49 protein-coding genes, 1 tRNA gene, 1 rRNA gene and 1 pseudogene (1 of these 52 cut by a window edge) are annotated in these 56,398 nt (G+C 73.2%); 32 read left to right on the top strand and 20 right to left on the bottom strand.

Annotated features, from left to right (window positions below; translation table 11 throughout):
- From ACFWPT_RS10620 to ACFWPT_RS10605, 4 genes and pseudogenes are all read left to right on the top strand, one after another.
- A protein-coding gene (locus ACFWPT_RS10620) for an ATP-binding protein (RefSeq protein ID WP_380380141.1) crosses the window boundary here: on the top strand, window positions 1-213 show its end. Its footprint begins 243 nt before the window's first position; the window shows 213 of its 456 coding nt (coding positions 244-456); the start codon falls outside the window, past its left edge; it ends in the stop codon at window positions 211-213.
- A gap of 14 nt (window positions 214-227) precedes the next feature.
- Window positions 228-782: a hypothetical protein gene (locus ACFWPT_RS10615; RefSeq protein WP_380481028.1), complete on the top strand. Its 555-nt coding sequence runs from the start codon at window positions 228-230 to the stop codon at window positions 780-782.
- Window positions 783-1,056: 274 nt separating this feature from the next.
- Window positions 1,057-1,431: pseudogene (locus ACFWPT_RS10610) on the top strand (IS982 family transposase); the annotation flags it as partial.
- A gap of 21 nt (window positions 1,432-1,452) precedes the next feature.
- Window positions 1,453-1,680: a hypothetical protein gene (locus tag ACFWPT_RS10605; protein WP_380379971.1), complete on the top strand. Its 228-nt coding sequence runs from the start codon at window positions 1,453-1,455 to the stop codon at window positions 1,678-1,680.
- A gap of 19 nt (window positions 1,681-1,699) precedes the next feature.
- On the opposite strand, the gene ACFWPT_RS10600 is transcribed toward ACFWPT_RS10605, so the two are convergent.
- Both ACFWPT_RS10600 and ACFWPT_RS10595 read right to left on the bottom strand, forming a co-directional pair.
- A complete protein-coding gene (locus ACFWPT_RS10600) occupies window positions 1,700-2,698 on the bottom strand; it encodes a hypothetical protein (protein WP_380481025.1) in 999 nt (332 codons plus the stop codon).
- Window positions 2,699-2,839: 141 nt separating this feature from the next.
- Window positions 2,840-3,760: an NAD-dependent epimerase/dehydratase family protein gene (locus ACFWPT_RS10595; protein WP_380481023.1), complete on the bottom strand. Its 921-nt coding sequence runs from the start codon at window positions 3,758-3,760 to the stop codon at window positions 2,840-2,842.
- Between the two features lie 128 nt (window positions 3,761-3,888).
- On the opposite strand from ACFWPT_RS10595, the gene ACFWPT_RS10590 reads away from it, so the two are divergent.
- A complete protein-coding gene (locus tag ACFWPT_RS10590; RefSeq protein ID WP_380481021.1) occupies window positions 3,889-4,605 on the top strand; it encodes a TetR/AcrR family transcriptional regulator in 717 nt (238 codons plus the stop codon).
- 252 nt (window positions 4,606-4,857) lie between these two features.
- Entirely contained in the window at window positions 4,858-5,376 is a 519-nt protein-coding gene (locus tag ACFWPT_RS10585; protein WP_380481018.1) for a hypothetical protein, read from the top strand.
- A gap of 126 nt (window positions 5,377-5,502) precedes the next feature.
- Here ACFWPT_RS10585 and ACFWPT_RS10580 read toward each other — a convergent pair whose 3' ends face one another.
- Both ACFWPT_RS10580 and ACFWPT_RS10575 read right to left on the bottom strand, forming a co-directional pair.
- Window positions 5,503-6,318 (bottom strand): SDR family NAD(P)-dependent oxidoreductase, encoded by an 816-nt coding sequence (locus ACFWPT_RS10580; protein ID WP_380481014.1) that lies wholly within the window; start codon window positions 6,316-6,318, stop codon window positions 5,503-5,505.
- Window positions 6,319-6,476: 158 nt separating this feature from the next.
- Window positions 6,477-7,007 carry a hypothetical protein gene (locus ACFWPT_RS10575; protein WP_380481011.1) on the bottom strand — a complete coding sequence of 177 codons (531 nt, stop codon included), beginning with the start codon at window positions 7,005-7,007 and terminating at the stop codon, window positions 6,477-6,479.
- Between the two features lie 147 nt (window positions 7,008-7,154).
- Here ACFWPT_RS10575 and ACFWPT_RS10570 point away from each other — a divergent pair, with 147 nt between their 5' ends.
- Complete coding sequence (locus ACFWPT_RS10570; RefSeq protein ID WP_380481008.1) at window positions 7,155-8,075, top strand: sigma factor; 921 nt, start codon at window positions 7,155-7,157, stop codon at window positions 8,073-8,075.
- 133 nt (window positions 8,076-8,208) lie between these two features.
- Here the strand turns inward: ACFWPT_RS10570 and ACFWPT_RS10565 are convergent, their stop codons facing one another.
- Complete coding sequence (locus ACFWPT_RS10565; RefSeq protein WP_244293463.1) at window positions 8,209-8,784, bottom strand: nucleosidase; 576 nt, start codon at window positions 8,782-8,784, stop codon at window positions 8,209-8,211.
- A 418-nt stretch (window positions 8,785-9,202) separates the two neighbouring features.
- On the opposite strand from ACFWPT_RS10565, the gene ACFWPT_RS10560 reads away from it, so the two are divergent.
- The 10 genes from ACFWPT_RS10560 (at window position 9,203) to ACFWPT_RS10515 (ending at window position 22,595) form a co-directional block, all read left to right on the top strand.
- A complete protein-coding gene (locus ACFWPT_RS10560; RefSeq protein ID WP_380481006.1) occupies window positions 9,203-10,636 on the top strand; it encodes a hypothetical protein in 1,434 nt (477 codons plus the stop codon).
- 16 nt (window positions 10,637-10,652) lie between these two features.
- Window positions 10,653-11,627: a transporter substrate-binding domain-containing protein gene (locus ACFWPT_RS10555; RefSeq protein ID WP_380481004.1), complete on the top strand. Its 975-nt coding sequence runs from the start codon at window positions 10,653-10,655 to the stop codon at window positions 11,625-11,627.
- A 192-nt stretch (window positions 11,628-11,819) separates the two neighbouring features.
- Window positions 11,820-13,175 (top strand): hypothetical protein, encoded by a 1,356-nt coding sequence (locus ACFWPT_RS10550; protein ID WP_380379998.1) that lies wholly within the window; start codon window positions 11,820-11,822, stop codon window positions 13,173-13,175.
- Window positions 13,176-13,180: 5 nt separating this feature from the next.
- The gene (locus ACFWPT_RS10545) at window positions 13,181-15,772 is read left to right on the top strand and encodes a tetratricopeptide repeat protein (protein ID WP_380481001.1); all 2,592 of its coding nucleotides are present in this window, start codon (window positions 13,181-13,183) and stop codon (window positions 15,770-15,772) included.
- A 3-nt stretch (window positions 15,773-15,775) separates the two neighbouring features.
- Window positions 15,776-17,119 carry a protein phosphatase 2C domain-containing protein gene (locus tag ACFWPT_RS10540; protein WP_380480998.1) on the top strand — a complete coding sequence of 448 codons (1,344 nt, stop codon included), beginning with the start codon at window positions 15,776-15,778 and terminating at the stop codon, window positions 17,117-17,119.
- A 122-nt stretch (window positions 17,120-17,241) separates the two neighbouring features.
- Entirely contained in the window at window positions 17,242-18,600 is a 1,359-nt protein-coding gene (locus ACFWPT_RS10535) for a VWA domain-containing protein (protein ID WP_380377838.1), read from the top strand.
- Between the two features lie 73 nt (window positions 18,601-18,673).
- The gene (locus ACFWPT_RS10530) at window positions 18,674-19,885 is read left to right on the top strand and encodes an FHA domain-containing protein (RefSeq protein WP_380480995.1); all 1,212 of its coding nucleotides are present in this window, start codon (window positions 18,674-18,676) and stop codon (window positions 19,883-19,885) included.
- 144 nt (window positions 19,886-20,029) lie between these two features.
- Complete coding sequence (locus tag ACFWPT_RS10525) at window positions 20,030-20,947, top strand: ABC transporter ATP-binding protein (protein WP_363376284.1); 918 nt, start codon at window positions 20,030-20,032, stop codon at window positions 20,945-20,947.
- The gene (locus ACFWPT_RS10520) at window positions 20,944-22,092 is read left to right on the top strand and encodes an ABC transporter permease (protein ID WP_380377834.1); all 1,149 of its coding nucleotides are present in this window, start codon (window positions 20,944-20,946) and stop codon (window positions 22,090-22,092) included. The genes ACFWPT_RS10525 and ACFWPT_RS10520 overlap by 4 nt, the downstream gene beginning before the upstream one ends.
- Window positions 22,093-22,190: 98 nt before the next feature.
- A complete protein-coding gene (locus ACFWPT_RS10515) occupies window positions 22,191-22,595 on the top strand; it encodes a globin (RefSeq protein WP_063351424.1) in 405 nt (134 codons plus the stop codon).
- Window positions 22,596-22,776: 181 nt separating this feature from the next.
- Here ACFWPT_RS10515 and ACFWPT_RS10510 read toward each other — a convergent pair whose 3' ends face one another.
- From ACFWPT_RS10510 to ACFWPT_RS10490, 5 genes are all read right to left on the bottom strand, one after another.
- Window positions 22,777-23,469, bottom strand: a complete 693-nt coding sequence (locus ACFWPT_RS10510; RefSeq protein ID WP_380337993.1) for a hypothetical protein — start codon at window positions 23,467-23,469, stop codon at window positions 22,777-22,779.
- A gap of 33 nt (window positions 23,470-23,502) precedes the next feature.
- Window positions 23,503-23,946 (bottom strand): thioesterase family protein, encoded by a 444-nt coding sequence (locus ACFWPT_RS10505; protein WP_063349408.1) that lies wholly within the window; start codon window positions 23,944-23,946, stop codon window positions 23,503-23,505.
- A gap of 109 nt (window positions 23,947-24,055) precedes the next feature.
- Window positions 24,056-25,720: an energy-dependent translational throttle protein EttA gene (gene ettA / locus ACFWPT_RS10500; RefSeq protein ID WP_079135893.1), complete on the bottom strand. Its 1,665-nt coding sequence runs from the start codon at window positions 25,718-25,720 to the stop codon at window positions 24,056-24,058.
- A 213-nt stretch (window positions 25,721-25,933) separates the two neighbouring features.
- A complete protein-coding gene (locus tag ACFWPT_RS10495; RefSeq protein ID WP_380480992.1) occupies window positions 25,934-27,427 on the bottom strand; it encodes a Cys-Gln thioester bond-forming surface protein in 1,494 nt (497 codons plus the stop codon).
- A 354-nt stretch (window positions 27,428-27,781) separates the two neighbouring features.
- The gene (locus ACFWPT_RS10490; protein ID WP_380481117.1) at window positions 27,782-28,381 is read right to left on the bottom strand and encodes a single-stranded DNA-binding protein; all 600 of its coding nucleotides are present in this window, start codon (window positions 28,379-28,381) and stop codon (window positions 27,782-27,784) included.
- Between the two features lie 643 nt (window positions 28,382-29,024).
- Here ACFWPT_RS10490 and ACFWPT_RS10485 point away from each other — a divergent pair.
- Window positions 29,025-29,100 (top strand) — tRNA-Arg (locus tag ACFWPT_RS10485).
- Window positions 29,101-29,441: 341 nt separating this feature from the next.
- Here the strand turns inward: ACFWPT_RS10485 and ACFWPT_RS10480 are convergent.
- The gene (locus ACFWPT_RS10480) at window positions 29,442-30,059 is read right to left on the bottom strand and encodes a TetR/AcrR family transcriptional regulator (RefSeq protein ID WP_363376299.1); all 618 of its coding nucleotides are present in this window, start codon (window positions 30,057-30,059) and stop codon (window positions 29,442-29,444) included.
- A gap of 91 nt (window positions 30,060-30,150) precedes the next feature.
- Between ACFWPT_RS10480 and ACFWPT_RS10475 the strand changes: the two genes are divergently transcribed.
- The gene (locus tag ACFWPT_RS10475) at window positions 30,151-30,699 is read left to right on the top strand and encodes a GNAT family N-acetyltransferase (protein WP_380480989.1); all 549 of its coding nucleotides are present in this window, start codon (window positions 30,151-30,153) and stop codon (window positions 30,697-30,699) included.
- Between the two features lie 84 nt (window positions 30,700-30,783).
- On the opposite strand, the gene ACFWPT_RS10470 is transcribed toward ACFWPT_RS10475, so the two are convergent.
- A complete protein-coding gene (locus tag ACFWPT_RS10470; protein ID WP_380480986.1) occupies window positions 30,784-32,250 on the bottom strand; it encodes an MFS transporter in 1,467 nt (488 codons plus the stop codon).
- Between the two features lie 175 nt (window positions 32,251-32,425).
- Here ACFWPT_RS10470 and ACFWPT_RS10465 point away from each other — a divergent pair, with 175 nt between their 5' ends.
- From ACFWPT_RS10465 to ACFWPT_RS10455, 3 genes are all read left to right on the top strand, one after another.
- Window positions 32,426-33,115, top strand: a complete 690-nt coding sequence (locus tag ACFWPT_RS10465) for a TetR/AcrR family transcriptional regulator (protein WP_380377825.1) — start codon at window positions 32,426-32,428, stop codon at window positions 33,113-33,115.
- A gap of 35 nt (window positions 33,116-33,150) precedes the next feature.
- Entirely contained in the window at window positions 33,151-33,960 is an 810-nt protein-coding gene (locus tag ACFWPT_RS10460) for an enoyl-CoA hydratase/isomerase family protein (RefSeq protein ID WP_079135891.1), read from the top strand.
- A 182-nt stretch (window positions 33,961-34,142) separates the two neighbouring features.
- Window positions 34,143-34,745, top strand: a complete 603-nt coding sequence (locus ACFWPT_RS10455) for a hypothetical protein (protein WP_363376314.1) — start codon at window positions 34,143-34,145, stop codon at window positions 34,743-34,745.
- A gap of 38 nt (window positions 34,746-34,783) precedes the next feature.
- Here the strand turns inward: ACFWPT_RS10455 and ACFWPT_RS10450 are convergent, their stop codons facing one another.
- Entirely contained in the window at window positions 34,784-36,010 is a 1,227-nt protein-coding gene (locus ACFWPT_RS10450; RefSeq protein ID WP_063349402.1) for an acyl-CoA dehydrogenase family protein, read from the bottom strand.
- Between the two features lie 127 nt (window positions 36,011-36,137).
- On the opposite strand from ACFWPT_RS10450, the gene ACFWPT_RS10445 reads away from it, so the two are divergent.
- A complete protein-coding gene (locus tag ACFWPT_RS10445) occupies window positions 36,138-36,776 on the top strand; it encodes a TetR family transcriptional regulator (RefSeq protein ID WP_380377822.1) in 639 nt (212 codons plus the stop codon).
- An 85-nt stretch (window positions 36,777-36,861) separates the two neighbouring features.
- Entirely contained in the window at window positions 36,862-38,322 is a 1,461-nt protein-coding gene (locus ACFWPT_RS10440) for a cellulase family glycosylhydrolase (RefSeq protein ID WP_380480982.1), read from the top strand.
- A gap of 21 nt (window positions 38,323-38,343) precedes the next feature.
- Here ACFWPT_RS10440 and ACFWPT_RS10435 read toward each other — a convergent pair whose 3' ends face one another.
- Entirely contained in the window at window positions 38,344-40,368 is a 2,025-nt protein-coding gene (locus tag ACFWPT_RS10435) for a M3 family metallopeptidase (protein WP_380480980.1), read from the bottom strand.
- A 155-nt stretch (window positions 40,369-40,523) separates the two neighbouring features.
- On the opposite strand from ACFWPT_RS10435, the gene ACFWPT_RS10430 reads away from it, so the two are divergent.
- On the top strand, window positions 40,524-42,239 hold the full coding sequence (locus ACFWPT_RS10430; RefSeq protein WP_380480978.1) for a bifunctional 3'-5' exonuclease/DNA polymerase: 1,716 nt from the start codon (window positions 40,524-40,526) through the stop codon (window positions 42,237-42,239).
- A 34-nt stretch (window positions 42,240-42,273) separates the two neighbouring features.
- Here the strand turns inward: ACFWPT_RS10430 and dhaM are convergent, their stop codons facing one another.
- A complete protein-coding gene (gene dhaM, locus ACFWPT_RS10425) occupies window positions 42,274-42,666 on the bottom strand; it encodes a dihydroxyacetone kinase phosphoryl donor subunit DhaM (RefSeq protein ID WP_380480975.1) in 393 nt (130 codons plus the stop codon).
- A gap of 157 nt (window positions 42,667-42,823) precedes the next feature.
- Between dhaM and dhaK the strand changes: the two genes are divergently transcribed.
- Together dhaK and dhaL are read left to right on the top strand one after the other, a co-directional pair.
- Window positions 42,824-43,819: a dihydroxyacetone kinase subunit DhaK gene (gene dhaK, locus ACFWPT_RS10420; RefSeq protein ID WP_380377814.1), complete on the top strand. Its 996-nt coding sequence runs from the start codon at window positions 42,824-42,826 to the stop codon at window positions 43,817-43,819.
- A gap of 13 nt (window positions 43,820-43,832) precedes the next feature.
- Window positions 43,833-44,483, top strand: coding sequence for a dihydroxyacetone kinase subunit DhaL (gene dhaL, locus ACFWPT_RS10415; protein WP_380480973.1), 651 nt, complete (start codon window positions 43,833-43,835; stop codon window positions 44,481-44,483).
- A gap of 51 nt (window positions 44,484-44,534) precedes the next feature.
- Here the strand turns inward: dhaL and ACFWPT_RS10410 are convergent, their stop codons facing one another.
- The gene (locus ACFWPT_RS10410; RefSeq protein ID WP_380480971.1) at window positions 44,535-45,707 is read right to left on the bottom strand and encodes a PP2C family protein-serine/threonine phosphatase; all 1,173 of its coding nucleotides are present in this window, start codon (window positions 45,705-45,707) and stop codon (window positions 44,535-44,537) included.
- Between the two features lie 160 nt (window positions 45,708-45,867).
- Here ACFWPT_RS10410 and ACFWPT_RS10405 point away from each other — a divergent pair, with 160 nt between their 5' ends.
- The 3 genes from ACFWPT_RS10405 to ACFWPT_RS10395 all read left to right on the top strand — a co-directional run bounded on the left by ACFWPT_RS10405 (window position 45,868) and on the right by ACFWPT_RS10395 (window position 49,567).
- Window positions 45,868-46,806: a PrsW family intramembrane metalloprotease gene (locus ACFWPT_RS10405; protein ID WP_380377810.1), complete on the top strand. Its 939-nt coding sequence runs from the start codon at window positions 45,868-45,870 to the stop codon at window positions 46,804-46,806.
- A gap of 38 nt (window positions 46,807-46,844) precedes the next feature.
- Window positions 46,845-47,174: a heavy-metal-associated domain-containing protein gene (locus tag ACFWPT_RS10400; protein WP_380338027.1), complete on the top strand. Its 330-nt coding sequence runs from the start codon at window positions 46,845-46,847 to the stop codon at window positions 47,172-47,174.
- A 176-nt stretch (window positions 47,175-47,350) separates the two neighbouring features.
- Window positions 47,351-49,567, top strand: a complete 2,217-nt coding sequence (locus ACFWPT_RS10395; RefSeq protein ID WP_380481115.1) for a heavy metal translocating P-type ATPase — start codon at window positions 47,351-47,353, stop codon at window positions 49,565-49,567.
- An 87-nt stretch (window positions 49,568-49,654) separates the two neighbouring features.
- Here the strand turns inward: ACFWPT_RS10395 and ACFWPT_RS10390 are convergent, their stop codons facing one another.
- The 3 genes from ACFWPT_RS10390 to ACFWPT_RS10380 all read right to left on the bottom strand — a co-directional run bounded on the left by ACFWPT_RS10390 (window position 49,655) and on the right by ACFWPT_RS10380 (window position 54,660).
- Window positions 49,655-50,374: an SDR family NAD(P)-dependent oxidoreductase gene (locus tag ACFWPT_RS10390; RefSeq protein ID WP_063349393.1), complete on the bottom strand. Its 720-nt coding sequence runs from the start codon at window positions 50,372-50,374 to the stop codon at window positions 49,655-49,657.
- Between the two features lie 536 nt (window positions 50,375-50,910).
- A complete protein-coding gene (locus ACFWPT_RS10385) occupies window positions 50,911-52,200 on the bottom strand; it encodes a citrate synthase (RefSeq protein ID WP_063349392.1) in 1,290 nt (429 codons plus the stop codon).
- Window positions 52,201-52,425: 225 nt separating this feature from the next.
- Window positions 52,426-54,660 carry an ATP-dependent RecD-like DNA helicase gene (locus ACFWPT_RS10380; protein ID WP_380377808.1) on the bottom strand — a complete coding sequence of 745 codons (2,235 nt, stop codon included), beginning with the start codon at window positions 54,658-54,660 and terminating at the stop codon, window positions 52,426-52,428.
- 221 nt (window positions 54,661-54,881) lie between these two features.
- On the opposite strand from ACFWPT_RS10380, the gene ACFWPT_RS10375 reads away from it, so the two are divergent.
- Window positions 54,882-55,673 carry a VOC family protein gene (locus ACFWPT_RS10375; protein WP_380377806.1) on the top strand — a complete coding sequence of 264 codons (792 nt, stop codon included), beginning with the start codon at window positions 54,882-54,884 and terminating at the stop codon, window positions 55,671-55,673.
- An 89-nt stretch (window positions 55,674-55,762) separates the two neighbouring features.
- The gene (locus ACFWPT_RS10370; protein ID WP_063349389.1) at window positions 55,763-56,215 is read left to right on the top strand and encodes a GNAT family N-acetyltransferase; all 453 of its coding nucleotides are present in this window, start codon (window positions 55,763-55,765) and stop codon (window positions 56,213-56,215) included.
- A gap of 96 nt (window positions 56,216-56,311) precedes the next feature.
- On the opposite strand, the gene rrf is transcribed toward ACFWPT_RS10370, so the two are convergent.
- Window positions 56,312-56,398 (bottom strand): 5S ribosomal RNA (gene rrf / locus ACFWPT_RS10365); the annotation flags it as partial.

Raw genomic sequence — 56,398 nt, 5'->3', positions numbered from 1 at the left:
CGCCTCCGGCTCGAAGTCCACGACGCCGGCACCGGCCGCCCCTCCCTCCACACCCCCACACCCGACGACGAACACGGACGCGGCGTCCTCCTCGTCAACGAACTCGCCGAGAAGTGGGGCTGCTGCCCCCGCGCCGGCGGCGTCGGCAAGTTCGTCTGGGCCCTGTGCGCCCCCGCACCCGCCCCCACGCCCGCCACCTTCCTCACTGTCTGAACAAGGTGCCCACCATGCGACTCCCCTTGACCGCCCGCCACCTGTTCGACACCGGCTCCACCCCCGCCGACACCTACGCCACCCTCGCCCGCCACACCCGCGAACCCCTCCGATCCGCCCGCGCCGTCTGCACCGCCCTCGGCATCCCCGCCGCCGAAACCCAACGCCGCCTCAACGACTGCTACGACGCCCTCCTCGCCACACCCCGCCCCGGCACCGAGAACGACACCGGCGAACTCCTCGAAGCCCTCGGCGTCTTCGACATCCCCAAAACCCCCGACGACCGCGACCTCGCCATCATCGAACTCCTCACCACCGCCATCGACGCCCACGGCAGCATCCGCGCCGGCCACCAACACGGCCTCACCCGCTGGTTCACCACCGGCAACCTCACCACCGCCTACCTCTCCCTCACCACCACCCACCCCCACCCCACCACCGGCAACCCCACCCACTACTGGACCACCCTCACCACCGCCGGCGAACTCCTCACCACCACCACCCCCGACCCCCGCATCACGCACGCCCTCACCCACTGCCGCACCCAAGCCCAAGCCGCACATTCGTGACGAGTGGGCTATGGCTTCACGTCCCACCGCCCCAACTCGTCCGAGACGCCCCATCGGAGAGATCCGACAGGCCGCCGCAGCCCAACTCGCTTGCGCCCCGGCAGACATCCCGCCAATGTCCACCCGCCGACCGCCCAATGAGCATCTTCCAGCCTGAAATGGCCGGCCGCCCGGGTACGTATCTCGTTCACCAGGGTCAGGGCCTGCCACCAGGGCCGCAGTGGCCTGATTCTGCCTAGATGAATGATGCCAAGGGCTCGCTGGCGCGCATGACATGAAGCGAGGGAGTCCAGAGATCGGCATCGCGCCCCGGCTCAGTGATGCCGAGCTGGTCACCCTCCCCGTGATGCAGGCCCTTCTCGGCTTCACCTCCGAGCGCCGGTGGATCCGCCACGCCGATGCCCACCTGCGTCATCCCTTCCCGTACCTGCTCGGGCAGTCGGGCTACAACCGGCGGTTGCGCAAGGCCGCCGACCTGATCGCACAGGTCAACCGGCTGCTGGCGACCGACACTTCGCTGTGGACCGACACCGTGTGGGTCGTCGACTCCACACTGGTGGAGTGCGGGCGCTCCCGCGAGACGGCCAAGCGCTCCGACCTGGCCGGATGGGCCGAGTACGGCTACTGCGCCAGCCACTCCCGGTTCTTCTGAGGCCTGCGCCTGCACCTGGTGTGCACCCTGCACGGGCTGCCCGTCGCCTTCGCGCGGCGGTGGCGCGCGCGGGGACTGCTGGCCGAGTTCCACGACCGGATGGGGGGCATGGTCCGCGAGGACGCCGGCCGCGACCCGGAGCCGACCGCCGCGGTGATCGACGCGCGGTGCCTGCGCGCGGCGGCCACGGTGCCGGCGTCCTCACGCGGATACGACGGCGCGAAGAAGGTCCCCGGGCGCAGGTGACGGTGGGCTCGGCGTTCGGTTAGTCCGCGGCGACGCGGGTGCAGCGCGGCTCGACCGGGCGGCCGGTCATGCCGGCGCTGCTGTGCGGCGCCGGTGGCACATGGTGGTGCCGGGCGACCGCCACAACGGACGCCACCATGCCAACGGCCAGCAGGGCCACGGCCGTCAGGGTCGCACCGTCGGGGTGGACGAGCGACTGGCCGCGCAGCGCTTGCCAGGTCAGGACCGCCAGCACGCCCGCGTAGGTCCCGGTCGCCACCAGGACCAGGCGCAGGCGCGTCCGCTCGTCGGCCAACCGCGGGAACCTGCGGGACAGTGTGATCAGCAGCCAGGCGAAGAGCGGGATGGCCTGCAGCGCGTGCATGCCGACGAAGTGGGGGATGCGCAGGTCGCCGCCGGTGCTGCTCCAGCCGGTGATGGCGATGCCGGGCGAGTCGTCGGCGACGCCGACGCTGTGTGCCCCCACGATGCCCACGGCGGCCCCGCTGCGCATGGCACCGAGTTGGGCAGGGGTCGGGCTGGTCATGAGGAAGCCGAATGCCATGCCCACCAGTGCGAGGAGCAGGCCGAGCCGGACGGACCAGGTGGCCGCGCGGTCCCCGGTCCGCTCGCGGAACAACCTGGCCGCGATGCCGAGGTTGGCCAGCCACAAGGTGACGATCGAGGCGGCCATCGCGAACCAGAGGCCGGCGTCCAGCGGTGTGGCGACGTTGAAGTGGCTCTGCCTGCCGCGGAGCACCTGGCCAACGACGACCACCATCTCGATCACGTTGGCGGCGGCAATCGTCGTCCCGAGCCACCAGACCCAGCGGGGGGCCGTGCGGCCCAGGGACAGCATCCACGCGAGGGTCACCGAATAGATCGCGATGGAGAGGGAGAACTTGAAGGGCTTCAGCCAGATCGGCTCCCCGACCAGGATCCGGTCGTCGACCGCGAGGCCGACGGCGGATGCCAGGGCGAGGGCCGCCATGGCAGCGGCGAGCAGTACCAGCGGGCGGTGCCAGAGGCGGATCGTCATCATTTCCTCGGAGAGTGGACTGCACGGCGTTGCTCTACGCCACGCTGTGCTCGGAGTTGATTCACTGAACGCGGCTTCGGCCCGCTCCTGACTCCGCCGCAGGGTCTGCACAGCCCGACAGCCGATGCCGCGCACGTGGCGCTACCGGCTGAGCCGCGCCCGCCACCACTCGACGGTTGCCCCCAGCGCCTCGTCGATCGGGGTCGACACCTCGCCGAAGGTCGCGGTGTACGCCTGGGAGTCGAGCACGAACGGCCGGTCGAACTGGTACTGCACCTCCCGCAGTTCCCCGAGCATGGGGTTGACCAGGCCGACCAGGTGGAGTGGCCACCAAGGAATCCGGCCGACCCTGGCCGGCGGCAGACCCGCCAGCCGGCACAGGTGCCGGACCGCCTCCCGGGTCGACAGCGGCGGGGCGGTGGGAACGTGCCAGGCGCGTCCCCACGCCCGCTCGTCGGTACCAAGCCGTACGAGCGCACGGGCGATGTCGGGGACATAGGTGAAGCTGTGCGGTGCGTCCGGGTTGCCGATCAGCCTGACTGCACGGCCGGCCAGGAGCGCGGGCATCATCCGCTGGGCGAGGTGGCCGGCCTCGGTGACGCCGGGCCCGAAGAAGTCCGAGGCGCGCGCCTCCGCGACGCGGATCCGGCCGGCCTGGTGCCGGGCCAACGCGTCGCGCCACATGCCGATGCGGACCCGGGCCTTGGTGCCGGTGCCTGCGAGCGGCAGGTCCTCCGTGATGGGGGCGTCGACGGGGCCGTAGCCGTACAGGTTGCCCATCGTCACCAGCACCGAGCCGGCGGCCTCCGCCGCGTCGAGGAGGGCGTTCGAGATCGGCGGCCAGTCGGTGGGCCACCGGTGGTACAGCGGGCTCGCGCAGTTGTAGATCACCTCGGCGCCCTTGGTGGCTTGCCGGAGTGACGCCGTGTCAGTGACGTCGAGCGCCGTACTCCCGTCGCCGCCGGAGCGACTCAGGACGACGACCTCGTGCCCCTGTTCGTCGAGCAGTCGCGCCGTGGTGGCGCCGACGGGGCCCTTGCCGATGACGATGTGCCGTGCCATGCAGGTCCTCCTGGAGAATTGAGAGAGCAGTGCTCTCTTCGTTGAGGAGTGTTCGCGCAGCGGCGGGGAGAAGTCAAGAGCAGTGCTCTCTCTTGTGTGCACTGCTCTCGAATGAGAGGATGGACGGCATGACGGCATCGCAGACCGCGCGGCAGCTGGCCCGCGCCGAGCTCACTCGCGCGATCAAGGAAGCCGCCACTCGCCAGCTCGCCGAGACCGGGGCGGCCGCACTGTCGCTCCGCGCGGTGGCGCGTGACCTGGGCCTGGCCTCCTCGGCGCTGTACCGCTACTTCCCCAGCCGGGACGCACTGCTCACCGCGCTGATCATCGACGCGTTCAACGCGGTCGGAGCGGCCGCGGAGTCAGGGGCGGCGTCCGCCGCTCCCGCCGATCCGGGCGTCCGGTGGCTTGCCGCATGCCGGGCGGTCCGCCAGTGGGCCCTGGCCCACCCGCACGAGTTCGCCCTGGTCTACGGCTCGCCCGTCCCCGGCTACCAGGCCCCCACCGACACGGTCGACCCCGCCACCCGGGTCACCCGCCTGATGGCCGGTCTCGTCGTCGAGGCACACGCCTCGGGCCTCCTGCGACCCCCCACGCAGCCGCTCCCCGGGCCGAGGCTCGTCGCCCAGCAGGTGCTCGACAGCGCGGGAGGGGCACCGGCCGAACCGTACGCGGACCTGGTGGAACGGTCGCTCACCCTGTGGATCTCCCTGATCGGCACGATCAGCTTCGAGCTGTTCGGTCACCTGAACGAGGTGATCACGGACTACCCCGCGTACTTCGACGCCGCCATGACCGTTGCCGCCGAGGCAATCGGGCTCGATGTCCTGTCGCCTCCTGCGTGACACCCCACTACCAGCGGCCTGGTCCGGCACCCGCGGTGGACACCGGCATGGCCCATCACGAGGACGGCGGGCAACAGGGCCTGCGGCGGGCGCGCTCCTCGCGGACCGCGCCCGCCCCACTGGCGCAAGCCCCACCGGCCGGGTACCGGTGGGGCCCGAGCGCCGAGCGGGAATTCACTCGTTCGCGGGCATGTCGCGGCGGTCTACTGGTGAACCAACAACCTTTTTTCGCCGATCAGTTGGGGGAATTCCGTGTTCCGCAGCAGCGAGCCGCGCAAGTTCCACATCCCCACCGACCGTGAGACCGCCGAGGAGTGGGGCGGGCGGATCGCCGTCCTGCGCGACGTGCCGCCCGAGTGGTTCGTCCTCCTCGGGCGGATGGGCAGCGACGGCTACCTCTGCCACGTCGATCTGAACTACCACCTGGACCGCGAGCTCGTCGCGATCGTCCAGACCTCCCGGCCCGTCCCCGACGGTTTCCGGGTGAAGTCCCTGACCACCCCCGGATCGCAGCTCTTCAACTTCCTCGGCAACTCCGGCCGCATCGACCCGCGCCACCACCTGGGCCCGCTCGACCCCGAATCCATCAGCGCCGGCGAGATCCACCTGGACGGCGATCCCGTCCCCGTCGAGATCCACCACAGCCACGGCTGCCGCAGCGCCCTGCTCCCCCGCCTCCCCGGCCAGGAGGGCTACGCGATCGTCACCGCACCCGACGAACACTGGGCGTCCGTCCTCGATCTGGCCCTTCAGCCCCCGTCAGCATTCTGACGCTGCCTCAAAACATCATCCCAAGGTGGGGTTTGGCTCAATGAAACCCTCCTTCCGTGCCGAGAAGCGAACGGGGTGGCGGCGCTGAGGGCTGCCACCCCGCCGACTTCTCGGCGCCCCGAGGGATCACGCGGGCGGGATCGGGCCGAGGTAGGTGCCGCCGGAGGCGTCGATGGTCTGGCCGGTCACCCAGCGGCCCTGCGGGCCCGCCAGGAAGCCCACCACGTCCGCGACGTCCTCCGGCTGGCCGATCCGGCCGAGTGCGGTGATCGATTCGAGCCCGGCCATCGCCTCGGGGACGCCCGTCCACTGGGACGTCATGTCGGTCAGGATCACCCCGGGGTTGACGGTGTTCACGGTGATCCCGCGCCGGCCGAGCTCGTTGGCGAGCGGTGCGGCAAGGGCCACCAGCGCCGTCTTGCTGACGGTGTAGCCGATCTGGACCGGGGAGCCGATCCGGGCGGCCGCCGAGGCCACGTTGACGATCCGCCCGCCGTCCCGCAGCAGCGGAATCGCCCGCTGGATCACGAAGATCGGCGTGCGCACGTTGATCGCCATCAACCGGTCGAACTCCTCCTCCGTGAGCTGCCCGATCGACCCTGCCAGGTGGATGCCCGCGTTGTTGACCAGGATGTCCAGGCCGGCCCCGCCGCCCCCACCGACCTCGCCGTCCCCACCCTGCTCGCCGTGCTCCGCCAGCCCGGCGGCGAGGCCCTCGAACAGCTGGTCCAGCGCACCACTCTCGCCGAACCGGGCCCGCACCGCGAACGCCCGGCCGCCGGCCTTGGCGATCAGCTCCACGGTCTCCGCGGCGGCCGCCTCGTTGCCGCCGTAGTGGACCGCGACCAGTGCCCCGTCGGCGGCGAGCCGCTGCGCCACCGCCCGCCCGATCCCGCGCGAGCCGCCCGTCACCAGCGCCGTCCTGCCGTCCAGTTCGCCCACGATCGCCTCTTCCCTCGCGCCGCCCCCGGTCGGATCCGGGGCCGGTCTCCCGCCGTCACGACCCGAGGCCGGACAACCCCTCATGTATGCCCGGGGCCGGAGAGCTGATGCCGCCAGGCCGCACGACCACCCGCACGACCAACCACTCGACCACCCGCTCAGGCCTGGAACAGCGGCTCGTAGGCGCCGCCCTCCTCGGCGTTGAGCAGCACGTACGCGGGCCCGAGCCCGAGCGCGACCTCCCGCAGCCGGGCCAACGCCGCAGCCGCGCCCGGGACTTCGAGGCCGAGCGCGGCGGCGGCCGCGTCCCGCTCCGCGTACAGGCCGGGCTCGTCCTCCAGGTACTCCTCGGCGGCCTCCGCGCTCTCCTCCACCGTCAGCCGCGGGCAGTCCCGCCACCACGGCACCGCCAGCAGCAGCCGGACCAGCTCCGGCAGCCCGACGGCCAGCACCGCCGCGCCGCCCTCCGAGTCGGCGTACAGGACGGGACGCTCCTCGCCGCCCTCCCCGCACAGGAAGAAGGTGCCGCCCGCGCCGTCCTTGGCCACCGGCTCCAGGGCCTCCCCGGAGGCGAGCACCACCTCCTCGACGTGCGGGTAGTGGTCGAGGCTGAGGTCGCCCGGCCAGGCCAGGTAGTCGAGGGCGGCGGGGTTGGCGCGGATCGCGTCGAGCAGCGGGATCGTCGGCATGGCCGCCAGCCTAGGACGCCCTGGTGACACCCACCCCGCCACCCGTCGTCTCCGACTCGCCCCGGGTGGGGAGTTGATCTCTACGGCGCAGCCGTTGTTGGGTGGCTCCTGTTGCTCTGACCCCCAGCGGCGAAGGAATGTGACACGGTGGACGAGAAATTACCTCCGGACGAGCGGGCCGCACTGTTCGAGGCGCAGCGGCCCCGGCTGCGGGCCGTGGCGTACCGGATGCTCGGCTCGGTGAGCGAGGCCGAGGAAGCCGTCCACGAGGCCTGGCTGCGCTACGACCGCACCGACACCTCCGACGTGCAGAACCTCCCCGGCTGGCTGACCACGGTGGTCTCGCGGGTCTGCCTCAACCTGCTGCGCGGCCGGGAGCTGCGCCGCGAGGAGCCGCCGGAGGCCGAGGCGGGTGAGCCGGGCCCGGCGCGCATCCCGGACCCGCTGCTGCGGCGCGAGGGGGTGACCGACCCCGGGCAGGAGGTGCTGCTCGGGGACTCGGTGGGCCTGGCGCTGATGGTGGTGCTGGAGTCGCTGGCCCCGGCCGAGCGGATCGCCTTCGTGCTGCACGACCTGTTCGCGGTGCCGTTCGCCGAGACCGCCCCGCTGATCGAGCGGACGGCGGCCGCGACCCGCCAGCTGGCCGACCGGGCCCGCCGCCGGGTTCAGGACCAGGCGCCGGCGCCCGACCCGGACGCGGGCCGTCAGCGGGCCGCCGTGGACGCCTTCTTCGCGGCCGCCCGCGCCGGCGACCTGGGCGCGCTGGTGGCCGTGCTCGCCCCGGGCGTGGTGCTGCGCTCGGACGGCGGCGCGGTGCGGGCCCGGCACCCGGTGGTGCTGACGGGCGCGGCCGCGGTGGCCGACCAGCCGGTGCTGTGGGGCGGGCTGTCGCCGTTCGCCCGCCCGGCGCTGGTCAACGGCGCCGCGGGCGCGGTGGCGATCGGCGAGGGCGGCCGACCGCTGTCGGTCATGGCGTTCACCGTGGTGGACGGCGCGATCGCGGCGATCGAGGTGCTCACCGATCCGGAGCGGCTGGCGGCGCTGGACCTCTCGGCGTTCCGCGACTGAACCTGGCGGACGAGGTTCCGCGACTGAACGCGGCGGGCGAGGTTCCACGGCTGAACGCGGCGGGCGAGAGGGAGGCCGGCCGCCCTCTCACCCGCCCGCGCCGGTCGGCGCCGCACGTCCTCGGGACGCGCCGTCACCAGCCCTGCGCGACGACCCAGTCGGCGAGGTGGCGGGCGCACGCGTCGACCGACTCGCGCCAGGTGTGGCTCGCGCCCTCGCCGGCCTCGTCGCTGACGTGCTTGACCAGGCGCACCGGCACCCCGAAGCGGTGGGCGACGGCGGCGACGGCGTAGCCCTCCATGTCGACCAGGTCGGCGTGCTCGGCGAGCCGGTCGCGGGCCGCCGGGTCGGAGACGAAGAGGTCGCCGGTGGCCAGCACCGGCCCGTCGCCCTTGCCGACCACCAGCGGGGCGCCGTAGCTACGGCCGGTGAGCGCCAGCAGGGCCGGGGTGTCGAGGTCGTGCTGGATGACCTGGACGACGTGGTGGGTGCCCTCCCAACCGGGGCGCAGCGCGCCGGCCGTGCCGAGGTTGATCACCTCGGACGGCTTCTCGCCCTGGGCGAGGACGGTGGCCAGCGCGGCGGTGGCGTTGATCTTCCCTATTCCGGTGAGCAGGACGGGCAGCCGGTCGTCGAGGTGGGCGGCTTCCTCGCGCACGGCGACGACGAGCAGCGGGCGGTCGGGCGTGATCGTTCCAAGCAGGCGCATGCTGCCCATCGTACGGAGGGTGTCCGCCGAAACCAGGTGCACCGACCGCGCCGGGAACGGTGGCGTCACGGCGGGATCGCCCCCCGCAGCCGGCCCCGGGGTCCGGCCTCGACTACCTGCGCACCGACGCCGCGATCGGACCGGGGTCAGTCCTCGACTCGCCGCGTGCCGCCGCCGCAACCGGACCTCGCCGCTCCGGCCTGTCGGAGGAACCGCATAGGGTGCATCCCGCGTCGGACGGTTCACCACCGGCCGCCGGGCAGCGGGGCCCCGGGGGCGTGCGGGAGGCGTGCGCGGCGCGTGCAGGGCAAGCTCAAGATCGGCGCAATTCGGGTGTGGCCAGGGGGAGTCACGGCCATACTGCTGGCATCGGCCGGGCCCCGGACAGCGGGCCCGACCCCTGGGGAGGATGAGGCGGGTGGCAACACCAGTAGGTAACGGCGCACCGGGCGCCGTGGTCCCGGCGTCCAGACCCGGCGCCGTGCCGGCCCGGCGGCCGTCGGCCGGGCCCGCGCCGCGCGGCCTGTCCGGCCTGCGGGCCCGGCTGGCGAACGCCACCCGGACGGCGCCGGGCCGGCTGCGGCTGGCCGGGGCTGTGCTCGCGGTGCTGACGGTGGCCTTCGGCGCGCTGACCGCCTGGCAGTTGGAGACCAAGGCGGAGGCCGCCAACCGGGTGGTCCAGCACAGCCAGCCGCTGAGCAAGGACGCGGCCGACATCCACCGCCTGCTGGCCCGCGCCGACACCACCGCGGCCACCGGTTTCCTGCTCGCCGGGGCGGAGACGAAGGCCGTCCGCGGCGACTACGAGGGCGATCTGGCCGCGGCCACCGACCTGATCACCAAGGCCGCCGCGCAGACCACCGTCGGCTCCCCCGCCTACCAGAAGCTCACCGAGCTGAACAAGCAACTCCCCGTCTACGCCGGCCTGGTGGAGACCGCGCGGGCGAACAACCGGCTGGGCCTGCCGCTCGGCGGCGCCTACCTGCGGTACGCCTCCGAGCAGATGCAGGGCACCCTGCTGCCGCGCGCCGCCGAGCTGACCGCCATCGAGAACGACGAGCTGGACAAGGACTACGCCGAGGCGAAGTCCAGCCCGTGGGCCGCGTACGGCCTGGGGGTGCTCACCCTCGGCGCGCTGGTCTGGGTGCAGCTGACGCTGTTCCGCCGCACCAACCGGGTGTTCAACCCCGGCCTGCTCGGGGCCACCGCCGCCGTCCTGGCCGGGGCGCTCTGGCTGGCCGTCACCGGCCTGACCACCAACGCCGCGCTCCAGCAGAGCTGGAAGCAGGGCGCGCAGCCGCTGCGGGCGCTCAACACCGCCCGGGTGCAGGTGCTTTCCGCCCGGCTGGCGGAGAACCTGAACCTCGTCGCCCGCGGCTCCACCACCGCGTACGCGGACCAGTGGACGACGATCACCCAGCAGCTCGCCGGGGGCGAGCCGGCGAACGTCCCGATGGAGCAGCACTCCGGCTCGCTGCGCCAGGCCCTCGACCTGGCCCCCGCGGACGCCCGGCAGCAGATCGGCGAGGCCGACCGGCAGTACGAGACGTGGCGCACCCGGCACGACGCGGCGCACACCCTGGAGACCCAGCAGGCCGACTACCAGGGCGCGCTGCAGGCGACCGTGACGGCGGACCCGGCCGCCGAGGCGAACACCGCGGACGGCGCCTTCAAGGCCACCGACCGGGCGCTCGACCAGGCCGCCACCACCGAGCAGGACCACTTCGAGCGCTCCGCCAAGGGCACCGAGGGCGACCTCCGGCTCGCCGCCCTCGCGGCCGCGCTGCTCGGCGTGGCGGCCGCGGCCGCCGCGCTGCGCGGCCTGGGCCGCCGCCTGGCCGAGTACCGGTAGAGGGGGGAACGGACACATGCGCAGGAGAACCGCAGGCACCAGGCCGGCCGCCGCGCTGGCGCTGCTGGCCGCCGGTGCGGCCGTGCTCGGCGGGGGCGGGCCGTCCGGCGCCGTACCCGCGGCCGCCACGGGCGCACCGCAGGCCGTCCGGTCGACCGGGCAGGAACAGGCCGGGCAGGAAGAGGCCGAGTCCTGCGACCTGACCAGCACCGTGCCGCCGAGCACCGTGGACGGCACGGCGGTGAAGGCCATCAAGGCCAAGGGCACCCTGATCATCGGCGTGGACCAGAACAGCTACCGCTGGGGCGCCCGCAACCCGAACACCGGTGAGCTCGAAGGCTTCGACATCGACCTCGCGAGGGCGATCGGCGCGGCCGTCATGGGCGACCCGGCCAAGGTGGTGCTCAAGCCGGTGTCGACCGCCGGCCGGGCCGACGCCCTCACGGGCAACCAGGTCGACCTGATCGTCCGCACCATGACGATCAGCTGCGCCAACCTGAAGAAGGTCGCGTTCTCCCGGTCGTACTTCAACATCAAGCAGCGGGTCCTGGTGCCCCGGTCGTCCACGGCCAAGAACCTCGACGAGGCGATCGGCGGCAAGACGGTCTGCGCCGCGGACGGCTCGGTCGCCAAGGACGTGCTGAACGCGAAGAAGAGCGCCAAGCAGCTCGTCCTGGTGACCAACCAGCTCGACTGCCTGGTCCGCATGCAGCTCGGCAAGGTCGACGCCACCATGACCGACGACGAACTGGCGGTCGGCCAGGCCGCGCAGGACCAGACGGTGAAGGTGGTGGACGGCTTCGAACAGCCGGAGACGATCGGTGTCGCGATGCGCCAGAACAGCACCGACCTCACCGCCCGGGTCAACCAGGTGATCTCCGACTACTACGCGGACAAGGACAAGGGCTGGCAGAAGTCGTTCGAGCGGTGGGTCCAGCCCTACCTGCCCGAGAACTCCAAGGACCCCGGCCTGTACTGGCCGGCCCGCTGACGCACCGGGCGGCGCACGGGCGTCAGCAGGCCGTTGACGCGGTCTTGACGCCCACCGCCCGCTCCGCCCGAACGGCCACCGGCTAGGGTTCGGGACGATCACCACGGGGAGACCGGTGGTGGGCACGGGGGTTGTCGTGGGATCGCACGTCAGGTACGTCGGGATCGCACGCGAGGAAGGAAGGACACGGCGTTGGCGGCTTCGGCTGGCCCGGTACTGAACCGGGAGGAGGTGGACCGCGCGCTGGCGCGCCTCGGCGCGGAGCGGGACGCGGTCGAGTCGGCGCTGCTCGCCCTCCAGGACCATCCGGGCCTGCGGCTGCTCGACGGCGCCGAACTGACCGGACGCACGCTGGAGCGCTGGTCCGTCGCCGGGAAGGGCCTGCCACTGCTCTGGGCCCTGTTCGACCGCTACGCGGAGGCACTGGCCTCGGCGCGCGCGGTACGGGCCCGCAAGGCCAAGCCCGGCGCGCCCGAACTCGCCGAGCTGAGCGAACTGCTCACCGGCGACGCGGTGACCGTCCCCGGCGGCGCGCTGCCGGACGGCCCGCAACTGCTCGGCGCGCCCGCCCGGCTGGTCGAGCGGATCAGCCTGGACGCGCTGATGACCCGGATGAACTCCTGGTACGCCACCGTGCTGGAGGTGGTCAGCGCCGCCGACGCGGTCTGGTCGGCGCTGCCGGCCCGGATCGACCTGCTGCTGGCCGAACTCCACCGGGTGGGCAACCTCGCCGCCTCGCTCGGCGTGCGGGCCGGCAACCACCCGCTCGCCGACGACCTGGCCGGGCTGGACGCCGACCTCACCGGGCTGCGCGCCGAGGTACGCGAGGACCCGCTGGCGCTGTGGCGCCCGGCCCGGGTGCCCGCCCAGCGCGGCACCGTGCCGGAGGGCGGCGCCTTCGCCACCCCCGCCGGGGTGGTGGACACCGAGCGGTTCGACCGGGCCGGGCGGGCGCTGGACGGCGTCCGGGTGGAACTGGAGAACCTGCTGCGGCTGCGCGACGACGCCGAGGAGCGCCTCCAGGGCGTCGGCGACCTGCTCCAGCGGGCCGACGCCACCCTGGCCGAGGCCCGCCGGGCGCGCGGCGAGGTGCTGGCGAAGATAGCCTCCAGCGACGTCCCGGCGGTGCCCGGGCCGGCCTCGGCGCTGCGCGAACGGATCGTGACGGCGCTGGAGTTGCGCCAGGGCGGGCAGTGGGGCCGGCTGGCGCCGCTGCTGGACACGCTGGAGGACGCCGCCGCCAAGGAGCTGGCCCGGGCCCGGCAGTCGCTCACCGAGGTGACCCAGCCGCTGGCCGTCCGCGCCGAACTGCGCGGCCGGCTGGACGCGTACAAGGCGATGGCCGCCCGGCTGCGGGTCTCCGAGGACCCGGAAGTGATCGAGCGGTACGAGAAGGCGCGCTGGCTGCTGTGGAGCGCGCCCTGCGACCTGCGGGCGGCGGCCGCCGCGGTGGCCCGCTTCCAGCAGTCGCTGCGGCCGGCGCAGGCCGAGGCCGCACAGGAGACGACCGGCCAGACGCCGGTCGACGGACAGGTCCAGGGGGGCTGAGGTTGATGGGCGGGACGTGCGTACGGCCGGAGTGCTCCGGCAACGGCAGGATCGACGCGGACGGCTACTGCGACGAGTGCGGGCTCGCCCCGGCGGGCGGCGGCACCGTGGCAGCTTCGACGGCGGCCACCGGCGCCCCGCCGGCCGCCGGCCCCGGCGCGCCCTGCCCCCGGGACTGTTCAGGCACCATCGACACCGACGGCTACTGCGACGAGTGCGGCCTCACCCCGCCCGGCGGCGACACCGGCGTCACCCAGCCCTACGTCCCGTCCTCCCGGGTCTCCACCGACTCGGCACGCAGCGGCTCGATCCGCTCGACCCGCACCGGCTCGGCCCGCTCGATGTCCGGCCGCTCCCGCTCGCACCGCTCGACCCGCACCGGCAGCAGCCGCTCGGTCTCGGTGCGCAGCACCCGCGGCAGCGTCAGCGCGGGCACCCGCAACCGGCTGGGCGCCGGCCTGGTGACGGTGCCGACCGTCGAGACGGCCGACCCGTCGCTGGCGGTGCTGGAGAACCCGGAGGTCCCGGAGCGCAAGCGGTTCTGCTCCAAGTGCGAGACCCCGGTGGGCCGGGAGAAGAACGGCCGGCCCGGCCGCCCGGACGGCTTCTGCACCAAGTGCGGCACGCCGTACTCGTTCACGCCCAAGCTGCGCCGCGGCGACCTGGTCGGCGGGCAGTACGAGGTGGTGGGCTGCCTGGCGCACGGCGGCCTCGGCTGGATCTACCTGGCGATCGACCGGCGGGTCAACGACAAGTGGGTGGTCCTGAAGGGCCTGCTGGACACCGGGGACGAGGACGCGCTCGCCGTGGCCGTCGCCGAGCGCCGCTTCCTGGCCGAGGTGGACCACCCGAACATCGTCCGGATCATCAACTTCGCCGAGCACCTGGACCTGGGCTCCGGCTCCACCGACGGCTACATCGTGATGGAGTACGTCGGCGGCAAGTCGCTCAAGGACATCGCCAACGACCGCCGCACCCCGGACGGCCGGCGCGAGCCGCTGCCCGTCGAGCAGGCGATCGCGTACGCGCTGGAGGCACTGCCCGCACTCGGGTACCTGCACAGCCGGGGCCTGATCTACTGCGACTTCAAGATCGACAACGTGATCCAGAGCGGCGACGCGCTCAAGATCATCGACATGGGCGCCGTCTGCCGCCTCGACCACGACGGCCCGATCTACGGCACCGTCGGCTACCAGGCCCCCGAGATCGCCACCCACGGCCCCTCCCCCGCCTCCGACCTCTACACCGTGGCCCGCACCCTCGCGGTGCTCACCTTCGACTTCCAGGGCTACAGCACCACCTACCGGGACACCCTGCCCGGCCCCGAGGACGTCGAGGTCTTCGCCCGCTACGAGTCGTACTACCGCTTCCTGGTCCGCGCCACCGACCCGGACCCGGCCCGCCGGTTCTCCTCCGCCGACGAGATGGCCGACCAGCTCACCGGCGTGCTGCGCGAGATACTCGCCCTCCAGGACGGCCGGGCCCGGCCCGCCCTGTCCACCCTCTTCGGGCCCGAACTACGCGTCGTGGACACCGAGTTGGTCATGCCCACCGAGCAGCCCGGACAGCTCCTGGTGACCGCCCTCGACCCGGCCGCCGCCGCCCTCGCACTGCCCGTCCCGCGCGTCGACCCCGGCGACCCCAACGCCGGCTTCCTCGCCACCCTGCTCGCCACCGACCCCGAGGAGGCGCTCGCCGCTCTGGCCGGCGCGCCCGCCCTCTCCATCGAACGGCGGCTGCGCGAACTGCGCGCCCACCTCGAACTCGGCCACCGCGCCGCCGCCGAGGAAGCCCTCGACGCCCTGGAGCGGGAGTACCCGGACGACTGGCGGGTCGTCTGGTACCGCGGCCTGGTCGCCCTGGTCGGCGCCGTGCACGGCCCGGGCGGCCCGGACGGCCCGGACGGCCCTGGCAGCTCGGTCGCCCTGGTCGGCGCGGCAGGCGGCCCGGACGGCCCGGCTTCGCCCGACGAGGCCGGGCTGCGCGCCGCCGCCGAGGCCTTCGACGCGGTCTACGACGCCTTCCCCGGCGAGGCCGCCCCCAAGCTGGCCCTCGCCATCTGCGCCGAACTCCTCGGCGACGGCGGCGACGCCGCCGAGTTCTACCGACTCGTCTGGACCACCGACCCGGCCTACCTCAGCGCCGCCTTCGGGCTCGCCCGGGTCCGGCTCGCCGAGGACGACCGGCCCGGCGCCGTCCGCGTCCTGGAGTCCGTCCCGGCCACCTCCAACCAGTACACGGCCGCCCGGATCGCGGCCGTCCGCGCCCGGCTGCGCGAACGGCCCGCCACCGACCCGCTCGCCGCCGACCTCGGCGCCAGCTCCGACCAGCTGACCGCGCTGCGCCTGGACGACCGCCGCCGCGAGGAACTGGCCGTCGAACTGCTCGGCGCCGCCCTCGGCTGGGTCACCGCGGGCTCGACCGGCGCCCAGCAGGGCGGCGGCACCACGGTGCTGGGACGACCTGCGGTGGAGCGGGAACTTCGCTTCGCCCTGGAACAGTCCTACCGGGTACTCGCCCGGTTGGCCGACCGGGCCGAGACCAGGATCGAAATGGTGGAGCGGGCCAACCGCGCCCGCCCCAGGACGTGGGTGTAGCCGATGCCGCAGCAGACCGTGTGCCCGAGCTGTTCCGAACCGCTGGAGCCGGAGGACGCCTACTGCGGCGCCTGCGGCGCCAGCCGGGACGGCCGGGCCGCCCCGGGCGCGATGCCCGCGAACTGGGCCGCCGCCCGGGCCGAGGGCGCCCCGCCCCAGCACGGGCCGGTCTGCGCACACTGCGGGCTGCCGCAGGTCACCGCGGACGGCTACTGCGAGGCCTGCGGCGGCGCCCAGCCGCGCCCGCGCGACCACATGGAGAAGTCCCTCGCGGGCGTCGCCGGGGTCAGCGACCGCGGCCTGCGCCACCACCGCAACGAGGACTCCTTCACCATCGCCGCCACCTCGCTGCCCGGCGGCGAGCCCGTCGTGGTCGCCGTGGTCTGCGACGGCGTCTCCTCCTCCGACCGGCCGGACGAGGCCTCCGAGACCGCCGTCGACGCCGCCTCCGAGTCGCTGCTGAGCGCCCTGGAGGCGGGCCGCGAACCCACCGCCGCCATGCGCCAGGCCATCGCCGACGCCGCCGGGGCCGTCGCCGACCTCGCCCAGGCCGGCCCCGGGCCCGCCCGGCCCGACCTCAACGCACCCGCCTGCACCTACGTCAGTGCCATAGCCTCCGGCGGCCGGATCACCATCGGCTGGGTCGGCGACACCCGCGCCTACTGGATCCCGGACGACCGCGCCGGTGCCGAGCCCTTCCGGCTCACCCAGGACGACTCCTGGGCGGCCCGGATGGTCGAGGCCGGGCTGATGAGCGAGGCCGAGGCGTACGCCGACCCGCGCGCCCACGCGATCACCGGGTGGCTCGGCGCCGACGCCGAGGAGGTCGTCCCGCACACCCTCGACTTCACGCCGCACGTCCCCGGGGTGCTGCTGATCTGCACCGACGGACTGTGGAACTACGCCGAGGCCGCCACCGACCTGGCGTACTTCGTCCGGCCGGACGCCCGCACCGAACCGCTCGCGGCGGCGCAGACCCTGGTGAAGTTCGCGGTCGCCGCCGGCGGCCACGACAACATCACCGTCGCCGTCCTGCCGATCGACCCGCCGGCCGCGGGCGCCGGTGCCGGTGCCGAGGAGCAGGGCGAGGACGAGGACGACCCCCGGACCGCCACCGCGCTCGACCTGCCGCTGATCACCGCGGCGGGTGCCAGGAGGGCCGCCGAGGAGGACGAGGACTACGAGCCGACCCTGCCGGACCTCCCGGTGATCGGCTCCCCCGCCGCCCCGCTGCCCCCCGCCGCCCCGCTGCCCCCCACCGCCCCGCCGGCACCCCCCGCACCCCCCGCCGCACCGCCGACCGCACCCGCCGTCCCCCCGCAGCCGCCGCACCCGCCGACGGCCTGACCGGACGCCGCCCGCCCGGGGCCGACCCCGGCGGCCACCCGGTCCGCCGGCCCGCCCCCGACGCGGCCGGCCCCCACCGACCGATCCGTACCGACGACCCTTCCGACGGGAGCCACCGGCCCATGGCAACACTGGCGAAGCCGAACCTGCCCAGGTTCGACGTGGAGATCTTCCAGAACGAGTACCTTGCCGACGGCGCCCGCGAGGTCAACGCCATCGTCACGGTCACCGCGACCGGCGGCGGCACCTCCGGCGGCCGCCCGCTCGGCATCGCCGACGCGGGCGGCCCGCAGAGCGCCGACACCGCCGCGGCCGTGGTGATCCTGGTGGACTGCTCGGGCTCGATGGACTACCCCAAGACCAAGATCAACGGCGCCCGTGAGGCCACCGCCGCCGCCATCGACGCGCTGCGCGACGGCACCGCCTTCGCCGTGGTCGCCGGCACCCACGAGGCCCGCGACATCTACCCCGGCGACGGCACCCTCGCCACCGCCTCCGCCACCACCCGCGGCCACGCCAAGGAGTCCCTGCGCCGCCTCACCGCCGCCGGCGGCACCGCGATGGGCACCTGGCTGGCCAAGGCCGACAAGCTCTTCCTGACCCGCCGCGACATCGCCATCCGGCACGCCGTCCTGCTCACCGACGGCAACAACGAGCACGAGTCGGCAGTCGACCTGGAACGCGCCATCGAGCGGGTCACCGGCCACTTCACCGCCGACTGCCGCGGCGTCGGCACCGACTGGCGGATCGACGAGCTGCGCAAGATCTCCTCGGCGCTGCTCGGCACCGTCGACATCGTCGCCGAACCCTCCGGCCTGGCCGAGGACTTCCGCTCGATGATGGCCGGCGCCATGGGCAAGCAGGTCGCCGACGTCGCGCTGCGGATCTGGACCCCGGCCAACGCCTCGGTCAAGTTCGTCAAGCAGGTCGCCCCCGCGGTCGAGGACCTCACCGCCCGGCGCGCCGAGGCCGGCCCCCGGGCCGGCGACTACCCCACCGGCTCCTGGGGCGACGAGAGCCGCGACTACCACGTCTGCGTCGAGGTCCCGGCCGCCTCCATCGGCAACGAGATGCTCGCCGCCCGGATCAGCCTGGTGCTGCCCCCGCAGGTCGGCAGCGGCACCCCCGAGGTCCTCTCCCAGGGCCTGGTCAAGGCGGTGTGGACCGACGACCTGGCCTCCTCCACCCGGATCAGCCCGCAGGTCGCCCACTACACCGGGCAGGCCGAGCTGGCCTCCTCCATCCAGGAGGGCCTGGAGGCCCACCGGGCCGGGGACGTCGACACCGCCACCTCCAAGCTGGGCGCCGCCGTCCGGATCGCGCACGCGACCGGCAACGAGGGCACCTACAAACTGCTGCAGAAGGTGGTGGACGTGGTGGACCCGAAGGAGGGTACGGTTCGGTTCCGTAAGAACGTGAGCGAGGCCGACTCGATGACCCTTGAGACCCGGTCGACCAAGACGGTGCGTGTGAAGAAGTGACCGCTGAAGACGTGACCGGGCCGACGACCCGGTGCGACGCCGCCCCAAGCCGGCTCGATGTGAGGGGGAACTGATGCCGATCTGCCCGAGGGGCCACGAGTCGCAGGCCGAGGACTGGTGCGACTTCTGCGGCTTCCCGATGACTCCGCCGGCCCCGCCGCCGCCCGGAGCCCACCCGGGAGCCCACGGGGCCCACGGGACCCACCCGGGGGCGTACGGCTCCCACCCGGCGCCCGAGGCGCCCGGCTCGTTCGAGCAGTCCCAGCACCCGGACCACCGCGGTACGCCCTACGGCGCGCCGCTGTCGCCTCCGCCGGTGCCGCCGGGGAACGTCCCGCCACAGCCCGGCGCGATGCCGCCGCCACCGGCCCAGGGCTACCCCAACCTGACCGAGGGCCTGACGGTCTGCCCGATCTGCCGCAGCCCGCAGACCGGACGGTTCTGCGAGGAGTGCGGGTACGACTACGAGCTCTCCGCCCCCTCGCGCCGCCAGGCGCAGCAGCCGCTGAACATCCCGGCGGCGTACGGCGGCGCGCCGGCCGCCCAGCCGCCGTACGGCCAACCGCCGTACGGCCCGCCCGTCCCGCAGCAGCCACAGCCGCAGCACACCCAGCACCCGCAGCAGGCCGCCGCGCCCGCGCACACCTACGGCTACCCTCCCTCCTTGCCCGCCAACGGGCCGGAGGGGCCCGCGCCGGAGGGGGCGTTCCCCGAGGCCCCCGTCCGCGAGGACTCCGGCCCGGTGTACGCCGAGCCCCCCGGCCCCAACAACCGCGGCGGCGACTTCGGCACCTCGTTCCACCTCGCCCCGCCGCATCAGCAGCAGCCCCAGCCCCAGCAGCCACAGCCGGCGGCGGCCCCCGCGGAGCCGCTCCGGGCCAACTGGATCGCGGTGGTCTCCGCCGACCGCGAGTACTTCACCGAGATGATGGCCCGCAGCGGCCCCGAGGCGGCCGGGCTGTTCTTCCCGCCGTACTGCCCCGAGCGGCGCATCCCGCTGACCGGCCGCGGCCAGCTGCGGATCGGGCGGCGCAGCCAGCACCGCGGCACCGTGCCGGAGATCGACCTGTCGGTGCCGCCGGAGGACCCGGGCGCCTCGCACCAGCACGCGCTGCTCGCCGAACAGGCGGACGGCAGCTGGGTCCTGGTGGACCAGGACTCGACCAACGGCACCACCGTGAACGGCGGCGCGGATCCGATCGCCCCGCACACCGCCGTGCCGCTGAACGACGGCGACCGGATCCACATCGGCGCCTGGACGACGATCACGGTGCACCGCGCCTGAAAGACCGTCGGCAACAACTCCGGCCGGGCCGGGTGGAATTCAACTTCCGCCCGGCCCGGCTTGTTCCCGATCCCTCGGACAATCCACAAATTTCGTCGTCACCGACGTGCACAGGGCCCTCCGCAAGCCCTAGGCTCAGGCCACATGACTGCAGCTATATCCGCCGACGGCATCCGTCAGCGGTACGGGGACGTGCAGGCCGTCGACGGGGTGTCCCTCACCGTCGAGGCCGGCGAATTCTATGGAATCCTGGGCCCCAACGGCGCCGGGAAGACCACCACGATGGAGATCCTGGAAGGCGTCCGCAAGCCGGACGAGGGCCGGGTCGAGCTGCTGGGGATGGCTCCCTGGCCGCGCAATCCGAAACTGCTGCCGCGCATCGGCGTGCAGTTCCAGGCCTCCGCCTTCTTCCGGAAACTGACGGCCCGGGAGACCATCCGCACCTTCGCGTCGTTCTACGGGGTCGGCCCCAAGCGGGCCGACGCGATGCTGGAGCGGGTCGGCCTGACCGACAAGGCCGACGTCATGACCGACCAGATGTCCGGCGGTCAGGCGCAGCGCCTGTCGATCGCCTGCGCGCTGGCCCACGACCCGGAGATCGTCTTCCTGGACGAGCCCACCACCGGCCTCGACCCGCAGGCCCGGCGCAACCTCTGGGACCTCCTGCGGGACATCAACGGCGAGGGCCGCACGGTCGTCCTCACCACCCACTACCTGGACGAGGCCGAGGTGCTCTGCGACCGGGTCTCGATCATGGACCACGGGAAGATCCTGCACACCGGCGCCCCGGCGACGCTGATCCGCGAGATCGACGACACCGTCCGGATCAGCGTCGCGTCCGGCCAGCTGTCCGTCGAGCGCGCCCGGGACCTGCTCACCGCGGCCGGCGCCGACATCGCCGCCCTGGAGGACGACAGCGTCTCGCTCTCCGTCTCCACCCGCCTCCCGGCCCCGGTCCTGAGCGTCCTGGCCGAGCAGAACGCGCTGCGCGGCCTCGAAGTGCGCGGCGCCACCCTGGAGGACGTCTTCCTCCAGCTGACCGGACGGGAGTACCGCGCATGACCGCCAGCACGTCCACCGAGCCGAAGACCCCCGCCCGGAGCGACGGTCCGAGCGGCGGCGCGAGCGCCGAGCGGGAGCGGGTCAGCGCGTTCTGGAGCCTGTCCCGCGCGATGCTGCTCGGCATGAAGCGCGACCGCACCGCGACCTTCTTCATCCTGCTCTTCCCGCTGGTGTTCCTGGTGTTCTTCGGCACCGTGGGCAAGGGCTCCAGCAGCCCGCACGCCAAGGTGGCGCAGGTCGGCGCGGTGAAGCTGTTCGACTCGATCCAGGGCGAGGGCCGGGTCGACCTGGACAAGGTCCTCACCATCACCAGGACCGACGACGCGGCCGCCACGCTGGAGAAGGTCCGCAAGGGCGACTTCGACGCGATGATCGAGCAGGGTCCGGACGGCAAGGTCGAGCTGCGCTTCAGCGCCGCCGACACCGTCCGCGCCGGCGCGCTCCGGGGCATCGTCAACTCGGTGGTCCAGAGCGCCAACCAGGCCGCCACCGGCCAGAAGCCGGCCTACGTGCTGGACGCCCAGCAGGTCGAGGACCAGTCGCTCAAGCCGATCCAGTTCCTCACCCCCGGCCTGCTCGGCTGGGCCGTCGCCACCGGCGCGGTGTTCGGTGCCGCACTGACCCTGGTCGGGTGGCGCAAGAGCAAGGTGCTGCGCCGGCTGCGGCTGGCCCCGGTGAGTGCGGGCACGGTCATCAGCTCCAGGATCCTGGTCTCGCTGCTGACCTCGCTCCTCCAGACCACCGTCTTCCTGGCGGTCGCCACCAACTTCTTCGGGCTCAAGCTCACCGGCAACTGGTGGCTGGTCATCCCGCTGGTGGCCTGCGCGACGCTCGCCTTCATGTCGATCGGCCTGCTGGCCGGATCGGTCGCCAAGACCGAGGAGGCGGCCAACGGCATCTCGCAGATCATCGTGCTGCCGATGTCCTTCCTGTCCGGCGCGTTCATCCCGCTGGACAGCGCGCCCGGCTGGCTGGAGACCATCTCCAAGGTCATGCCGCTGCGCTACCTGGTGACGGCCGCCCAGTCGGTACTGACCCGCGGCGGCGGCGTCATGGACGCCCTGCCCACCATGGGCGGACTGCTGCTCTTCGCGGCCGTGCTGACCGGCATCTCCTGGAAGCTGTTCAAGTGGGAGGACGTGTGACCGCCGCCCCGGTCGCCTGAGCCCCGACACACGCCCTGCGGGGTCGTACGCCTTTGGTCCCGGTGTACGACCCCGTCGGCGTCTGCGACCATGGTCGGGTGAAAGAGATCCGGCGAGGAACGTTCAGCGAGGAGACCTTCTTCGACCAGGTCGGCGGCGAACCGACCTTCCGGCGACTGGTCCACCGGTTCTACCAGGGCATCGCCGAGGACGAGTTGCTCCGGCCGATGTACCCCGAGGAGGACCTCGGCCCGGCCGAGGAGCGGATGACCCTGTTCCTGATGCAGTACTGGGGCGGCCCGCGCACCTACAGCGAGCAACGCGGCCACCCCCGGCTGCGGATGCGGCACGTGCCGTTCAAGGTCGACCGCGCCGCGCACGACGCCTGGCTCAGGAACATGCGGGCGGCCGTGGACGACCTGGCCCTGCCCGCCGAGGCCGAGCGGCAGCTCTGGGACTACCTCACCTACGCCGCCGCCTCGATGATCAACACTCCGGGCTGATCCCCGGGCCGGGCTGGCTCCAGGTCCTCTCTTTCGGATCACGTCGGATCAGCGCGCGGCGTTGGGGTGCGTGCATCGCAAGGCGGAGGAGGAAGTCCATGCGGAGCATCGGCGACCGACGACAACGCGGCGAGGTGCGTGCTCCGGCGTCGCGCGCCCGGCGTGATCCGAAAGAGAGGGCCTAGCGGAGCGGGCTGAGCCCCAGCCCCGCGCCGGGTGCGGCCACCGTCCGGACCGCCACCGAGCCGGCCGGGGCGCTCAGCCGCAGCCAGCCGCCCGCCCGGTGCACGGTGAGCGGCGCCCCGGGCTTCAGGAAGCCGATCACGTACGCCGCGTGCACCGCCCGCAGCGGCAGCTCCGGCAGCACGGACACCGGGCGGGACCAGATCTCGTCGGCCAGCGCGTCCAGCACCGCACGGCCGCGGTGGTGCGCCGGGACGGCCTCGCTGCGCTCACGGAACTCCCGCACCCCGGCCATCAGTTCGGGGTAAACCTCGGCCGCCGGCGGCGCCCCGACCGGCCGCCAGCCGGTGCGCGGCGGCAGCAGCCCGGCCCAGGCCGGCCCGGTCACCGGGGCGGGCAGCGCGACGGCACCCGTCCCGGCGTCCACGCCGTCCAGCAACTGGCCCGCCGAGACCGTCAGATCGGTCGGCTCGGCCGGCCCGGTCAGCCGGGCGGTGCGGATCGCCAGCGCGCCCGAACCGCCCAGCGGCAGCCGGCCGAAGACCGCCAGCACGCCGTCCTCCCCGGCCGGGGCCACCGCCTGCAACCGGACGGCCGCCGCCTTGTCGAAGCGCAGCAGGCGCAGCAGGAACGCGGAGAGGTCGGCGGCCTCCCCGGCGTCGGTGAGGGCGAGGCGGGCGGTGATGGTCAACGCGGGTCAGCTCGAATCGTCGGAGGTGGGTGCTCAGGCGGCGACTACGGCGGGCTCCTCGTCCATGAAACGGGACAGGAACTCCCGCTCCACGGGCGAGATCCGGCGCGGCCGGCCCTCCGCCAGGTCGTAGGGCACGACCACGGTGGACGCCTGGACGTACACCGTCTCGGTGCCGTCCTCGGCGACGTCCTTGATCTCGTAGGACACGGTCAGCGAGGCGCCGCCGATGCGGGTCACCCTGGTCTCGACGGTGACCGGCTCCGGCCGGTGCACCAGCGGGCGCTTGTAGTCGATCTCGTGGCGGGCCACCACCGAGCCGCCCGCGAACTCCCCCGCCCCGGCCTCGGCGGCCTGGGTGAACATGAAGTCGATCCGGGCCTCCTCCAGGTAGCGCAGGAAGACCACGTTGTTGACGTGGCCGAACGCGTCCATGTCGGACCAGCGCAGCGGGCAGGCGTAGATGTGGCGGGCCACAGGTGTTCTCCTCGACGTCCGGTCGCCCGCCGCCGTGCGGTGGCGGCGGGCCGGCGGCCGGCAGGCCGCCCCGAAGGGCAGTCTGCCGGGCCGCCGTGACGGCTGGGTGTCAGCCGCGGGTCAGCTTCTTGTACGTGGCCCGGTGCGGGCGGGCCGCGTCGGCGCCGAGCCGCTCGATCTTGTTCTTCTCGTACGACTCGAAGTTGCCCTCGAACCAGAACCACTTGCTCTCACCCTCGTAGGCGAGGATGTGGGTGGCCACCCGGTCCAGGAACCAGCGGTCGTGGGAGATGACCACGGCGCAGCCGGGGAACTCCAGCAGGGCGTTCTCCAGCGAGGAGAGCGTCTCGACGTCGAGGTCGTTGGTGGGCTCGTCGAGGAGCAGCAGGTTGCCGCCCTGCTTGAGGGTGAGCGCCAGGTTCAGGCGGTTGCGCTCACCACCGGACAGCACGCCGGCCGGCTTCTGCTGGTCCGGGCCCTTGAAGCCGAAGGCCGACACGTAGGCGCGGGACGGCATCTCGACCTGGCCGACGTTGATCCAGTCCAGACCGTCGGAGACGACCTCCCAGAGGGTCTTCTTCGGGTCGATGTTGGCGCGGCTCTGGTCGACGTAGCTGATCTTGACGGTCTCGCCGACCTTGACCACACCGGAGTCGGGGGTCTCCATGTCCTGGAGCATCTTGAACAGCGTGGTCTTGCCGGCGCCGTTGGGGCCGATGATGCCGACGATGCCGTTGCGCGGCAGGGTGAAGCTGAGGTCGTCGATCAGGATCTTCTCGCCGAAGGCCTTGGAGAGGTTCTCCACCTCGATGACGATGCTGCCCAGACGCGGGCCCGGCGGGATCTGGATCTCCTCGAAGTCCAGCTTCCGCATCTTGTCCGCCTCGGCCGCCATCTCCTCGTAGCGGGCCAGACGGGCCTTGGACTTCGCCTGGCGGCCCTTGGCGTTGGAGCGGACCCACTCCAGCTCCTCGCGGAGCCGCTTGGCGCGCTTGGCGTCCTTCTGGCCCTCGACCTTGAGGCGGGACTGCTTGGACTCCAGGTAGGTGGAGTAGTTGCCCTCGTAGCCGATGGCGCGGCCGCGGTCGAGCTCCAGGATCCAGCCGGCCACGTTGTCCAGGAAGTACCGGTCGTGGGTGACGGCGACGACGGTGCCGGGGTACTTGGCCAGGTGCTGCTCCAGCCAGTTCACCGACTCGGCGTCCAGGTGGTTGGTGGGCTCGTCGAGCAGCAGCAGGTCGGGGGACTCCAGCAGCAGCTTGCAGAGCGCCACGCGGCGCTTCTCGCCACCGGAGAGCTTGGTGACCGGCCAGTCGCCGGGCGGGCAGCCCAGGGCGTCCATGGCCTGCTCCAGCTGGGCCTCCAGGTCCCACGCATTGGCGTGGTCCAGGTCCTCCTGGAGCTTGCCCATCTCGTCCAGCAGGGCGTCCGAGTAGTCGGTCGCCATCAGCTCGGCGATCTCGTTGAAGCGGTTGAGCTTCCCCTTGATCTCCTTGACGCCGTCCTCGACGTTCTCCAGGACGGTCTTGGTCTCGTCGAGCGGCGGCTCCTGGAGCAGCATGCCGACGGTGAAACCGGGCGAGAGGAAGGCGTCGCCGTTGGAGGGGTGCTCCAGGCCGGCCATCATCTTCAGCACGGTGGACTTGCCCGCGCCGTTGGGGCCCACGACGCCGATCTTCGCCCCGGGGAGGAAGCTGAGCGTCACGTCGTCAAGGATGACCTTGTCTCCGTGCGCCTTGCGCACCTTGCGCATCGTGTAGATGTATTCCGCCACGTGAGATCGCTCCGGCGTCGTCGGGAGTATTCGGCTTGCAGCCTTCCATTGTGCCGCACCCGGCCGGGGGCCCCGAACGCCCGGTGTGCCCCACGGGGGTATCCGCAGCGCGGGGTTGAACGGCGAAGGCCCGGCCCCCGCAGCGGGTGCGGGGGCCGGGCCGGGTGCCGTCAGGGCCTCAGGAGGTCAGCGCCTCCGGGCCTGCGGGGCGGTTCAGGCGGCGGTGCGACCGTGGCGGCCACGGCGGCGCAGGACGAAGACCGCGGCGCCACCGGCCAGGACCAGGCCACCGGCGACGGCGGCGAGGATCGGGGTCGAGTCACTGGCACCGGTCTGGGCCAGGCCACCGGTGCCCGGGGCGGAGTTGGTCGCGGCCGGGCTCGGGTGCGCGCCGGCGGCGGTGCTGGCACCGGCCGACGGGGTGCCGGCCTGGCTCGGGGTGCCACTCGGGGTGCCGGTCGGGGCGGTGCTCGGGGCGCCGCTCGGGGTGCCGCTCGCGGCCGGGGTCGACGGGCCGGAGGTCGGCGGGGTCACGCCGGTCTTGCAGTCCAGGACGCCCTTGAACTCCTTGGCGAAGCCGTTCGGGCCGGTGACGTTGATGTCGTAGGCGGCCTTCTCGGCGACCGGGACGAGCACGTTCTCGGTCTTGCCCGGCTGGACGGTCAGCTGCTTGCCCGGCTTGACCGTGACGGTGGCGGCCTCGTCACCGCCGTTGGTGACGGTGACGCGCACGCCGTTGTTCTCGCACTCGACCTGGGCGGTGCTGTCGACCAGCGCGCCCTGGCCCTGCTTCCAGGTGGCCTTGGCGCCGGCGGAGACGCTGAGCTTGCTGGAGCCGGCCAGGATCATGCTCTGGCTGTGCCGCTTCGGGTCGTAGCCCTCGCTGAGGAAGACCCGGCCGCTGGGCACGACGGTGTCGGCGGCGGCGGCCAGGGCGACGGAGCCGTCCGGGGTGCCGGCCGGCACGTCCAGGAACAGCTGGGTCTCCTTGATCGGACCGGTCAGGGTGGCGCCGACCGGCTTGCCGTCCTTGTCCACCACCTTGACCTTGTCGGCGGCGTCACCGGTGACGGTGAGCTTCACCTCGGCGGCGCTGGACTTGAGGGTGAAGGGGCCGAGCTTGTTGCCGGACTTGCCGGAGACGGAGTCCGGGTTGAGCGTCAACGAGGGGTTGGGCTCGGCGGCGATGCCCTTGTTGGCGTCGCTGAGCAGGTAGTCGCGCAGCTTCTTGGCCTTGGCGTTGCGCGGGGTGGCGTTCTTGTTGTCCGAGAACTTCCAGATCGCGGCCTGGGTGCCCGCGGCGGCGTCCTCGGCGGTCAGGCCGTCGACGCCGACGGTCTTGCCGAGCGCCGTCAGGTCCTTGACCTGCGGGTAGGAGTTCTCCAGGATCCAGCGGATCTTGGAGGCCGCCTCGACCTTGTTCTTGCCGCCGAGGGAGCTCGACTTCCAGTCCGACTCCTGGTACTTCGCGGCGCTGTCCAGGTAGACCGGGTTGTCGAAGTCGATGCAGTAGGTCTGGATCTCGCCGTTGGACGTCTTGAGGGTGAACAGACCGCCGTCGACGGTCCCCTTGCCCTCGACGTCGATCTTCTCGCCCACCATCGTGTTCTGGAGGACGGCCTTGACGCCCGCACCCGGGGTGTCCGCCGCGGCCGCCGCACCGGCCGCGAACAGGCCCCCGCCCAACACCAGGCTGGTCGTGAGCATGACAGTGGTTATGCGGGGGAGACTCCGCACCTGCCTCTGGAACATCTGGGATCCCTCCGGGGCCGGGCCGCACCGATGGACAGCCCGCCGACTTGCCGTGCCGCGCGCGCCCCCTGTGGCGCTGCTGCGGGTATGAACCAGACGAATCCTATTGAGCCCCGCAGGCCCCGAAACCCCCATGCGAAATCAGGACGATTCCGTATCTGGATCGTTATCAACCCCCTCAGTTTCGACACAAGCTGACGATCAGCCAGAATCTCCTCGCGACTTTTCGTTATCCGGGCGAGATTGCGCATGCGGGCGCAACAACAGTCTCGATCAACATATTTGTCGACAGTTAAGGTCATCGACCCGTCAGATCAGCGCAGCCTGCTCGTCACCTCCCCGCTCCCCCTCGGCCACCCTGCCCCGATCCCCCGCCTCCGCCTCCGACGCCCCGTCCGACACCGGCCGCGCCGGCGGCGGGGGCTCCGGCGGGCGCGGCGCCGAGGCCACCGCCAAGGCCTTCCGCGCCTCCAGCGCGTCGGCGATCCACCCCGGCACCACCCCTGCCCCGGCCTGCGCCCCGCTCGGCCCGGTGGCGCCCGACGGCTGCCCGCGCACCCCCGCCGCCCAACGGAACGCCGAGGTACCACGGGTGAGGTCGTGTCCGACCGATCGGGCGTCGATCTCGGCCCCGGTGCGCTTCACCTCGCCGTCGGCCCACTCCCGCAGCCGCAGCCGACCACTCACCAACACCGGATCCCCCTTGGCGAGCGAACCGATCAGATTGACCGCGAGCCCCCGCCAGGCCGTCACCGTCAGCCACTGCGTCTCGCCGTCCGCCCAGCACTCGCGCTGCCGGTCGTACCGGCGCTCGGTGCAGCCGAGCCGGAACTTGGCCATCGGCACCCCGCTGCCCGTTTCGCCGTAGCTCACCTCCGTCGCGACAATGCCGACGATCGTCACCTGCATCTCGTTCACAGTGCACTCTCCGTTCTCGCCGATGCACCGTACGGAATCGACCGGTGCGCGTCGAGAGTGCGCTTCGCGGGAAATCCCCGCCAGAGAGTTCTGAAATCCTGTGGACAACTCGATGCCTCGGAAAACCGACGTCACTCGCAGGGGTGAATTTCGGCCTTTCGGCACCCCTTCGAGCCCATCTCATCGCGGCCATGACAACAAACCGGCTGCTCGCCGCCCCCAACCGACACGCCCCGGAACAGCGCCGACCGACCGTCCGCGCACGTCATCCGACCGGAGGAAGCCGAATACGGCCCCCCACCCGCACCGGTGGCGACACATTCTCCGTGCCGAATCCATAACGGGTGGGGCGGCAGCCCCGTAACGACTGCACAACGTCCGGCTCGGAACACTCCCAGACCGCTGCACTCACGGCGTTCACCTGCGATTATCGGACCGCTCCACCGAACCGACACACCAACGGCGGTGTCGTCACACTCGGCCGAGGAACTGGGCACCCTTATCCTGTCCCCGACAGGTCGAGGGCCCACCGACCCCCACCCCCACCCTCACGGCACGGGGCCGGACACGCGCGCCCCCGGCGCTCGTCGCCCGACCCGGCCACGGTCACGCCCGCCCGGGCGCAGCCCGTCCCGCCCCCATAGCTCAGCGGATAGAGCACCCGCCTTCTAAGCGGTAGGTCGCAGGTTCGAATCCTGCTGGGGGCACCACCTCGGCATTCCCGCAGGCCGCCAGGCCGGCGGCCGCATTGCCCGGCCGTCGCGGGCTCCCGGAAATCCCCTCCGCACACCGCCTGATTGCGTACACCCACCGCACCTAACCCGTGACGATGCGTGTCATGGCCACCGCGATAACAGGCCGCTCCGGATGACCGCCACTGCGGATCGGATGCGGGGGAAGACCCGAACAACCGAAATCCCGGGCGAATCACGCTCCGGGGACAATCCGCCCCACCGACCCGGCCGGGAGCCGCTCGGTCGGGTCCCCGGCCGGCCGCTCGGCCGATGGCGGCGAGTCTGCCGCCTGTGGCGCGTCTGCCGCCGGTGGCGAGTCAGCCGGCGGTGGCGAGCCCGGCCAGGTAGGCGTCCAGCAGAGCGGTCTGCCGCTCGGGCGGGAACTCCGCCGGGGCGAACAGCACCTGCACCACCAGGCCGAGCGCGAAGGCCTGCGCGCCGGTCGCGAGCGCGGCGGCGTCGGCCCCCGCCGGGAGCTCCCCGAGCCGCTGGGCGTCCGCGACGTGCACCGCGAGGGCCTCACGCGAGCGGGCGTAACGACCCGCGTGCGCGGCCGCGAGCGCGGGGTCCGACAGGGCGACGTCCCAGGAGCCGACCCAGATCCGGTTGCCGGCCACCGCCGCCCCGTCCAGCGGCAGGACGTCGAGCAGCGCGGCCCGCAGTCGGGCCAGCCCGGGGGGTGGCGGCGGGGTTCCGTCGGCGGGGGCGGTGCGCCGGGGCCGGGAGCCGGAGCGCCGGTCGAGTTCGTCCAGGGCGTGGCTCAGCAGGGCCCGCTTGTTGGGGAAGTAGTGCGTCAACAGGCCGGTGGAGGCGCCCAGTTCGGTGGCCACGGCACGCAGGGTCAGCCCCTCGAAGCCACGGCTGGAGAGCACCCGCCACACGCCCTCGGACACTTCCAGGCGGCGGGCGTCATGGTCTCCACGGGCCGGTGTCATGGGGGTCATCGTACATACCAAACGTTTGTTATGTATGGTTCCCAGCACACCGCGCATCCCGTGGACCGTGCATCCCGTGAAAGGCCAGCCCATGTTTGCCGTACCGCTCGCCGAGAACGCCGAACTGCGCCCGCTGGAGCCGTGGCAGGCGGCCGAGTTCCTGGCCCACATCGACCGCGCCCGCGCCCACACCGACCCGTGGATCCCCTGGGCCACCCGCTCCACCGACCTCGGCTCCGCCCGCACCACCCTCCAGCGCTACGCCGACCAGCAGGCCGCCGACAGCGGCCGGATCTACGGCATCTGGCGGGACGGCACGCTGGTCGGCGGCGTGATGTTCGTGAGCTTCAACGCCCAGAGCGGCGTCTGCGAGATCGGCGCCTGGACCGAGCCGGCCGGCGAGGGCGGCGGGCTGATCACCGCCGCCGTCCGGGTGCTGATCGACTACGCCTTCACCACCCGCGGCCTGCACCGCGCCGAGTGGTGGTGCTCCGCCGGCAACGCCCGCAGCCGGGCCGTCGCCGAGCGGATCGGCATGAGCCTGGACGGCACCCTGCGCGAGTGGTACCCGCACAACGGGGTCCGCCACGACAAGCAGATCTGGTCGATCCTGGCTCCGGAGTGGACGCCCGGGGCCTGACCGGACGCGGCGGGGCCCGGTGGACACCCCCGTGTCCCACCGGACCCCGCACCCCGGACCGTCGCCCCAGACCCCTCAGGCCCCTCAGGCCGCCAGCACCGGCGGCTCCGCCGCCACCACCGCCCTGGGCACCCGCAGCGCGAGCAGCAGGACCAGCACCAGCAGACCGCCGGCCGACAGGAACACCACGTCGACGGCGTCCGTGAAGCTGCGCAGCGCGTGCTCGCGGGCCGCGCCGCCGAGCGTCCGGACGGCGCCGAGCGGCAGGCCGGGCGCGCCGTCCGCGAACTCCCGGGCCAGCACGGTGCCGAAGAGCGCCGCGCCGAGCGCGCTGCCGAGGGTCTGGAAGAAGCGGATCCCGGTGGTCGCGACGCCGAGCTGGTGCCGGGGGACGGACTCCTGCACCACCGTGACCAGCTGGCCGATCAGCTGGCCCATCCCGACGCCCAGCAGGACGAGTTCGCCGCAGACCGCCCACAGCCCGGTGGTCGGGCCGCTGAGGCCGAGCAGGAGCAGGGCGATCGCCGCGCAGCCCGCGCCGGCCACCAGGAAGGTGCGCTCCGCGTAGCCGCGGGCGGTGAGCCGGCCGGCCAGCAGGCCGACCGCCGTCATCCCGCCCGCCATCGGGATCAGGTAGAGACTGGCCGAGGTGGGGTCGACGCCGCGGGCGATCTGCAGGTAGAGCATCACGTAGACGATCGAGCCGGTCATGCCCATCCCGACCAGGCCCTGGATCGCGAAGCCGAGGCGCACCACGCCGATCCGGAACAGCGACAGCGGCAGCACCGGCTCGGCGGCGGTGGCCTGGCGCCACACGAAGAGGCCGAACGCGGCCAGGGTGGCGGCGACGAGCCCGAGGATCACCGGGGAGGTCCAGGCGTAGTCCTTGCCGCCCCACTCGGTGACCAGCAGCAGCCCGGTCGCGAAGGCGGCGGCGAGGGCCGCGCCGAGGAAGTCCAGGCTGCGGCGGCCTGCCGCCGGCGGCAGCTTGATCACCAGGGCGGTGCCGACCAGGACGAGCAGGCCGAGCGGCAGGTTGATGTAGAAGATCCAGCGCCAGCCGAGGTGGTCGGTGAACAGCGCCCCGATCAGCGGGCCGACCGCCATGCCGATGCCCGCGACGATCCCGCCCATCGCACCGCCCTTGCCGCTGCCGCGCTCGGCCGGGTCCTTGAGGTGGGCGACGACCACCATGGTGACGCTCATCAGCCCGCCGCCGCCGATGCCCTGGAGGGCCCGGAAGGCGATCAGCTGGCCCATCGACTGCGCGAACCCGCAGAGCGCCGAGCCGACCAGGAAGGTGCCGACCGCGCCGAGCAGCACGCGCTTGGCGCCGTACAGGTCGCAGAGCTTGCCGTAGAGCGGCAGCAGCGCGGTCGCGGCGAGGGCGAACGAGCTGATCAGCCAGGGCAGCCGGTCGACGCCGTGGACGGGGTCGAGCTCCCGGACGATCGGCACGGTGGCCGCGGACACGATGTTCATGTCGAGCACGGCCAGCACGATCGTGACCAGGCAGAGCAGCATGCCCAGGTTGCGCTGGGCCGGTGTCATCAAGGCAGGGGCAGCGGGCGCCATCGGTAAGTCCCCCCAGGGTCGGTGGAGTTCGGGCCGGGCCGGTGCGGCCGGCGGCACGTCCTCACCATGGCAGTTTTTTTATACCTGGTCAATTCTTAAGCTCAGCTCAATCTTCATCCTGGTCGATCTTTGATCCTGGTACAGTCGAGCCATGGCGACGCACACCGGCTTCAGCCCCGACGACGACCGCGACCTCGACGCCCTCCCGCTGCGCGAGCGCAAGAAGATCCAGACCGGCATCCGGATCTGGCGCACCGCCATCGGGCTGTTCGCCGAGCGGGACTTCGACCAGGTCTCGGTGGCCGAGATCGCGGCCGCCGCCGAGGTGTCCAAGATGACCGTCTTCAACTACTTCCCCACCAAGGAAGACCTGGTCATGGCCCCCATGGAGCAGCACCTCGACGAGCCGGCCCGGGTGGTCCGCGAACGCGCCCCCGGCACCTCGGCGGTGGCGGCGCTGCGCGAGCAGTACCTCGCCGCGCTGGAGCAGCACGACCCGGCCACCGGGCTGAGCGACGAACCGCTCGTGCTCGACGTGGTCCGACTGATCCACCGCACCCCGGCCCTGGCGATGCGCGCCACCGCCGGCTTCGGCCGGCACGCGCAGGGCCTGCTGACCACCGAACTCCTCGCCCAGGACCCGGCCCACGACGAGCTCACCGCACAGATCGCCGCCGCCCAACTGCTGGCCGCCCGACTGGCCCTGACCACCGAGAACCAGCGCAGGATACTGACCGGCGAACGCGCCGCGGCCGCCCTGCCCGCCGCCCTCGACCGGGCCGCGCGCGCCTTCGCCCTGGTCGAGGGCGGCCTCGGTGACTACTGCGCCGTCACCTCCTGAGAGAGTGGGCGCACCACGACCGCCCGGAGGTGCGCATGGACCAGCCGCTGCTCACGCGGGACCGCTCCGCCCTGCCCGCCCACGCCGAGGGCCTGCACGCGTACGTCGGCGAGGACGGCGTCGCCGTCCTGGAGTTCGCCCGACCGCACCGGCGCAACGCGGTGACCCTGGAGATCTGGCAGGCGCTGCCGAAGGTGCTGCTGCGCCTCGCCGAGCAGCCGGGGGTGCGCGCCCTGCTGGTCACCGGCGCCGGCGGCACCTTCAGCGCGGGCGCGGACATCGCCGAACTCGCCGAGGTGTACGGCGATCCGGAGCGCGCGGACGCCTACCACGCGGTCAACGTCGCCGCCGAGGAGGCACTGGCGGCCTTCCCGCACCCGACCGTCGCCGTGGTGCAGGGCGCCTGCGTGGGCGGCGGCTGCCAGCTGGCCGTCGCGTGCGACCTGCGGTTCGTCGCCGAGGACGCCCGGCTGGGGATCACCCCGGCCAAGCTCGGCGTGGTCTACCCGGCGGTGCCGACCGTACGACTGGCCCGGCTGGTCGGCCCGGCCCGCGCCAAGTACCTGCTGTTCTCCGGCGAGTTGGTGACGGGCCGCGACGCGCTGCCGCTGGGCCTGGCGGAGCGCGTCCTGCCGGGCGCCGAACTGGACGCCGCCGCGCTGGAGTTCGCCCGACTGCTGACCCGGCGCTCGGCCCAGACCATCGGTGCGGTGAAGGCCGCGCTGGCCGTCCCGGCGGAGCGGGCGGCGCAGGCGCTGGCGCCCTGGGAGCGCCGCTCCCGGGAGACCTCGGACGTGCCCGAGGGGCTGGCCGCGTTCCTGGAGGGCCGCCCGGCGCGGTTCTGACCGGGGCCGGGCCTCAGGTCCGGGCACCGGCCGCACGGACGGGCTCGCGTACGATCATCCGATCGGCGCCGGGCCGTCCCGACGCCCGCGTCCCGACGCCCCCGTCTGCCGACCTTTCACGCCGACCCCTCACGCCGACCCTTCACGCCGACCCCTTTTGCGCACCCGGAGCACACACCCCGATGACGACCGAGGCCACGACCGCCCCCACCAGCCGGACGATCTGGGCCCGCCGGGTCACCGACGGCGTCGAGCCGAAGAACGTCATCATCGCGATGCTCCCGCTGATGGGCGTCATCCGCTACGGCTGGACGGGCCTCGGCTGGGCGGCCTTCGCGGCCCTGTTCGCGGCCGTCATCCCGACCATGTTCATCCAGCGCGGCATCCGCAAGGGCACCCTGGAGGACCGCCACGTCGGCCACCGGCAGCGCCGGCTGACCGTCATCCCGTTCATCATGGGCTCGGTCGCGACCAGCTTCGCCGTGATGCTCTGGCTCGACGCCCCGGCCGACCTGACCGCGATGGTGCTGGCGATGTTCGCCTCGCTGGTCCCGATCCTGGTGATCACCGTCTGGTGGAAGGTCTCCGTGCACACCGCCGTGGCCGCCGGCGCGGTGGTCTGCCTCGGGATCGCGCTCGGCCCGCTGTGGCTGCTGCTCGCCCCGCTGGTCGCGGCGATCGGCTGGTCCCGGGTGGTGCTGCGGGACCACACCACCGCGCAGACCGTCGTCGGCGCGGCGGTGGGCGCGCTCACCGCCGGACTCGCCTTCTGGGCGGCCCGGTAGCCCGGCGGGCCGACGACCCAACAGCCCGGTAGCCGGGCTCAGCGGATCGGCATCCCCGAGATCGCCCGCGCGATCACCAGCCGCTGGATCTCGCTGGTCCCCTCGAAGATCGAGTAGATCGCGCTGTCCCGGTGCATCCGCTCCACCGGGTACTCCCGGGTGAAGCCGTTGCCGCCGAGGATCTGCATCGCCTGCGCGGTGACCCACTTGGCCGTCTCGCCCGCGTACAGCTTGGACATCGAGCCCTCGGCCGCGGTGAACGGCTGGTTGTTGGCCGCCATCCAGGAGGCCCGCCACACCAACAGGCGGGAGGCGTCGATCCGGGTCTTCATGTCGGCGAGCTGGAAGGCCACGCCCTGGTTGTCGATGATCGGGCGGCCGAACTGCTCGCGGGTCCTCGCGTAGTCCAGCGCCACCTCGTACGCGGCCCGGGCGATGCCGATCGCCTGCGCGCCGACGGCCGGCCGGGAGGCCTCGAAGGTGGCCATCGCCGCGTTGCCCCTGCCCCCCGGGCGCTTGACCCCCTCGCGGGCCCGGGCCAGCCGCTCGTCCAGCTTCTCCTTGCCGCCGAGCAGGCAGCTGCCGGGCACCCGGACGCCGTCCAGCACCACCTCGGCGGTGTGCGAGGCGCGGATGCCGTGCTTCTTGAACTTCTGGCCCTGGCTCAGCCCGGGGGTGCCCGGCGGGACGACGAAGGAGGCCTGGCCTTTCGCCCCGAGCTCCGGGTCGACGGTGGCGACGACGACGTGGACGGCGGCGATCCCGCCGTTGGTGGCCCAGGTCTTGGTGCCGTTGAGCACCCACTCGTCCTTGGCCCCGTCGTACACCGCTCGGGTGCGCAGCGCGGAGACGTCGGAGCCGGCGTCGGGCTCGGAGGAGCAGAACGCGGCCACCTTGAGGTCGTCCGGGGTGCCGAACATCTGCGGGGTCCAGGTGCCGATCTGCTCGTCGGTGCCGTTGGCGAGCACCGCGACGGCGGCCAGCGTGGTGCCGACGATGGACAGCCCGATGCCCGCGTCGCCCCAGAACAGCTCCTCCATGGCGATCGGGATGCCGACGCCGGAGGGGTCGAAGTACTGCTGGGCGTAGAAGTCCAGCGAGTAGATGCCCAGCTTGGCGGCCTCCTGGATGATCGGCCAGGGGGTCTCCTCGCGCTCGTCCCACTCGGCCGCGGCGGGGCGGACGACGTCGGCGGCGAAGCCGTGCAGCCAGTCGCGTACGGCGAGCTGGTCCGCACCCGGGTCCAGCGAGAACGTGCTGCTCATGGTGCTTGCCTCCGAAGAAGGGGTACGGCCGACCAGGGGGGTTACCTCGGGTAACATCGTCGGAGTCTGCTACTGATTGGTAACCGGTGTCAACGCCCAGTCAGACCCCGAATCCAAGGAGCAGCACATGTCCCGAGAGCCCCGCCGCGAGCAGCTGCTCAACGCCGCCGACCGGGTCATCCAGCGGAACGGCCCGACCGCCAGCATGAACGCCATCGCCGCCGAGGCCGGCATCACCAAACCGATCCTCTACCGCCACTTCGGCGACCGGAACGGCCTGATCACAGCCCTCACCGAGCGCCACACCAGCGGCCTGCTGGCCGCCGTCCGGGCCGCCCTCGCCGAACCGCTGGAGCGCCGCGACCGGGTCGAACACGTCCTGGACACCTACCTGGCCGGGATCGAGGCCCGCCCGCAGGTCTACCGACTGCTCACCCACCCCGAACCGGGCGACCCGAGCGGCCCCGGCACCGCACTCGCCCCCGCACTGCGGCAGATCGCCGCGGAGATCACCCGGGCCGTGCAGAGCCAGGTCGACCTCGGCGCCGACCGCGAGCTGCTCGCCGAGGCCTGGGGCCGGGGCATCACCGGCATGGTGCTGGCGGCCGGCGACTGGTGGCTGGAGACCAGACCCTGCTCACGCACCCGCATGGTGCAGGCGCTCGCCGACCTGCTCTGGGGCCGCCTGGCCGCCGCCGCGGACCTGCCCACCCCCGCCACCCCGGCCCCGGCCCCGGCCCCGACCTCGGCCCCGGACGCCGACTGAACTCCCCTTCCGCGCAAGGCCCTTGTGCGACACCCGGCACCGCAGGCATCATCGGGCCCCCACCCCCGCGCCGTACGAGGTCCCGATGCGCCTGCGCCGCACCGCCGCCGCCCTGCTGCTCGCCGCCACCACGGCCCTCACCGCGGCCCCCGCCACCCCCGCCGCCGCGCACGACGGCGCCCACGGCGGCCCGCCCGCGCGGTTCCCCGCCGCGACGGCCACCGGCCCCGACGGCCGCACCGCCTTCACCGACGCCCAGGGCCGCCGCCTCCACCTGCGCGGCTTCAACCTCGACAAGTACGCCGAGACCACCGAGGCCGACCTCAAGTCCCTGGCCGCGCAGGGCTTCACCCTGATCCGGGTGGCGGTCTCCTGGAACAGGCTGGAGCCCGTCCGCGGCCGCCTCGACCCGACCGAACTGCACCGGCTGCGCCAACTCCTCGGCTGGGCCGACCGGTACGGCCTGCTCGCCCTGATCGACCTGCACCAGGACGTCTACGGGCCGGCGTTCGGCGGCGGCGACCGAGGCATCCCGCCCTGGGCCACCCGGGACGACGGCCTGCCGTTCACCCCCGACCCGAACGACTGGTTCGCCGACTACTTCCAGCCCGCCGTCCAGGCCGCCTTCCGCCACCTCTACGACGACCCCGACCTGCGCGCCTGGCAGGCCGACTTCTACACCCGGCTCGCCCTCGAACTGCGCGGCCACCGCTCGCTGCTGGGCTACGACCTGTTCAACGAGCCGTTCGGCCCGGTGGACGGCGACCCGACCGACCCGGCCGTCCTCGCCGCCGCCTCCGCCGCCCTCGAACAGGGCCGGCTCGCCGACATGTACCGCCGCCTGATCGCCGCCGTGCGCCGGGTCGACTCCCGCGCCTGGCTGTTCGTCGAACCCACCGTCCTGGTCGGCCAGGGCGTACCCACCCGGCTGCCCGGCTTCGACGACCCGCGCCCCGGCCCGCCCCGGCTCGGCTACGCGCCGCACTTCTACGACACCGCGGTCGAGAACGGCGCCGACTGGGACCCGGCCGACGGCTTCGTCGAGCGCTACACCGCCGCGATCACCGCCTACCCCGCCGCCCACCGCCTGCCCGTCCTGGTCGGCGAATGGGGCCCGCCCGACTCCCGCAGGCCGGGCAACACCCTGCTGGTCCGCCGGCAGGTCGCCGCGATGGACGGCTTCGCCGAGGGCTGGACCATGTGGTACTGGTGCCGCGGCACCGGCGGCTACTGCGCGCTCGACCCGGCCGGGCGCCCCGCCCCCGGCGACGAACCCGCCTTCGGCCCGTACCCGGCGGCCGTCGCCGGGACGGACGTGCGCGCTGGCGCCACCACCGTCCGCTGGAGCGCCGACGGCACCCGGCACGGCAGCGAACTCGTCCTGCCCCCGGTGGCGTTCCCGCACGGCGCCGACGTCACCGTCACCCCCGCCGCCGCCCGCGTCGACGTCGAACAGCCGGCCGGCGGGCGGGCCGGGACCGTCCGGATCCGCCTCCCGCACGCCCGCCCGGGCACCCCGGTGACGGTCACGGTCACACCGCGCTGACCGCCACCGGGGCCGAAACGGCTAGACCAGGCCCCGCCGCGCCAGCAGCGGCCCGGTCTCCGGCGCCCGGCCGACCACCGCGCGGAAGGACTCCAGCGGGTCCCGGCCGTAGCCGCGCGCCAGCAGCTCGCGCCGGAACAGCTCGCCGCTCTCCCGCACCGCGCGCCCGTTGCCCTCGAACCACTGCACGGTGTCGGCGTCCAGCACCTCCGACCAGATGTACGCGTAGTACCCGGCGCTGTAGCCGCTGGCGAAGACGTGCTGGAAGTACGCCGTCCGGTAGCGCGGCGGGATCGCCGGCACCGCGATCCCGGCCTCCGCCAGCGCCCGTGCCTCGAACTCCTCGGCGTCCGCGATCTCCCGGCCCTGCGGCACGGTGTGCCAGGCCCAGTCCAGCAGCGTCGCCGCGAGGTACTCCACCGTCCGGAAGCCCTCCCCGAAGCCCTCGGCCGCCACCATCCGCTCGACCAGCTCGGCCGGCAGCGGCTCCCCGGTCACGTGGTGGCGCGCGTAGTTGGCCAGCACCTCCGGCCGGACCATCCACATCTCGTTGACCTGCGAGGGGAACTCGACGAAGTCCCGGGGCACCGAGGTGCCCGCGAACAGCGGGTACCGCACGTCCGAGAACAGCCCGTGCAGCGCGTGCCCGAACTCGTGGAAGAGCGTGCGCACCTCGTCCCAGGCCAGCAGCACCGGCTCGCCCGGCGCCGGGCGGGCGATGTTCAGGTTGTTGATCACCACCGGCCGTCGGCCGGTCAGCCCCGACTGGCTCACCAGCTCGTCCATCCAGGCACCGCCGCGCTTGGACGCCCGGGCGTGGAAGTCGCCGATGAACAGGCCCAGCGAACCGCCGTCCTCCTCGAACACCTCGAAGACCCGCGCGTCCGGGTGGTGGGCCGTCAGGTCCGTCCGCTCGGTGAAGGTCAGCCCGTACGCCAGCCCCGCGGCGAAGAACACGCCGTCCCGGAGCACCCGCTCCAGCTCGAAGTACGGGCGCAGCACCGCCGCGTCCACCTGGTAGGAGCTCTGCCGGACCTTCTCCGAGTAGTACGCCCAGTCGTGCGCGGCGATCTCCTCGATCCCGTCCGCCGCCGCCAGCTTGGCCAGCTCGGCGGCCTCCCGGCCGGCGTTGGCCACCGCCGGACCCACCAGCCGGGCCAGCAGTCCGGACACCGCCTCCACCGTGCCCGCGGTCTCGTCCTCCACCACGTACGCGGCGTGGCTCGGGTGCCCCAGCAGCGCGGCCCGCTCGGCGCGCAGCCCGGCCATCCGGATCGCCAGCGGGCCGTTGACCGCCAGGCCCCGGTCGAGCGAGGCCGCCAGCAGCCGCTCGCGCACCGACCGGTCGGTCAGCCGGGCCAGTTCGGGCTGGCCGGAGGTGCTCTTCAGGGACAGCACGAACCGGCCCTCCTGCCCGAGCACCCGGGCGTTCTCCGCAGCGGCGGCGACCTCGTCCGCGGACAGCCCGTCCAGCTCCTCGGCCGCGTCCACGACCAGCGCGGCGGCCTTGCTGGCGGCGTTCACGTTCTGCTGGAACGTCGTGCCGAGCGCGGCGAGTTCGGCGTTCAGCTCGCGCAGCCGGGCCTGCTCGGCCTCGCCCAGCCGGGCGCCGGAGCGGACGAAACGGGTGTGCCGGGTCTCCAGCAGCCGCAGCGACTCCGGGTCCAGACCCAGGTCGGCGCGGCGCCCGTACAGCTCCTCGATCCGGGCGAACAGGGCGCGGTCCAGGTGGATCGCGTCGTGGTGCGCGGCCAGCAGCGGGCTCACCGCGGTCTCCACCTCGTCGACCGGCTCGCTGGTGTCCGAGGACGACTGGTTGCGGAACACCGCGTCCACCCGGCGCAGCAGCTCCCCGGAACGCTCCAGGGCGACCAGGGTGTTGTCCGGCGTCGGCGGCCGCGGATCCGCGGTGATCGCCGCGATCTCGGCCAGCTGCTCCGCCATCCCGCGCTCGTACGCGGGCAGGAAGTGCTCCGGCCGGATCTCGGCGAAGGGCGGCAGTTCGTAGACCAGGGGGCTGGGCTTGAAGAACGGGTTCTCGGTCATTTCGCCGACCATACGCCGTGTCACCCACCCTGCCTATGCGCCCCCGCCCCCGTTGTCGTACCCACCCGTTAACGTCGAGCCCGGACACCCGAACGACCGCACACCCGTGCCCGTACCCGCACGCCAGAACAGCGCGCCGGAGAGGAGACGCCCCCGTGGCACCCAGGACGGCCCTCGCCCCCGACCCGCACGGCCCCGGCGGCCGGCTCCAGCCGCTCGACGACGCCGGCACCCCGCTCGGCCCGCCCGAGAAGGTCCCCGACCTCGCCGCCGCCGTTGCCGCCCGGGAGGCCGCCGAGCACTCCCGTTGGGTGTGGGCCGCCACCGACAGCGCCTACGCGCCGCTGCTGCCCCGGCTGCCCGACCGGCTCGCCCGCTGCCACGACCTGCGCCTGGTCGAGGCCCTGCTGCTGGCGCACGAGGGCCGGTTCGGCGCGCCGCGCTCGCTCGGCGCCGCCTGGTCCCGGCTGCGCGGCCTGCCCGTCCCGGACGACCTGCCCGAGCCCGGCTCCGCCGAGGCCGACGACGGGCAGGACACCCTGTTCGCGCCCGACCGGCTGCAACTGCCACCCGGCGCCGACCCGCTGACCGCCGTCGTCGCCGTCCACGCCGAGCAGCAGCGCCGACTCGCCGCGATCGCCGACCCGGCCGCCCGGCACCGGTTCCGGCTGCTGGTCGCCGCCGAGTCCGCCGGCGCACTCGTCGCCGCCGAGATCGCGCACGACGGGCTGCCCTGGCGCGCCGACGTCCACGACCAACTGCTCACCGAACTCCTCGGCCCCCGCCCGACCGTCCCCGGCGCCCAGCCGAGACTGCTCGCCGACCTCTCCGTCGAACTCCAACAGGCCCTCGGCGGGCGCCCGTTCAACCCCGACTCGCACACCCAGGTGCTGCGCGCCTTCGCCGAGAACGGCATCCAGCTCGGCTCCACCCGCTCCTGGGAGCTCAAGGGCGTCGCCCACCCGGCCGCCGCGCTGCTGATCCGCTACAAGGAGCTGTCCCGGATCCACGCCGCGCACGGCTGGGCCTGGCAGGACGCCTGGGCCCGCGGCGGCCGGTTCCGGCCCGAGTACGTGGTCGGCGGCGTGGTCTCCGGACGCTGGGCCAGCCGCGGCGGCGGCGCGCTGCAGATCCCGCGCATCCTGCGCCGCGCCGTCGTCGCCGACCCGGGCTGGCTGCTGGTCGTCGCCGACGCCGCCCAGTTGGAGCCCCGGGTGCTCGCCGCCCTCTCCCAGGACGCCGGGCTGGCCCGCACCGCCGCCGGCGGCGACCTGTACGAGGCGCTGGCCGCCAACGCCTTCCAGGGCGACCGCGACAAGGCCAAGCTCGGCCTGCTCGGCGCCATGTACGGGCAGACCAGCGGCGACATCGGCCCGCTGCTGAACACCCTGCGCCACCGCTACCCCGCCGCGATGGGCTACGTCGAGGCCGCCGCCCGCACCGGCGAGGACGGCGGGGTGGTCGCCTCCCGACTGGGCCGGGTCTGCCCGCCCGCCTCCGCCGAGTTCCTCGACCTCACCGAGGCCCCCGACACGGCCGGCGAGGCCGGCGGCCGGCAGGCCCGCGCCCGCGGCCGCTTCACCCGCAACTTCGTCATCCAGGCCAGCGCCGCCGACTGGGCACTCGCCCTGCTCGCCGCCCTGCGCCGCCGGCTGGGCGAGCTGCCGGCGGCCGGCCCGGCGGAACGCCCGCACCTGGTGTTCTTCCAGCACGACGAGGTGATCGTGCACACCCCGGCCAACCTCGCCGACGAGGTGGCCGCCGCGGTCGCCGAGGCGGCCGACGAGGCCCGCCGCCTGGTGTTCGGCGACACCCCGGTCCGCTTCCCGCTCACCACGGCGGTGGTGGACTGCTACGCCGACGCCAAGTAGCCGCCCCCTCTTCCCGGTCTCCGGCCCCGCGGCTTCACAGCTTCCGGAACGAGCGGGCCTCCTCGGCCGCCGCGACCACCTCCGCCAGCGCCGCCCCGGTCGAGGCGGTGACGGCGGCCGCCACCGCGCCCTCCACGAACGGCGCGTCCACCAGCCGCACGCCCGGGCGCGGCTCGTCCTCCAGCACCGTGACGGCGGTGAGCACCGAGCTGCCGAGATCCGGCAGCACGACCACGCCCGCCCCGCCGTCCGCCTCCGCGACGGCCCGCGCGATCAGGTCGTAGCTGGTGCCGAGCCCGCCGTCCTCCGTACCCCCCGCGCACACCACCCGCACGCCGCCCGGGGCGAGTTCGGCGAGCAGCTCGCGCAGCCCGGCGGCCAGTCGGGCGCTGTGCGAGACCAGGACGATACCCACGTGTTCGCTCATGCGCCCGACCCTACGACCGACCCCGCGGCCGACGCCGCTACTCCGGGAGAGTGACGCGAATCCCGCGTGTCGCACCCCGTGCCCACCACCCCCGTCTGGCGTAGCGTCGGGGCAGCAGCGTCCACGGCCGACGACCCGCACAAGGGAGCGAAGAGCGTTGAAGAAGCTGATCAACACCCCGGAGAGCGTCCTGGAGGACGCGTTGGCCGGAGTCGCCGCCGCCCACCCCGAGCTGACGGTGGACATCCCCAACCGGGTGATCACCCGGGCCGCCCGCCCGGCCGGGCCCAAGGTCGCGGTGATCTCCGGCGGCGGCTCCGGCCACGAGCCGCTGCACGGCGGCTTCGTCGGCCCCGGCATGCTGGACGCCGCCTGCCCCGGCGAGGTCTTCACCTCCCCGGTACCGGACCAGATGCTGGCCGCCGCCCAGACCGTGGAGAGCGGCGCCGGCGTCGTCTTCATCGTGAAGAACTACACCGGCGACGTGATGAACTTCGAGCTCGCCGCCGAACTCGCCGCCGAGGAGGGCCTGGCGGTCCGCACCGTCCTGGTCGATGACGACGTCGCGGTCGAGGACTCCACCTGGACGGCCGGCCGCCGCGGCACCGGGGCGACCGTCCTGGTCGAGAAGGCCACCGGAGCGCTGGCCGAACGCGGCGCCCCGCTCGACGAGGTGGCCGCCCTGGGCGAGCGGGTCAACGCCGCCTCCCGCTCCTTCGCCATCGCGCTCACCGCTGCCACCACCCCGGCCGCCGGCAAGCCCGGCTTCGACCTGCCCGAGGACGAGATCGAGGTCGGCGTCGGCATCCACGGCGAGCCCGGCCGTCGCCGCGAGAAGCTGCGCCCGGCCCGCGCGCTGGCCGCCGAGGTGGTCGACACCATCCTCGCCGACCACCACCTGGCCCCGGGCGACGAGGTGATCGCCCTGCTCAACGGCCTCGGCGCGACCCCCCTGCTGGAGCTGTACATCGCCTACGGCGAGGTCGCCGCCCGGCTCGCCGAGCGCGGCATCACGGTGGCCCGCAGCCTGGTCGGCAACTACGTCACCAGTCTGGACATGGCGGGCTTCTCGCTCACCCTCACCAAGGCCGACCCGCAGCTGCTGGAGCTGTGGGACGCGCCCGTCGACACCCCCGCCCTCAAGCGGGCCTGAGCCGGGAGACGCCATGGACTTCGACACCCCCCTCGCCGAGGCCTGGGTCCGCGCGATCGCCGCGGCCGTCGAGAAGGAGCAGGGCCGGCTCACCGAGCTGGACTCGGCGATCGGCGACGGCGACCACGGCAGCAACCTCCGGCGCGGCTTCTCCGCCGCCCTGGCCGCCCTCGACGGCCTCCGGCCGGCCGGCCCGGGCGCGGTGCTCACCAAGGTGGGCAGCACGCTGATCTCCAAGGTCGGCGGTACCTCCGGCCCGCTCTACGGCAAGGCCTTCCGCGCCATCGGCGCCGCCCTGCCCGATCCCGCCCTGGCCGACCCCACCGACCCGGCCGGCCCGGCCGCCGTCGCCGAGGCACTGGCGGCCGGCCTGGACGCCGTCCGCACCCTCGGCAAGGCCGTGCCCGGGGACAAGACCATCGTCGACGCCTACACCCCGGCCGTCGCCGCCTTCCGCGCCGCGGCCGGCGCCGGGGCCACCCTCCCCGAGGCGGCCGCGGCGGCCGCCGACGCCGCCGACCAGGGCGCCCGCGACACCGTCCCCCTCCAGGCCCGCAAGGGGCGCGCCTCCTACCTCGGCGAGCGCAGCATCGGCCACCAGGACCCTGGCGCCACCTCCACCGCCCTCCTCTTCCGCGCCCTCGCCGACGTCACCGCGTCCTGAGGCGCCCTCCTCCTCCCCCTCCCCGCGCGGGGAGGGGGAGGAGGCCGGCCCTCAGCCGTCCGTCCTGGCGATCAGCAACAGCAGGGCGTCGTCCCGCAGTTCCCCGCCCGTGTGCGCGAGCAGGTCCGCGTACACCCGCCCCACCGCCGCCTCCAGATCCCCCTCCGACCGCGCGGCGCCCCGCACCAGCGGCCCGACCCGCTCCGCCAGCGGGTAGAACTCCCCGCTCTTGCGGTGCCGCGCCTCGACCACCCCGTCCGTGCAGAGCACCAGCACGTCCTCCGCCCCGAACGGCTGGTCCCAGCTGGCCGGTTCGCCCGTCGCCAGCCGTCCGAGGCCGAGCGGCACCCAGGGGTCGGGGGCGTCCAGCACGTGCGCCCGCCCGTCGCCGTCGACCCGGATCGGCGGGACGTGCCCGTACTGCAGCAGTTCCATCACCCCGGGCGTGCGGAACTCCGCGAACAGCGCGGTGGTGAACTCCCCGTCCGGGACGTGCCGCTCGACGCTGGCCTCGATCCGCGCCGCGACGCCCCGCAGCCCGGCCTCGTCGTACGCGGCCTCCCGGAACGCGCCGAGCACCACGGCCGCGGTCTGCACGGCGGAGAGACCCTTGCCCCGGACGTCCCCGACCGCGACCCGGGTGCCGTGCGGCGTCTCCAGCACCGAGTACAGGTCCCCGCCGATCCGTGAGGCGTCGGCCGCCGACACGTACCGGACGGCCAGCCGCAGCGGCCCGACGGCCGGCCCGGGCAGCCGCAGCAGGGCCCGCTGGGCGGCCTCGGCGACGGAGCTGACGGCCGCGAAGGCCGCCGCGCGCCGCATCCTGATCTTGGCGACCCAGGCGGAGAAGAGCGTCAACACGGCATAGCTGACCATCGCACCGTAAAGGAAGCGCGCGTCGTTGATGTTGTCGACCTCGTCGTAGTGGCTGAGCCCGAAGACCGCGAGCAGGCCGAGCGCGCAGACGGCGAGCAGTTCGCCCGGTCTGAGGGTGAGCGCGGCGGCGGCCGGGACGACGGTCATCAGCGGTGCCAGGTAGCGGTCCTTGCCGGAGAGGAGGTCAGCGAGTGCGACCAGGAGCACGGCGAGCAGCGCCGGGCTGGCCCGCCGCCAGAACGGCACGTCCTGGAGGTCGGCGGCCAGCAGGGCGCCGCGCCGCCGGTCCGGCGGCAGCCCGGCGGCGCTGGGGGCCGAGGGGGACTGGGCACGGCGGGTCGGGAACACATACCGAACATAAGGGACGTTCGCGGCACCCACCCGCCCGCCTACCGCGTTTCCGTCCGCCGCAGCCGCCGCCCCGCCGCACGGGCGTCCCGATCGCCCCTAAATGCCCTATTTGTCATACAGTTCGACCAAAGCGGCTACCCCGAGGAGGCCCTGACCGGTGTCCGGCTACCGCAACACCCCCCGCATCTCCGACGCCCCGGCCCGCACGACGGCCACGTCCGACCACTGGCTGAGGGTCTTCGCCGTCGGCCTGCTGCTCTGGGGCGCCACCGTCGTCGTCACGTTCCTCACCGGGAACAGCAACCTCGTCCCGACGATCGTGCTGCTCGGCAGCTTCCTGGTCCCGGCCACCGTGGTGATCTGGGCCTACGAGCGCTACGCCGGCGACCTCGGCCCGGACCGGATCTTCGCCTGCTTCGGCGTCGGCGGCATCATCGGCGTCCTGGGCGCCTCGGTGCTGGAGAGCTACCTGGTCTCGCCCTCGGCCTCGATGTACGTCGCCGTCGGGCTGATCGAGGAGGCGGCCAAGCTGGCCGCCCTGGTCATGGTGAGCCGCCGACTGCGGGTCAGCGGGCTGCGGCACGGGCTGGTGCTCGGCGCCACCGTCGGCGCGGGGTTCGCCGCGTTCGAGAGTGCCGGATACGCGTTCAACGCCGTGCTGAGCAACCAGGGGCTTTCGCTCGAGGACCTGGTCGAGACGGAGATCCTGCGCGGGGTGCTCGCGCCGGTCGGCCACATCCTGTGGACGGCGATCGTCGGCGGGGTGCTGTTCAGCGAGCGCCGCGGCGGGCGGTTCCGCTTCACCACCCCGGTCGCCGTCACCTACCTGGGCGTATCGCTGCTGCACGCGCTCTGGGACAGCACGAGCGGCATCGCCGTCTGGCTGGTCGCCAAGACCACCGCGAGCTCCTGGCAGCGCGCCCTGTTCGAGCTCGGCCACATGCCCGACCCCACCAGCGAGCAGGTGCACCTGTACACCCTCTACGACACGGCCGGGCTGCTCGTGGTCTCCTTGGGCGGGCTGCTCTGGCTGCGGCTGCTGATCCGGCGCGAGCGCGCGCCGATCCCGGCCCAGCTCCCGGCCTCCCCGGCCTGAGGCGGTCCGGCGCATACGCTCGACCGGCGCGCGCGCCCGTGACGCGCGCCACTTCACCCACCCCTCCCGGAAATACCCCTGAGGGGTATGGTGTTGTCAGAGTAGAACCCGGGCCGACGCCCGGGGCGCCACACCTCCCGGAGGCCCGGATGTCCAGCACCACCACCTACACCGTGACCGGCATGAGCTGCGGCCACTGCGAGAAGGCGATCAGCGAGGAGCTCTCCGCCCTCACCGGCGTCACCGAGGTCGCCGCCGACTCCAAGGCCGGCACCGTGACGGTCTCCTCCCTCGCCCCGCTGGACGACGAGCAGGTCCGCAGCGCCGTCGACGAGGCCGGCTACGAACTGGTCGGCCGCAGCGCCTAGGTCCTCTGTACACCCGGTACGGCGGGGCCCGGGCAGCGGACCCCGCCGTACACCCCCACCGAGGAGCTGCCGAGGAGCCGATCCGCATGAGCGAGCGAAGCGAACTGGTCACCACCGCCCCCGGCGTCCAGGGCACCCCCGGGGTCCGGGACCGGGTCGAGCTGTCGATCGGCGGCATGACCTGCGCCTCCTGCGCGACCCGGATCGAGAAGAAGCTCAACCGGATGGACGGCGTCGAGGCCACCGTCAACCTCGCCACCGAGAAGGCCCGGGTCGACTACGGCCCCGGGGTGACGGTCGAGGACCTGATCGCCACGGTCGAGCGCACCGGCTACACCGCCGAACTCCCGCCGCCCCCGGCCCCCACCCTCCCGACCGGCGCCGACGCCAGTAGCGGTGCCAGTACCGGTACCGACACCGCCGACCCGCTGTACGACCGGCTGCTGATCAGCGCCGTCCTCAGCGTCCCGGTGGTCATGCTGTCGATGATCCCGGCCCTCCAGTTCGCCAACTGGCAGTGGCTCGCCTTCGCACTCACCGGCCCGGTCGTGGTCTACGGCGGCCTGCCGTTCCACCGCGCCGCCTGGACCAACCTCAAGCACGGCGCCGCGACCATGGACACCCTGGTCTCGCTCGGCACCCTGGCCGCCTTCGGCTGGTCGTTCTGGGCACTGTTCTGGGGCCACGCGGGCCTGCCCGGGATGCACCACGACTTCTCACTGGCGATCGGCGACACCGACGCCTCCTCCACCCTCTACCTGGAGACGGCCGCCGCCGTCACCGTGCTGATCCTGCTCGGCCGCCACCTGGAGGCCCGCTCCAAGCGCCGGGCCGGGGCCGCCCTGCACGCCCTGCTCGACCTCGGCGCCAAGGACGTCACCGTGCTGCGCGGCGGGGCCGAGGTCCGGATCCCGGTCGGCGGCCTGGCCGTGGGCGACCGGTTCGTGGTGCGGCCGGGCGAGAAGATCGCCACCGACGGCGTGGTGGTCGAGGGCGGATCGGCGGTGGACGCCTCGATGCTCACCGGCGAGTCCGTACCGGTCGAGGTCGGCGTCGGCGACCAGGTCACCGGCGCCACCGTCAACGCCGGCGGCCGGCTGGTGGTCGAGGCCACCCGGATCGGCGCGGACACCCAGCTGTCCCGGATGGCCCGGCTGGTCGAGGACGCGCAGAACGGCAAGGCCGCCGCCCAGCGCCTCGCCGACCGGATCTCCGCCGTCTTCGTCCCGATCGTCATCCTGCTCGCGCTCGCCACCCTGGTCGGCTGGCTCCTGGTCTCGGACAGCCCCACCGAGGCGTTCACCGCCGCCGTGGCCGTGCTGATCATCGCCTGCCCGTGCGCCCTGGGCCTGGCCACCCCGACCGCGCTCATGGTCGGCACCGGCCGCGGCGCCCAACTGGGCATCCTGATCAAGGGCCCCGAAGTACTGGAGACCACCCGCCGGGTGGACACCGTCGTCCTGGACAAGACCGGCACCGTCACCACCGGCCGGATGACCCTGCTCGCGGTACACACCGCCGAGGGCGTCGACGAGGCCGAGGCACTGCGCCTGGCCGGCGCCCTGGAGCACGCCTCCGAGCACCCGATCGCCCGGGCGATCGCCACCGCCGCCGCGGAGCGGACCGGCGCGCTGCCGCCGGTCGAGGACTTCCGCAACCTCCCCGGGCGGGGCGTGCAGGGCGTCGTCGAGGGCCGGACGGTGGTCGCCGGGCGCGAGGCCCTGCTCGCCGACCGGGCCCAGCACCTGCCGCCCGTCCTGGCCCGCGCCAAGGCCGCGGCCGAGGCGGCCGGGCGGACCGCGATCGCGGTGGGCTGGGACGGCGAGGCCCGGGCCGTCCTGGAGGTCGCGGACGCGGTCAGGCCGACCAGCTCCGAGGCGATCGCCCGGCTGCGCGCGCTGGGCCTGCGTCCGGTGCTGCTGACCGGCGACAACCGGGCGGTCGCCGAGGCCGTCGCGGCCGAGGTCGGCATCGCCCCGGCGGACGTGGTCGCCGAGGTGCTGCCCGAGGACAAGGTGGAGACCGTCAAGCGGCTCCAGGCCGAGGGCAAGGTCGTGGCGATGGTCGGCGACGGCGTCAACGACGCGGCCGCCCTCGCCCAGGCCGACCTGGGCCTGGCCATGGGCACCGGCACCGACGCCGCGATCGAGGCCGGCGACCTCACCCTGGTCCGCGGCGACCTTCGCTCGGCGGCCGACGCCATCCGGCTCTCCCGCCGCACGCTCGGCATCATCAAGAGCAACCTGTTCTGGGCCTTCGGCTACAACGTCGCCGCCCTTCCGCTGGCCGCCGCCGGGATGCTCAACCCGATGGTCGCCGGCGCCGCGATGGCCTTCTCCTCGGTCTTCGTGGTCACCAACAGCCTGCGGCTGCGCCGCTTCCAGCCCGCCTGACCCGCCCGCGCGACGCGGAAGGGCCCGGACCGCCAGGTCCGGGCCCTTCCCCGCGCCAGCGCGCCAGCGCGCCAGCGCGCCAGCGCGTCAACGCCCGAGCAGCTCGCCGCCGTTGCAGTGCAGGATCTCGCCGGTGATGAACCCGGCCTCGGGCGAGGCCAGGAAGTAGACCGCAGCCGCGACCTCACCGGTCTCCCCGATCCGGCCCAGCAGGGTGCGGGCCGCCCGGCGGGAGACCTCGGCCTCGTCCAGCCGGGGGCCGAAGAACTCGGTGCCGGCCACCGTCCCGGGCGCGACGATGTTGGCGGTGATCCCGGAGGTGCCCAACTGGGCGGCCAGGAAGTGGTTCCAGGCGTGCAGCGAGGCCTTTGCCGCGCCGAACGAGCCGGCCCCGCGCAGGGCGGCGATCGAGCTGATGGTGACCACCCGGCCGGCGCCGGGGGTGAGCCGGTCCCGGATCGACTCGGTGAGCAGCACCACGGTCAGCACGTTGCGCTCGAAGTCGCCGCGCCAGCGGGCCAGCAGGGCGTGCGGCCCGGCGCCGATCACGGTCTCCCGGCTGCCGGCGTTGTTGACCAGGACGTCGATCCGCTCCGGCAGTTCGGCGAGCGCGGCCTCGACGGCATCGGGGTCGGCGAGATCGCACACCAGCGGGGTGACGTTCGGCCCGAGGTCCGCCGCGGCCTTCTCCAGGACCGCGCGGCGGCGGCCCACGATCACGACCCGTTCGCCCGCCTCGGCGAACCGCCGCGCGACTTCGTACCCGATTCCCGTGCCACCGCCGGTGACAACGACGTTCCTGGCCATCTGCGCACTCCCTCCCCAGCTCCGCCGCCACGCTGCGAGGGTGCGGGACGGTCCGTACCGGAATGCCACGATTCCTATCACGCTCGGTTGCCGTGACTGCGGGGAGGGTGACGTCGCGCGCGCGGGAACGTGTGATATGGGCTCGGCACGAGGTGCACACGGAGCGTGGCGAGAGGCAGCTCACACCCCCCGGGCGTAACTTCTCGCACCCTGATACGTCTTAGGTTGGTAGTGCGGCAGTTTTCCGATGAGCGGGGACGCGACGAACGGCAATGCGTCCCCGCGCTTCCACCGACTGCCGCCGACGGGGCTCCGGCGGGCCCCGGGACGGTCGTCGACCTTGACGGCCTTCGCGCACGACGCCGGGGTTGCGGCGGGTCAGGGACGCTTTGAGCGGCCGTCCCCGGCTTCGGCCCGGCCCCGGAGTCGTGCGCCGTACGGTTCCGCCCCCGCGCGGGCGCCCACCCGGGCCCACCGCACGGGGACGCGGAAGGGCCCGGCCGCCAAGTGGCGACCGGGCCCTTCCGGGTGCAGCGTCAGCGGTCGCCGAGGGCGACGTAGTCGCGGATCTCGACGCCGGTGTAGATCTGGCGCGGACGGCCGATCCGGCTGGTCGGGTCGTTGATCATCTCGTGCCAGTGGGCGATCCAGCCCGGCAGTCGGCCGAGGGCGAACAGCACGGTGAACATGCTGGTCGGGAAGCCCATGGCGCGGTAGATCAGGCCGGTGTAGAAGTCCACGTTCGGGTAGAGCTTGCGCGAGATGAAGAAGTCGTCCTTGAGGGCGTGCTCCTCCAGCTTGAGCGCGATGTTCAGCAGCTCGTCGTTCTTGCCGAGCTGGCCGAGGACCTCGTGCGCGAGCAGCTTGACCTGCGCGGCGCGCGGGTCGAAGGCCTTGTAGACGCGGTGGCCGAAGCCCATCAGCTTGACGCCGGCTTCCTTGTTCTTCACCTTCGTGATGAACGCGTCGACGTCGCCGCCGTCCTTCTGGATGCTCTCCAGCATCTCCAGCACGGCCTGGTTGGCGCCGCCGTGCAGCGGGCCCCAGAGCGCCGAGATGCCCGCCGAGATCGAGGCGAACAGGTTGGCGTGGCTGGAGCCGACCAGGCGCACGGTGGAGGTCGAGCAGTTCTGCTCGTGGTCCGCGTGCAGGATGAGCAGCTTGTCCAGGGCGTTGACGATCACCGGGTTGAGCTCGTAGTCCTCGGCGGGGACGGCGAAGGTCATCCGCAGGAGGTTCTCGACGTAGCTCAGGTCGTTGCGCGGGTAGACGAAGGGCTGGCCCATCGCCTTCTTGTACGCGTAGGCGGCGATCGTCGGCAGCTTGGCGAGCAGGCGGACGGTCGACAGGTGGCGCTGGCCGGCGTCGAACGGGTTGTGGCTCTCCGGGTAGAACGTGGAGAGCGCGCCGACCACCGAGGACAGCATGGCCATCGGGTGGGCGTCCCGCGGGAAGCCCTGGAAGAAGCGCTTGACGTCCTCGTGCAGCAGGGTGTGCTGGGTGATCTCGCGGTTGAACTCGGCCAGCTGGTCCGCGTTGGGCAGCTCACCGTTGATCAGGAGGTACGCGGTCTCGATGAAGCCGCCCTGCCCTGCGAGCTGCTCGATCGGGTAGCCGCGGTACCGCAGGATGCCGTTGTCACCGTCCACGAAGGTGATCGCGGACTTGTACGCGGCGGTGTTACCGAAGCCGTTGTCCAGGGTGACCAGGCCGGTCTGCGGGAGCAGCTTCGAGATGTCGAAGCCGGCGTTGCCCGCAGTGCTCTCGACGACGGGGTACTCGTACTCGCCGTCCTGGTACCGCAGTACTACCGAGTTGTCGCTCACGTCTTCCTCACCGACGAAATGAATCCTCTTCCAAGGTGCCCTGACTGTCTCTACCATCCCCCATCTGGAGGACAGCCGCGCACCCGGGGTGGCCCGAAAGGGCCCGCCCCTACAAAACCTGCTGCCGCAGCCGGTACGAACCGGACAAGATCGGCACCACCCTAGGCTCTGCCGTAAATCTCTTCACGTCAAGAGAACATTAGAGGCAACCATCCTGTTGGATAATCATCCAGTTGCCAGTCGATGATCGAGCGCCGCATGCCGTCGACCTGCACTGACGGTCCGCACGGCCTGGGCGATCGCCTTCCGTGACCCCACCAGTACCACCAGTTTCCTTGCCCTGGTCACAGCGGTGTAGAGCAGGTTTCGCTGGAGCATCGTCCAAGCGGACATGGTGACCGGAATCACCACGACCGGGTACTCGCTGCCCTGTGAGCGGTGGATCGTGACCGCGTACGCGTGGGCCAGCTCGTCCAGTTCGTCGAAGTCGTACGGCACCTCCTCGTCCTCGTCGGTGAGCACCGTCAACCGCTGGTCGTCCACGCTGAGGGCGGTCACCACTCCCACTGTGCCGTTGAAGACCCCGTTGCGCCCCTTGTCGTAGTTGTTGCGCACCTGCGTGACCTTGTCCCCCACCCGGAACGTGCGCCCGCCGAACCGCCGCTCCGCCAGCCCCTCCCGGGCCGGCGTCACCGCCCCCTGGAGCAGCGTGTTCAGGTTCCCCGCCCCGGCCGGACCCCGGTGCATCGGCGCCAGCACCTGGACGTCCCGCCGCGGGTCGAAGCCGAACCGCTGCGGGATCCGCCGCGCCACCACGTCCACCGTCAGACCGGCCGCCAACTCCGCGTCGTCCTCCGCGAACAGGAAGAAGTCCGGCAGACCGTCCGTCAGCGGCGGCCGCCCCTCGTTGATCCGGTGCGCGTTCGTCACCACCCCCGACTGCTGGGCCTGCCGGAAGATCCTGGTCAGCCGCACCGACGGGATCGGGCCGCCCTCCGCCAGCAGATCCCGCAGCACCTCGCCGGCGCCCACCGACGGCAGCTGGTCCACGTCCCCCACGAACAGCAGGTGCGCCCCCGGCGGCACCGCCTTGACCAGCTTGTTCGCCAGGATCAGATCCAGCATCGAGGCCTCGTCCACCACCACCAGATCGGCGTCCAGCGGCCGGTCCCGGTCGTACGCGGCGTCCCCACCCGGTTTCAGCTCCAGCAGCCGGTGCACCGTCGAGGCCTCCGCCCCGGTCAGCTCCGCCAGCCGCTTCGCCGCCCGCCCGGTCGGCGCCGCCAGCACCACCTTCGCCCGCTTGGCCAGCGCCAGCGTCACGATCGACTTCACCGTGAACGACTTGCCGCAGCCCGGACCACCCGTCAGCACCGCGACCCGCTCGGTCAGCGCCAGCCGCACCGCCTGCTCCTGCTCCGGCGCGAGATCGGCCCCGGTACGCTTGGCCAGCCACTCCAACGCCACCGGCCAGTCCACCCCGCCGAACCACGGCATCCGGTCGGAATCCGAACGCAGCAACCGCAGCAGCTGGTTGGCCAGCGAGATCTCCGCCCGGTGGAACGGCACCAGGTACACCGCGGTGATCGCCTCGCCCGCCTCCCCCGGCACCGACTCCCGCACCACCCCCTCCGCCGCGACCAGCTCCGCCAGGCAGTCGATCACCAAGCCCACGTCCACCTGCAGCAGCTTCACGCCGTCCGCGATCAGCCGCTCCTCCGGCAGGTAGCAGTGCCCCTGGTCGCTGCTCTGCGACAGCGCGTACTGCAGCCCCGCCTTCACCCGCTCCGGGCTGTCGTGCGGGATCCCCACCGCCTGGGCGATCCGGTCCGCCGTCAGGAAGCCGATCCCCCACACGTCCGACGCCAGCCGGTACGGCTCGTTCCTCACCACCCCGATCGAGGCGTCCCCGTACTGCTTGTAGATCCGCACCGCGAGCGAGGTCGACACCCCGACCCCCTGGAGGAAGACCATCACCTCCTTGATGGCCTTCTGCTCCTCCCAGGCCGCCGCGATCTTCTTCGTCCGCTTCGGCCCCAGCCCCGGCACCTCGATCAGCCGGCCCGGCTCGTTCTCGATCACCTCCAGGGTGTCCACCCCGAAGCGCTCCACGATCCGCTCGGCGAACCGCGGCCCGATCCCCTTGATCAGCCCCGAACCCAGGTACCGCTGGATGCCCTGCACCGTCGCCGGCAGCACCGTCGTGTAGTTCTCCACCGTGAACTGCCGCCCGTACTGCGGATGCGAGCCCCACCGCCCGTGCAGCCGCAGCGACTCCCCCACCTGGGCTCCCAGCAGCGCGCCCACCACCGTCAGCAGGTCGTTCCCGCCCCGGCCGGTGTCCACCCGGGCCACCGTGTAACCGGTGTCCTCGTTGGCGTACGTGATCCGCTCCAGCACGCCCTCGACCTGCGCGAGCTGGCGCGGCGCCTCCTGCCCCGACTGCGCCTGCCTGGCCACCGGGACCCCCTTCGACCAGTACGGGTGGACCTTTCGTTACGCACCGTACCGCCCGGCCACGACAAGCCCGCACCCGCGCCCGACCGCCCCCGCGGCAGGAGCGACTGCGGGCCCCTGCCGTGCAGCGCCCCGCCGTGCAGCGCCCCCGCCGAGGTGCCAGGCTGGGACGGGCAGGGGGGCACGATCGCGCCCGTCCGGGCCCCGTCCGAGGAGCAGTGCCCATGCTCAACACCGCCTTCCGCCCCGGCTCCCCCGACTGGCTCGACCTGGGCAGTCCCGACACCCGGGCCTCCGTCGACTTCTACACCGCCCTGTTCGGCTGGACCTTCGACCCGGCCGGCCCCGAAGCCGGCGGGTACGGCTTCTTCCAGCTCGACGGCCGGACGGTCGCCGCCCTCGGCCCGCTCGCCGAGGAGGGCTCCCTGCCCGCCTGGACGCTGTACTTCGCCACCCTCGACGCCGACCGCACCACCGAACTCGTCGAACAGGCCGGCGGGCACGTCCGGTTCACCCCCTTCGACGTCTTCACCGCGGGCCGGATGGCCGGCTACACCGACCCGACCGGCGCCGAGTTCGCCGTCTGGCAGCCGCACGACACCCGCGGCCTGGAGGTCGTCAACGAGGAGGGCAGCCTCTGCTGGGCCGAGTGCTACAGCGTCGACGCCGAACGCGCCAAGACCTTCTACCGGACCGTCTTCAGCTGGCAGGAGCAGGACGTGCCGCTCGAAGGCACCTCCTACACCGTCCTCACCCCCGCCGGCGCCGGCAGCGACGACGCCCACGGCGGCATCATGCAGCTCGGCCCCGAACAGACCGCCCGCGGCACCACCTCGCACTGGCTCCCCTACTTCGAGGTCCCCAACGTGGACGCCAGCCTCGCCATCGCCGACAAGCTCGGGGCCACCGTGCGGATCCCCGCCATGGACGTCCACGGCGTGGGCCGCCTCGCCCAGTTCCACGACCCGCACGGCGCCGTCTTCGCCGTCATCACCAGTGCCAAGCCCGGAGGGTGACGGCAGATCACCCCCGAGAAGGGGCCTGAGGGGGCGCTACGGGCAGCGGCGGCGGGGTGCGGGAAACAGGGCGCGCCTATCCTCTGATCATGACTGACCTGACGATCCGCAGGGCCACCGCGGAGGACCTGCCGGCGATAGTGGCCCTGCTCGCCGACGACGCCCTGGGTGCCACCCGCGAGAGCCCCGACGACCTCACGCCGTACCGTGCCGCCTTCGCCCGCGTCGACGGCGACCCGCACCAGCACCTGGTCGCCGCCGAGCGCGCCGGCCGGACCGTCGGCACCCTGCAGCTGACCGTGATCCCCGGCCTCTCCCGGAAGGGCTCCACCCGGACCGTCATCGAGGCCGTCCGCATCCACGCCGACGAGCGGGGCAGCGGCCTCGGCACCGAACTGATCCAGTGGGCGATCGAGCGTTCCCGCGAGCTCGGTGCCGACCTCGTCCAGCTCACCTCCGACGCGACCCGCACCGACGCCCACCGCTTCTACGAGAAGCTCGGCTTCGTCCCGTCGCACGTCGGATTCAAACTCCAGCTCTGAGGCCTTCCCCAGCTCTGAGACCTTGAAGTCCCAAAGCCCCGGAAATGCAGAGAACCCCCATCCGGTTTCCCGGATGGGGGTTCTCTGTGAATGATTGTTCGGCGGCGTCCTACTCTCCCACAGGGTCCCCCCTGCAGTACCATCGGCGCTGTAAGGCTTAGCTTCCGGGTTCGGAATGTAACC

This window comes from Kitasatospora sp. NPDC058478 (assembly GCF_042720345.1).
Classification (GTDB): domain Bacteria; phylum Actinomycetota; class Actinomycetes; order Streptomycetales; family Streptomycetaceae; genus Kitasatospora.
This window is presented reverse-complemented; position numbering and strand designations above follow the sequence as displayed.

Excerpts from the sequence above, each read along its gene's own strand:
- ACFWPT_RS10375 (WP_380377806.1), top strand. The coding sequence starts at position 54,882 with ATGCTCAACACCGCCTTCCGCCCCGGCTCCCCCGACTGGCTCGACCTG.
- dhaL (WP_380480973.1), top strand. The coding sequence starts at position 43,833 with ATGGACTTCGACACCCCCCTCGCCGAGGCCTGGGTCCGCGCGATCGCC.
- ACFWPT_RS10495 (WP_380480992.1), bottom strand. The coding sequence starts at position 27,427 with ATGCTCACGACCAGCCTGGTGTTGGGCGGGGGCCTGTTCGCGGCCGGT.
- ACFWPT_RS10480 (WP_363376299.1), bottom strand. The coding sequence starts at position 30,059 with ATGACACCGGCCCGTGGAGACCATGACGCCCGCCGCCTGGAAGTGTCC.
- ACFWPT_RS10590 (WP_380481021.1), top strand. The coding sequence starts at position 3,889 with ATGACGGCATCGCAGACCGCGCGGCAGCTGGCCCGCGCCGAGCTCACT.
- ACFWPT_RS10465 (WP_380377825.1), top strand. The coding sequence starts at position 32,426 with ATGGCGACGCACACCGGCTTCAGCCCCGACGACGACCGCGACCTCGAC.
- ACFWPT_RS10525 (WP_363376284.1), top strand. The coding sequence starts at position 20,030 with ATGACTGCAGCTATATCCGCCGACGGCATCCGTCAGCGGTACGGGGAC.
- ACFWPT_RS10395 (WP_380481115.1), top strand. The coding sequence starts at position 47,351 with ATGACCTGCGCCTCCTGCGCGACCCGGATCGAGAAGAAGCTCAACCGG.
- ACFWPT_RS10615 (WP_380481028.1), top strand. The coding sequence starts at position 228 with ATGCGACTCCCCTTGACCGCCCGCCACCTGTTCGACACCGGCTCCACC.
- ACFWPT_RS10565 (WP_244293463.1), bottom strand. The coding sequence starts at position 8,784 with ATGCGCCTGCTTGGAACGATCACGCCCGACCGCCCGCTGCTCGTCGTC.
- ACFWPT_RS10440 (WP_380480982.1), top strand. The coding sequence starts at position 36,862 with ATGCGCCTGCGCCGCACCGCCGCCGCCCTGCTGCTCGCCGCCACCACG.
- ACFWPT_RS10435 (WP_380480980.1), bottom strand. The coding sequence starts at position 40,368 with ATGACCGAGAACCCGTTCTTCAAGCCCAGCCCCCTGGTCTACGAACTG.
- ACFWPT_RS10475 (WP_380480989.1), top strand. The coding sequence starts at position 30,151 with ATGTTTGCCGTACCGCTCGCCGAGAACGCCGAACTGCGCCCGCTGGAG.
- ACFWPT_RS10555 (WP_380481004.1), top strand. The coding sequence starts at position 10,653 with ATGCGCAGGAGAACCGCAGGCACCAGGCCGGCCGCCGCGCTGGCGCTG.
- ACFWPT_RS10445 (WP_380377822.1), top strand. The coding sequence starts at position 36,138 with ATGTCCCGAGAGCCCCGCCGCGAGCAGCTGCTCAACGCCGCCGACCGG.
- ACFWPT_RS10530 (WP_380480995.1), top strand. The coding sequence starts at position 18,674 with ATGCCGATCTGCCCGAGGGGCCACGAGTCGCAGGCCGAGGACTGGTGC.
- ACFWPT_RS10490 (WP_380481117.1), bottom strand. The coding sequence starts at position 28,381 with ATGCAGGTGACGATCGTCGGCATTGTCGCGACGGAGGTGAGCTACGGC.
- ACFWPT_RS10520 (WP_380377834.1), top strand. The coding sequence starts at position 20,944 with ATGACCGCCAGCACGTCCACCGAGCCGAAGACCCCCGCCCGGAGCGAC.
- ACFWPT_RS10470 (WP_380480986.1), bottom strand. The coding sequence starts at position 32,250 with ATGACACCGGCCCAGCGCAACCTGGGCATGCTGCTCTGCCTGGTCACG.
- ACFWPT_RS10460 (WP_079135891.1), top strand. The coding sequence starts at position 33,151 with ATGGACCAGCCGCTGCTCACGCGGGACCGCTCCGCCCTGCCCGCCCAC.
- ACFWPT_RS10595 (WP_380481023.1), bottom strand. The coding sequence starts at position 3,760 with ATGGCACGGCACATCGTCATCGGCAAGGGCCCCGTCGGCGCCACCACG.
- ACFWPT_RS10455 (WP_363376314.1), top strand. The coding sequence starts at position 34,143 with ATGACGACCGAGGCCACGACCGCCCCCACCAGCCGGACGATCTGGGCC.
- ACFWPT_RS10545 (WP_380481001.1), top strand. The coding sequence starts at position 13,181 with ATGGGCGGGACGTGCGTACGGCCGGAGTGCTCCGGCAACGGCAGGATC.
- ACFWPT_RS10370 (WP_063349389.1), top strand. The coding sequence starts at position 55,763 with ATGACTGACCTGACGATCCGCAGGGCCACCGCGGAGGACCTGCCGGCG.
- dhaM (WP_380480975.1), bottom strand. The coding sequence starts at position 42,666 with ATGAGCGAACACGTGGGTATCGTCCTGGTCTCGCACAGCGCCCGACTG.
- ACFWPT_RS10390 (WP_063349393.1), bottom strand. The coding sequence starts at position 50,374 with ATGGCCAGGAACGTCGTTGTCACCGGCGGTGGCACGGGAATCGGGTAC.
- ACFWPT_RS10600 (WP_380481025.1), bottom strand. The coding sequence starts at position 2,698 with ATGACGATCCGCCTCTGGCACCGCCCGCTGGTACTGCTCGCCGCTGCC.
- ACFWPT_RS10540 (WP_380480998.1), top strand. The coding sequence starts at position 15,776 with ATGCCGCAGCAGACCGTGTGCCCGAGCTGTTCCGAACCGCTGGAGCCG.
- ACFWPT_RS10450 (WP_063349402.1), bottom strand. The coding sequence starts at position 36,010 with ATGAGCAGCACGTTCTCGCTGGACCCGGGTGCGGACCAGCTCGCCGTA.
- ACFWPT_RS10535 (WP_380377838.1), top strand. The coding sequence starts at position 17,242 with ATGGCAACACTGGCGAAGCCGAACCTGCCCAGGTTCGACGTGGAGATC.
- ACFWPT_RS10575 (WP_380481011.1), bottom strand. The coding sequence starts at position 7,007 with ATGCCGACGATCCCGCTGCTCGACGCGATCCGCGCCAACCCCGCCGCC.